This window comes from Bradyrhizobium sp. NAS80.1 (assembly GCF_001908205.1).
In the GTDB taxonomy this organism is placed as follows: domain Bacteria; phylum Pseudomonadota; class Alphaproteobacteria; order Rhizobiales; family Xanthobacteraceae; genus Bradyrhizobium.
Genome location: NZ_LGHL01000043.1, coordinates 1 through 57,671, shown reverse-complemented (window position 1 = coordinate 57,671; position 57,671 = coordinate 1). Strand labels below are relative to the sequence as shown.

Below are 57,671 nucleotides of genomic sequence, written 5' to 3'. Positions count from 1 at the left end.
ACCGCATTCGAAATCTATCACCTAATCGGACGACTGCGGAAGTCTTAGGTTCGGATTGGCGTCGGACGGCAGGGCCGGTTCCAGCAAGAAGGCAAGGACCTATGGCTGAATCAAGGACAAGATCGTCGTCGTGACGGGCGCGAGCAGCGGGCTTGGCGAGGCTACTGCGCGGCTCCTCTCGGCACAGGGCGCGACCGTCGTGCTCGACGCCCGACGGGTGGACCGGCTCCAGGCGCTGGCGAAGGACATCGAGGCGCGCGGCGGCAAGGCCTTGGCTCTGGAAACCGACGTGACGCGCCGCGAGCAGGTGAAGGCACTCGTCGACGCGGCGGTGCGGGTGTACGGCCGCGTCGTCGTCATGATCAACAATGCCGGCCTGATGCCTCAGGCTCCCCTCGAGCAACTGAAGATCGACGAGTGGGATCGGATGATCGACGTCAACCTCAAAGGGGAGACATACGGCATCGCCGCCGCACTTCCGCACATGCAGCGGCAGAAGGCGGATCACTTCATCAATGTTTCGTCGGTCGCCGGCCATCGTGTGGGCCCGGGGTTCGCAGTCTACGCGGCGACGAAGTTCGCCGTCCGCGCGCTGTCGGAAGGCCTTCGGCAGGAAGTGAAGCCCTACAACATCCGGACGACGGTGATCTCGCCGGGCGCCGTGGCGACCGAGCTTCCGAACACCGTCAGCGATCCGGGGGCCGCCGAGCGTCTGCGCGACTTCTATGCGCAGGTCGCTGTGCCGGCTGAGTCGTTCGCGAGGGCTGTCGCGTTCGCGCTGAGCCAGCCTCCCGAGGTCGACATCAACGAGATCCTCTACCGGCCCACCAGGCAGGAGCTCTGAGGCCATGTCGATCGCGGCCATGCAGGAGCCCGTCTCTACTCCCGGCATCACGACCACGTTGCTGCCCATCATGGGTGTGGTCTTCGTGGCATTTCTCGTCATCGGTGTGGCGATGCCCGTTCTTCCCCTCCACGTGCACGACGAACTGGGTTTCGGCACGTTCATGGTGGGGTTCGTCGCCGGAAGCCAGTTCGCCGCATCGTTGATCTCACGACCATGGGCGGGTCACTTCTCCGACGCGCGTGGGGCGAAGCGCGGGGTCGTCGCCGGCCTGCTCGCGGCGGCCGCCTCCGGGCTGCTCTATCTGCAATCGCTCGGCTTCAGTGGATCTCCGTTGATTTCGGTCGCGATCCTCCTTTTGGGCCGCGCGCTGCTCGGCGGAGCGGAAAGCTTCATCATTACAGCCGCCGTGAGTTGGGGATTGGCGCTCGTCCCTTCGAGCAACACCGGCAAGGTCATCGCCTGGGTTGGGTCGGCCATGTTTGCGGCCTTCGCGATCGGCGCGCCCGCCGGCTCCGCTCTGTATGCGGCCCACGGCTTCGCGGCGATCTCCCTGGCCACCACGTCGGCTCCGCTCGGTGCTCTGCCGCTCGTCGCGCTGGTTCCGGCGGTCGCGCCAGCGAAGCACGCGCGGGCCTCGTTCGTCGAAGTGATCGGCGCCGTCTGGGTGCCAGGCCTCGGCTCGGCGCTCGGCTCCGTGGGCTTCGGTGCCGTGACGACGTTCGTCGCCTTGCTGTTCGCGACGAGGGGCTGGGCCAACGGATGGTCCGCCTACACGGCCTATGCGGTCGCCTTCATCCTGGCCAGGCTGTTCTTCAGCCACTTGGCCGACAAGATCGGCGGCGCGAAGGTCGCGCTGGTCTGCGCTGCGATCGAAGCCGTCGGCCAGGCGCTGATCTGGCTGGCCGTCCGTCCCGAGATCGCGCTTGCCGGTGCAGTGCTCACTGGCTTCGGCTTCTCGCTGGTCTATCCGGGCTTCGGCGTCGAAGCGGTCCGCCGCGTACCGGCACAAAGCCGCGGCCTGGCCATGGGCGCCTATACCGCGTTCCTCGATCTCGCCCAGGGCCTCGCCAGCCCGACGCTCGGATTGATCGCGGCCGGGGCGAGGTTGAACGTTCTGTTTCTGGTTAGTTCGGCGACCGTGCTGTGCGCTTCGCTTGTCGCCTGGTGGCTGATCGCGAACCCGACGACCTTGGAAGGATCACCACAATGAGAACGCTCGCAGCGACCCTGCTTTCTTTCTGTTCGCCGGCACCGCCGCCGGACAGACGCCCATCGAAGGAGCCCACACCATGCTAAAATCGGAAGACGTCCGCGCCGTCGCTCCAGCCCTCGAAGGCTATGCGCAAAAGTTCGTCCTCGGCGATTTGTGGAAGCGACCGGGCCTTTCTCGCCGAGACCGCAGCATCGTCACCGTCGCCGCACTTGTCGCCCGCGACCAGACCGTCGAACTGCCGTACTACCTGGCACTCGCGCTCGACAACGGCGTGAAGCCGTCGGAGATATCGGAGATCATCACGCATTTGGCTTTCTACACCGGCTGGGCGAACGCGATGGATGCGATCCCGGCGGCGAGGGAGGTGTTCAAGGATCGCAACATCGGGGTCCCTGAGCTCCCGCCGGCCGCGGGGCCGCAGCTTCCGCTTGATGAGGCGGCCGAAAGGCAGCGGGCGACGCGCGTCGGAGAGCAGTTCGGGCAAATCACGCCAAGCCTTGTCCAGTACACCACCGACGTGCTCTTCCGGGATCTCTGGCTCAGGCCGGCTCTCGCTCCCCGCGACCGCAGCCTCGTCACCGTGAGCGCTCTCATCGCGACCGGTCAGGTCGCTCAGATCACCTACCATCTGAACCGCGCGATGGACAACGGACTGACGCCGGATGAGGCCGGCGAGGTGCTAGGCCATCTAGCCTTCTACGCCGGTTGGCCCAACGCGTTCTCCGCGGCGCCGGTCGTCAAGGACGTGATCGAAAAGCGTCCGCACTAAGGAGCCGAGTAATGCCGCACGTCATCGTCAAGCTCTATGCGGGTAAGTCCGAGCGGCAGAAGGAGGCGCTCGCGCAAGCGGTCACCGAGGCGGTGACACTACACTCAATTACGGGGGAGAATCCGTTTCGGTTGGCATCGAAGACGTCGAACCGAGGGATTGGACAACAAGGGTCTACAAGCCCGACATCATCGATAAGCAGGCTACCATCTACAAACAACTCGGTTACGACCCGCGATGAGCGGAGACGTGCATTGATCACACGCAGGCGCGTGCTGATCGGCGGCAGCGCCGCTGCTGCGATCAGGTTTCACGGGGCGGAGGCACTTGCATCCGAAGCAAAAGAGGAAACTCATATGGAAATCGACATCAAGAGAAACGGATCACGTCCCTCACAGAAGGGCCCCGACGACTGGTTTACCGGGACGGTCCGCATAGACCCGCTCTTCCAGGCTCCGGATCCAGCGCGCGTTGGCGCGGGCCAAGTCACTTTCGAACCGGGCGCTCGAACCGCGTGGCACACTCATCCTCTGGGCCAGACGCTGATCGTCACCGCCGGGCAGGGATGGGTGCAGCGCGAGGGCGGCCCGGTCGAGGAGATACGCCCCGGTGACGTCGTCTGGTTTCCGCCTGGGCTGAAGCACTGGCACGGCGCTTCGCCGACGACCGCCATGACCCATATCGCGATCCAGGAGTCTATCGGTGGTAAGAACGTCGATTGGATGGAGAAGGTGAGCGACGACCAGTATCGGAAGTGATGCGTAGGCGTTGTAGAGTACGTTCTGAAGAGTCGGGAGGAGCAGCGCATGGCCATCGTCTTCATCACCGGCAGCACGGACGGCCTCGGCCGGGCGGCAGCGCAATCGCTCCTTGATCAAGGTTACCGAGTGGTGTTGCACGCGCGGTCGGCCGATCGCGCCACAGCGCTCGGAGGGCTCGCGTCGCGCGCCGAGGGAATTGTGGTTGGGGACCTGCAGCGCGGCGCCGAGACTAGGAGCATGGCGGAACAGGTCAACGCGATCGGGCGCATGGATGCGGTCATCCACAACGCGGGTGTCTACACGCAGCGGAGCCGCGGCTCGACGCCGGAAGGTCATGCCGTCACCTTGGCAATCAATACCATTGCGCCGTACTTGCTGACGGCACTGATCGAGCGCCCCGCAAGATTGGTTTATCTCAGCAGTGGGCTGCATCGCGGCGGGGAAGGCTCGCTGGCCGACCTAGACTGGACGAAAAGGTCTTGGGATTCGGCAAAGGCCTACGCCGAAAGCAAACTGCACGTCGTCGCGCTGACGTACGTACTGGCGCGACGCTGGCCGAAGGTCTTGAGTAATGCGGTGGATCCCGGATGGGCGCGTACGAAGATGGGCGGCGCGGGCGCTCCGGTCGATGTCGAAACGGGTCAGAAGACACAGACTTGGCTGGCCGTGAGCGATGATCCAGCCGCGCTGGTCAGTGGGTGCTACTGGCATCACCTCCGGCATCAGGAGCCGGCCAGCGAAGTAGTGGATCCCGGCTTTCAGGACAAACTCGTCGACATGTTGCGCGAGATGACGGGCGTGGCGCTTCCGCAGTCCTAGCGGGCCGGGAAGCGCAATCGACTAGCGAAGATTGAGGCCGGCGAACTGGTCCATTGCGCGGTCTATGGTGAAGATTAGCTCGGCCACGAACTGCCGGGCGGAGCTGTGCGCCGCTTTCTCGACGGTGCATGCGGTGGTCTTTACATGCAGCCAAACGCGATCGACCAAGCGTTCGCGCCTTACGACGAAAGTGAGATCGTCTTCCGGTGATTGGCCATTTTCGCACCTTGCCGCGACCTGCCCATCGCCTGATCCCCTCACAATCGCCGCTCATCAGGTTGGTCCATAGCGACCAGGACCAGTCGCAGCTTTAGACGAAGTCCTCGGGCGGACACTCAGGGCATGTGTCTCCGATCGAATCCAGCACCTCGGCGATCGCGGCCTCGGCAGCCTGCGGAGATCCTCCGCGGTGCAACGTACATTTCGAGCGAGATTGCTGCCACAAGCGCGACCGATCGATCAAGGGCGCGCAACCAGCAATGGCTGCACGTTTGCGCCGCCTGCCATCTGGGGATTCGACGGCTCGAAATGCTCACGCAGCTCTCGCTTCCTGACGAGTGTGCGCGCACCGGCAAATGCATCCTTCAAGCTTTCGGCTCGCCGGAGTTCGACGTTGAAGAAGGCGTCACCGAAATAAGTCCACTTCGCTTTGTCCTCACAGCCGAACGACGGATGATCGGCGTCGGCCGCCGTGATGACCAAGACGTCGGGATTCGCGAGACGAGGGATGAAGACTCCAGAGTAGCAGGCTGAGATGATCACCACCTTGTGGCGCACGCCGGTCCTTCCGAGCATCTCGGCGAGACGGGACGGTGTGAGTGTTTGCGTAAGCCGCCCCGCCTTGATTGCGAGGCCGTCTGGCGAGCCATGCGAAGTGAGAATCAAGAACAAAACGTCTTTCTCGGCGTCCAGGCGGCCGGCTGCAACCTGCAACGACCTGGCCAGCGTCTCGGTCGTAGCGCTACCACCTTTCTTCGAATTGTATTGCACCTCGATCGGGCCAGTCTCGAAACGACCCGCGACAACCTGAGCTGCACCGGTCGCCTCGCTTCGAAACACGCCTTGATCGCCGAAAAGGCCAAAGGATACCACGCCGACCTTGTGGGCATCCTCGACGGCGCGCACCGCGCAAACCGGCGGCGCGACGGCCAAGGCAAAAGCGAGGAGCGGCGCTCCTAGTCGCCTGATCCAGGACTGCGAGGTCATGGTTTGGAGCTCATGGTGAACCTCGAGTCGCCGCCGCAGCATGGTGAGCCGAAACAAGATAGCGGGACTACAGCGAATTTCCATACCCGCAGATCGCACCGTGACCATTGCAGCCACCGATCATTTGCGCGCCGAGTTCAACGCCAATGCTTGGTCGGGGCGCGTGGAAGGCGGCTATCGCTTCGTCGCGCCGTGGGGTGGCACCGCTCTTACCCTCATGCTGCTGCGTAGTTCACGACGTTCGATCTTACCGTTGTTAGCGGAACAGGAGAGAGTAAATCGCGATTTCCGAAAGAACTGACTTGGGGGTTGAACACACGATATCGGCCTGAAAACGGAAATGACCCGGTTTGCCCGGTCGGGCATGCGCAACGAAAATTCCAAAACAGCTCCTCTGGCCCAAGCAGGACTTGCAAAATCGGCAGCTATTGACGCAAGGCGGGCCTGAGGCGTGAGTCATAGAGCCCGAACTATTTCGAGAACTGCAACTGCGGTTTGGTCAAATCACACCAAATCCCTTCTTGCCATTGCGCAAATCCAATCTGCGTAGCTATCATTCCAGCAGTCCCGCCCGCCGCAGACCCTCTTCATATCTCGCGACATCGACGGGCCGCCGGTATAGCCCAAGTAGGTCCTTGAGGCGGGAGACACGCAGCGCTGGATTGAGCTCTCGCAACCGTGCAACGGCTGTCCGTGCCGGCTCCAGGCACCCCCGCGAGGGCCTTGCTTGCGGCGATGATGCGTAATCCGGGTTGAAGATCCGGCGCGTCCCGCAGCGCCATTGCCAACTACGAGAGCCAGCGCTGACCCGCTCGCGGCGAGCGCGATCGCGTCGTCCCTGCCAAACTTCACCGCCTTCTGAGCCAGTCTTGCGGTTTCGGTGATCTCCTTCGCTGGGTCGCTTATCCAGCCATTCGACTTGCGCCAGAGGTAGCAGCCGGCAGCCATGCCATAAGCCGACGCGAAATGCGCTTGACGAGGCGTGGGCGATATGCATTTTAAATGTGAACACTGTGTCACATTTCGTGTAAGAACAACACAGCGTGGAAAACAAAGATAGAGAGCGGGACGCCTTGACCATCGGGATTGGCTGTTACGGCGCAAATGCTGTCGCAGCGGTTATGTCGGCTGTTATGGGAGCGGAACTGGCCGGGCGGGGTTCTATCGGCGGTTTCGCGGTGCTGGCTGTCCTCGATGAAGACGATGCGTTCCAGCACACAAGCGTGCAGCGTGGGGGTGTATCGGGTCTGAAAATCCTCGATGCGTGGCAATCGGCAAAAACGGCTGCAATCATTTCCAGTGGGCCTGATCGTCCTGAGCCGCTGGTTCAGTTTTTGCCAGGGCAGTCGGGGGTTGGTCTCGTTGCCGGCCATCGCCTGCCAAACTCCCTCAATGAGGGTGGCGTTCCAGTAAACAGGGCCGTTCTGCAGTTGCTGGAGCGAGGCCAAGCGCCGCAGGATGCCATCGACCACGTGCTGAACGCCGAGCCGGAAATGGATGCGGGGCTGATCGCGTTGTCTGCGCAAGGGGTGATTGGCTGGGCCAATACCAGGCGCGTCGCGCGCCGGCCTGATATCGGCGTGGCCACGAAAATCGAAGCGGATCGCGGCTTTGCTCTTTTGCTCAATTCCATCTTTTCCAATCATGCGAGCTGCGCGGAGCTGGCGCGGTGTCTTGGCGATCTTGCCTGGGGCGCGCTGAATGGCACTCAGGAAGCGCACGGCTTCCTGCGACTTGATGAGCCTGTCGCCTTGCGTCCTGCTGAACAGGATCGTGTGCATATCGATGTCCGCGGCAGCATCGTCGCTCTCGAAACCGCAAACAGAGCGCTGCTCTCAGGCCAGCACGCTTTTCGTTCGGTCGTGTATGGCGCGCCGCAAGTGCTGTGTGATGGCAAGCCCATCGGCCACGCGGCAACGGAGCTCTATGCACGGATTGATGAAGGTGTGGCCTATCCGTCCGAACGACTGGTGGAGCGAACCATGATCGTCAGGAGGGGCTGATGTCGCGGCGCGAACGCACCGAGCGCGCCATTTTGCAGGCGCTCGAGGACCAGCTTTGCGAGACGGGCATGGCCGGCGTGGGCATCAACGTCGTGGCCAAGCGCGCCGGGGTCAGCCGGGAGCTGATCTATCGCTATTTCGACGGTATGACCGGTTTGATGCTGACCTGGATGCAGGAGCAGGATTTTTGGACCAAGCGCTCCAACGTAGTGAAGAAGAGTGAGACCAGTCAGAGATCACCCGCCGATCTGATCCTCGCCATGCTGCGCGAGCAGATCGACGTTCTGGCTAACAACCCGGCCTTGTGCGAAGTGCGCCGCTGGGAATTGATCGAGCGTAACGATGTCAGCGCCAAGTTGGCCGGGAGACGCGAAGCTGCCGCGCGTTCCTTTATCAACCGGGTGGATGGCCTGACGAGTGAAGCGGACATTCCTGCGGTGGTCAGCATCATGCTCGCCGGTATTCTCTATCTCATGCTGCGTTCCAAGACGGAGGAGTTCTTTCTCGGCGTCCCGTTGCGCACGGATGAAGGCTGGGACCGCTTGTGGAAAGCCGTGAACTATCTCGTCGACGCGCTTCCCGAAAACTTGAAAACCCAATCCCTCCACACATTGGAAAGCCGCCGCGACCAGCTGGGCTCGAATAAGGGAAACAAGGAATGATGCGGTCTGCCAACCTGCTTGTGGACGCGCTGAAGGCGCATGGCGTCGACCGGATCTTCTGCGTTCCCGGCGAGAGCTATTTGAGCGTCCTCGACGCTTTGATGGATGAGACGGCCGTCGACGTTGTCACCACGCGTCATGAAAGCGGTGCTGGCTTCATGGCGCTGGCTGATGCGCGCCTGACCGGACGTCCCGGCGTGGCTTTCGTCAGTCGGGGGCCGGGTGCGATGAATGCGGCGATAGCCATTCATTCGGCGCAACAGGACGCCGTTCCGTTCGTGCTGTTTGTCGGCCAGGTGGAGCGTCACCACAGGCATATGAACGCCTTTCAGGAAGTCGACTACAATCTCGTTTTCAGCTCGATGGCCAAATGGGTCGTCGAGGTCAGTGACGCCAACCGGCTGCCGGATATGGTCGCGACCGCCTTCCATGCCGCGTTGAGCGGAACGCCAGGGCCGGTCGTCGTCGTCCTGCCGGAAGACATGCTGGAAGACGAGGTGACGCCAGGACCCATTCCCGTCTACTCCGTCGCCCGATCTGCATCCGCCGTGCAGGATGTCGAGGCGGTCGCGAACATGATCGCGTCCGCCAGGCGTCCGCTCCTGATCGCCGGCGGTCTGCTGAAATCGCCGCAGGGGCAGCAGGCGTTGCGCGCAACTGCCGAAGCGTTCTCGCTTCCAGTCGCCATGTCGGTGCGCCACGCCGATCTGCTGGACAATGACCACCCGCTCTATGCGGGGCATCTCGCCTATGGCGCGCCGGCAGAGTTGGCGGCTGCTGTCGCCAAAGCCGACCTGGTGATCGGAATCGGCGCCCGGCTGGGCGATGTTACAAGCCAGGGCTATTCATTCCCGGCAGCGCCCAAGCCGGCGCAGCCGGTGGTGCAGGTTTGGCCCGATGCGATGGCGGTCGGCAGTGTGCGCAGCGTCGAGCGCGGCATCTCAGCCGATCCGGTGCTCTTCCTTGAGCAGATGCGAGCTCGTGCGCCTGCCGAGGCTGCAAGGGACCATCGGGTGTGGAGCGCCGAACTGCATGCAATCGCCGATGGCTTGCGCGGGTGGAATGGTCCCGCGGAAGCCGAGGACGGCGTGATCTTCGGCGCCTTTGTCAAGGTGATGGATCGCGCGCTGGGCAGGGAAGCCATCGTCACCCTCGATGCCGGGAATTTTGGCGGCTGGGTGCAACGTCTCATGCGCTTCGGCGGTGGTCGCATGATGCTAGCCCCATCTTCCGGAGCCATGGGCTTCGGTGTTCCGGGCGCGATCGCCGCAAGTCTGCGTCAGCGGGACAAGCGTGTTGTCTGCTTTGTCGGCGACGGCGGCTTCCTGATGACTGGCAACGAGCTTGCAACCGCCATTCAATATGGCGCCAAGCCAATCGTCGTCATTTCCGACAATGGCTCATACGGCACCATCCGCATGCATCAGGAAAAGAACTTTCCCGGGCGCGTCGGCATGACCGCACTGGTCAATCCCGATTTTGCCGCGCTGGCGACAACCTACGGTGCGCTCGGCCTGAGGGTGGATGAGCCGAAGGACATCGAGCCGGTGGTGCAAGAGGCGCTCGGGGCAGATCGCGCAAGCATCATCTGTGTGCGCACCAGTCTCGAGCACATCTCGGTTGCCGCAACCATCGAAACCCTGCGCCAGCGCAGTGCAGCCTGACGGTAAGCGATCAAAATGCATGCTCTCGTCATAGGTGCTGGCATTATCGGCATGACGACCGCCTATTATCTGCGGCGCGAAGGCCATGACGTGACCGTTGTCGAGGCGGGCGAGGGCGTCGGCCTCGAAACCAGCAAGGCAAACGGGGCGCAGCTCAGCTACAATTTCGTCGCGCCGCTGGCCGATCCCGCGGTTCTGCCGAAGTTGCCGCTCTGGTTGACCGACAAGGATGCGCCCTTGCATTTCCAACTGCGCGCTGATCCGGCGCAATGGCGCTGGGGGCTTTCCTTCCTGCGCTTGTGCCGGTCCGGAGCGGCACGCCAGGGCACCATCGACCTGCTGGAGCTCGGGTTGCACAGTCGGGCGAAATTGCATGAATTGATGCAGCGAGAAGCAATCGATTGCGACTTCGCCTCCACCGGCAAACTGCTCGTTTATGGTGACGCGGCCGGTCTGGCCAGCGCGCAGCGGCAGATGGAATTTCAGAAGACGCTTGGCAGCGACTATCTGGTGCTTGACCGTCAAGGCTGCATCGACAAGGAGTCGTCGCTTGCTAGTCAGGCGGAAAAGATTGTCGGTGGCATCTTCATGCCGGATGAGGATTCGGCCGACTGCTTCAAGCTGTGCAGGCAGCTGCATCGCAGACTTGCCGGAGATGTTCGGTTTCTCTTCGGCACCAGGGTATCGCGCCTGCGGCGCCGGGGGCGGCGCATCGTCGTGGCGGAGACCTCTGCCGGCCCGCTGGAAGCGGATGCCTATGTGATCGCCAACGGCCTTGGCGCGCAGCAGCTTGCGCGGCAAGCGGGCTTCAATCCGCACATTCACGCTCTGAAAGGTTACAGTCTCACGTATGACCTGACGGAAGTCAGCGTCGCTCCAATGTGCAGCGTCAGCGACATTGCCACGAAGGTGGTTTACGCGCGGCTCGGCAATCGCCTGCGTGTGGCAGGCATGGTCGATGTCGGCGACAATGCCGCCGAGATCCGGTCACGGCGCGTCGATCTTCTGCGTCGGCAGGCGGAAGCCCTTTTCCCGCAGCTCGCGCCCGCTGGTGAGCCACAGGTCTGGGCAGGTTTGCGCCCCGCGCGGCCAAGCAGCACGCCGGTGATCGGCGCCACGCCCTGCGACAATCTCTGGATCAATGCCGGACATGGCAGCCTGGGCTTCACGCTGGCGGCAGGCAGTGCTGCGTTGCTGAGCGACCGCATGGCCGGGCGACCACCCTCGATTCCGCGGCACAAATTCATCGTGCACTAGCCGGAAACCACACTGTCACGCTGGCAAAATCAAGAGGGAGAATCTCCAATGGCGATCTTCAACAAGGGCACCTTCGGGAAGGCCTCGCTTCTCAAACATGCGCGGCTGGCACTCTTGGCCGCTGCGGCCATGGCTCCGATGGCGGGAATGACGCCAGCCAACGCCGCCACCATCAAGGCGGTCATGCAGTCGGGCTTGCGTGTGATGGACCCGATCATGACCACGGCGTTCCTGACCCGCGATCATGGCTATATGATCTACGACACGCTGCTTGGCATGGACGAGACCTTCAAGATTCGCCCGCAGATGGCCGACTGGACCGTTTCCGATGATGGCAAAACCTACAAGTTCACGCTGCGTGATGGATTGAAGTGGCATGACGGCACGGTGGTGTCGGCGCAGGATTGCATTGCTTCCATCAAGCGTTGGGCCGAAGTGGATACGACCGGCATCGCGCTCATCAAGATGGTCGATGATATCAAGGCGATTGACGACAAGACCTTCGAGGTCGTCCTGAGCCAGCCGACGACGTTGCTCTTGTCTGGCCTGGCCAAGCTGAGCTCGCGCCCAGCTTTCATGATGCCCAAGCGCATCGCCGACACGCCGGCCAACAAGCCGATTACGGAATATATCGGTTCTGGACCGTTCAAGTTCGTGCAGTCGGAATTTCAGCCGGGGCTTCGCGTCGTCTACGAGAAGAATGTGGATTACGTTCCGCGCAACGAACCGGCTAGCTGGACCGCGGGCGGCAAGGTCGTCAATGTCGATCGGGTCGAATGGGTGACGATGCCCGACCAGATGACTGCGGTGAACGCGCTGCAAAGCGGCGAAATCGACTTCATTCAGGAAGTGCCGTTCGATCTGCTGCCATTGCTAAAGAATTCGCCGAAGGTCCAGGTCAAGGTGCTCGACAAGCTCGGCGCCTGGACCTACTTCCGCATGAACCACCTCTATCCCCCGTTCGACAACAAGCTGGTGCGGCAGGCTGCGATTGCCGCCGTGGGACAGGGAGATGTCCTGAAGGCTTTGGTCGGCAATCCGGAATATTACAACACCTGCGCGGCAGTCATGGGTTGCGGCAATCCCAACGGCAACACCTATGGCGAGGAATGGGTGGTTCCTTCGGATATCCAAAGAGCCAAGATGCTGTTGAAGGAAGCCAAGTATGACGGCACGCCGGTGGTGCTCCTGCAGCCGACCGATATCGCCATGCTTGCCGCCCAACCGATCGTTATCGCCGCGGCCCTTCGCAAGGCGGGCTTCAACGTCCAGATGAAGACGATGGACTGGCAGACGGTCGTGACCCAGCAGAGCAACCAGAAGCCGCCTGCCGAGGGTGGTTGGAACCTCTTCTCCACCTATGCGATCCTTGCGACGAGCGGCGACCCGTTCGGCAATACGACCCTGTCGGCGGCTGGACGTAAATCATGGGCCGGTTGGCCTGACGTACCGGAAATCGAAAAGCTGCGTCTCGACTATGCCAAGGCGGCCACGCCGGAAGAGCAGAAGGAGATTGCCGCCAAGATCCAGAAACTGGCGATCGATGAAGGGGTCGTCGGCCCGCTCGGCCAGTTTCGCATTCCTTCCGCCTATTCGAGCAGCGTGACCGGGTTCCTCGAATCTCCAGTGAGAGTGTTCTGGAACGTGCGCAAGGATCGCGAGTGAGCGGCTTATGATCTCCTACATCCTCAAGCGGGTGATCGCCACGCTGCCGGTGATGCTGATGGTGGCCATCGTGGTCTTCGCCATCCTGCGTCTGACACCGGGCGATCCCGCCGCCATTCTGGCGGGCGACGATGCGTCCGGCGAGCAACTCGAGCGCATCCGCCAGATGATGGGGCTAGACCAACCCATCCTCACCCAGCTCTATGTCTGGGTGAGGCAACTGCTGACCGGGGATCTGGGGGTGTCGCTCCTGTCCAACACTCCAGTGATTCAGATGATCGGCGCGCGTGTGGGGCCTACCCTCTCGCTGGCACTTTCCACCATCATCTTCACGGTCCTCGTGGCGGTGCCGATGGGGGTGATCGCGGCTCGTCGTCCCGGTGGCTGGCTGGACCGCACAGTGATGACCTTTTCCGTCCTCGGCTTTTCCATTCCGACTTTCGTTGTCGGATACCTGTTGATCTACTGGTTGGCGCTGAAGCTCGGCTGGTTTCCGGTGCAAGGCTACGCCCCATTGGCCAAGGGTGTCTGGCCCTATGCACAGCGTCTTATTCTGCCGACGCTAGCACTGAGCGGGATCTATATCGCGCTGGTGGCGCGCATGACGCGAAGCAGCGTGATGGACGTGATGGGCGAGGATTTCATCCGCACCGCGCGCGCGAAGGGTGCAACCGAATGGTCGGTTCTGTTGCGCCATGCCTTGCGCAATGCGGCGGTGCCGATCGTCACGGTGATCGGTATCGGCATTGCATCTCTCATCACCGGGGTGGTGGTGACGGAATCTGTCTTCAACCTTCCAGGGCTCGGTCGTCTCGTGGTTGAGGCGGTGCTCGCGCGCGACTATCCCGTCATACAGGGGCTGATCCTGCTCTTCTCCTTCACCTACATCCTCATCAATCTCCTGGTCGATGTTCTCTATACCGCTTTCGACCCCCGTATCCGCTATTGAGGGGCACCATGTCGACATCGCCTGCAGACAGGAACATTCTCTCAACCCCATCGTCGGACGAGCCGCGATCGGCGAAACCCTCTTTCGCGCGTCGGCTTCTGCGCTCGGCGCGCAGCCTTCCCGTTCTGGTGGCCTTCGTGGTGCTGGCGCTGGTCGTCTTTCTGGCAATCTTTGCGCCATGGCTGGGGACAACCGATCCGATCGCTATCGATCCCGGTTCCCGCTTCGCATCCAGTTCGGCTGTGCACTGGTTTGGCTCGGATGCTTTCGGCCGTGACGTCTATTCGCGTCTGCTGCATGGCGCGCGGGTTTCGCTGATCGTCGGTCTCGGCGCCACGTTTGCCAGCGTGCTGCTTGGGCTGGTGATTGGCGTTTTTGCCGGTTATTTCCCGCGCGTCGATGCCGTCGTGATGCGGGTGATGGATGGTGTCATGGCCATTCCGAGCATCCTTCTGGCCATTGCGCTCGTCTCCCTGACGGGTGCGACGCTTGTCACAGTTCTGGTCGCCATAATCGTTCCGGAAATTCCGCGCGTCGTGCGGTTGGTGCGCAGCGTCATTCTCAATGTGCGCTCCGAAGCCTATGTCGAGGCCGCTATCTTGCTCGGCACGCCCATGTGGCGGATGCTAACTCGGCATATGGTGCCCAACACGGTTGCGCCGCTGATCGTGCAGGGCACGTTCATCTTCGCCTCGGCCATCCTGACGGAAGCCACGCTCAGCTTCCTCGGCGCAGGGCTGCCGAGCGAGATCCCATCATGGGGCAACATGATGGCCGATGGGCGCACCTATTTTCAGCTCTATCCCGGCCTCGTCCTTTACCCCGGTATCGTGCTCGCGCTGACGCTTCTGAGCTCCAACATCATCGGCGATGTGCTCCGCGATCTGCTTGACCCCAAAATGGCGAAACGAACATGAGCAACTTGCACAAAGCGGAAGCGCATGGGGTATCGCCCGTTCTGGAGGTGCGCGATCTTTCGGTCAGCCTGGTCGGCGACAATTCCATCGGCGTCGTCCGCTGCGTCAGCTTCGCCGTCCGTCCCGGCGAAACCGTCTGCGTGGTGGGCGAATCCGGCTCGGGCAAGTCGGTTACATCCTTCGCCGTCATGGGCTTGCTGTCACCCAACGAGCTTGCCTGCAGCGGTGGTGAAATCCTGCTGGAAGGCGAGAACGTGCTGCAGGCTGGGCCGGAGCGGCTGCGGGCGCTGCGAGCCAGCACCATGGCCATGATCTTCCAGGAGCCGATGAGCGCGCTGAACCCGGTGGAAACCGTCGGCAAGCAGATCGAGGAAGTGCTGAGCATCCACAAGAACCAGAGCAAGCGCGAGCGCCGTGAGCGCGTTCTCGCCATGCTGGAAGCCGTGCACCTTCCCGACCCGAAACGGATCTACAATTCCTATCCGCATCAGCTTTCCGGCGGCCAGCGCCAGCGTGTGGTCATCTGCATTGCGCTTATCCTGGAGCCGAAATTGCTGATCGCCGATGAGCCGACTACGGCGCTCGATGTGACCACGCAAAAGCAGATCCTGCTTCTGATCCGGGAACTGCAGGAAAAGCACAATACCGCGGTCCTATTCATCACTCACGATTTCGGCGTCGTCGCCGATATTGCCGACCGGGTGGTGGTGATGAACCGCGGCGAAGTGGTGGAGGTTGGCTCCCGCGAGCAGATATTGTCTGCTCCCCGGGAGCGCTATACGCGCATGTTGATTTCCTCCGTGCCGAGCCTGCAGCCGGAACCGCGCGAGCCAAACGACAATGAGATCGTGCTGGCGGTATCGGGCCTCAGCAAGACCTATGATCAGCGCCGCTTCTGGAAGAAGGAGCATGTCGTTCATGCCGCGGCCGATATCGATCTGACCTTGCGCAAGGGCGAGATACTCGCCGTGGTGGGGGAGTCCGGTTCGGGCAAATCGACGGTGGCGCGCTGCATCGTGCGCCTTCAGGATCCCAGCGCCCGCGAAATCACCATCTGCGGCGAGAACATGGCCACCGTTCGCGGCCAGGCTCTGCATCAGATGCGCAAGCGCGTGCAGATGGTGTTTCAGGATCCTTTCCGCTCGCTCAATCCACGTGTGAGTGTGGGCGAGTCCATCATCGAAGGATTGATCAATTTCGGCACGCCGCACAAGACTGCGTGCCAGCGTGCGCGGGACCTGATGCATCTCGTCGGCTTGCCTGCCGATGCGCTGGAGCGCTTCCCGCACCAGTTCTCCGGCGGGCAACGCCAGCGCATCTGCATTGCTCGCGCCCTGGCGCCGGAGCCGGATGTCCTGATTGCCGATGAAGCAGTGTCGGCGCTCGATGTTTCAGTGCAGGCGCAGGTGCTCGCCCTTCTCGATGATATCCGCATGAAGACCAGCGTCGGCGTGTTGTTCATCACGCATGACCTGCGTGTCGCAGCCCAAATCTGCGACACCATCATGGTGATGCGGCAGGGCCGCATGGTCGAGTTCGGCCCCGCCGCCGAAATCTTGACCGCTCCGCGACAGGCTTACACGCAAGCCCTGCTCGATGCCGCGCCCGGGCGGCATTGGGATTTCCAGAAGTTCGGTCCCATTCAGTAAGGACGCCCCTGATGCCATCCACATTTGATGTGATCATCCGCAACGCGACCATTGTCGACGGCACCGGTCGGCAGCGTTTCGGTGGCGACATTGCTATTGCGGGTGATCGCATCGACCTCGTCGGCGACCTTGGCGATGCGAAGGCAGCAAGCGAAATCGACGCCACCGGGCTGGTCGTCGCGCCGGGCTTCATCGACTCGCATACGCACGACGATCGTATGCTGCTTTCCGCCGGCGACATGACGCCGAAGGTCAGCCAGGGCGTTACCACCGTGGTGGCCGGCAATTGCGGCATTTCGCTCGCGCCAATGCCCAATGCGGTGAAGATGCCAGTCACGCCGCCTCTCGATCTTCTGGATGCCAGCGGCGAGTGGTATCGGTACAGGAGCTTTGCCGACTATCTGAAGGCATTGCGGCAAACACCGCCCGCCACCAATTGCGTGATGCTGGTCGGACACACGACATTGCGTGCCATTGCGATGGATGATCTTGGCCGGGAAGCGACGGATGCCGAGATCGCAGTCATGCGTGGGCATGTGGTGGAAGCGATGGAGGCCGGTGCCTTTGGCGTCTCCACCGGACTTGCCTATCGGCCTGCACAGGCGGCGACGACGCGCGAGGTTATCGAGGTCTGCCGCCCGCTCAAGGATTTCGACGGACTTTATTGCACCCATATGCGGGACGAAGCCGACCATTCGATGGAATCGCTCAATGAAACCTTCGAAATCGGGCGCGAGGTCGGCGCGCAGGTGCTGATTTCGCATCACAAGCTCGCGGGCGTCAAAAACCATGGCCGATCGGTAGAGACATTGTGTCATATCGAAAAGCAGATGCACGAGCAGCATGTTTGCCTCGACTGCTATCCTTACGCGGCATCGTCTACGATTCTGACCGCGCCGAACGCCGCCAATTCGCCCAAGACGATCGTCACCTGGTCGAAGGCAATGCCATCCTGCGCGGGCCGCGACCTTGCGGACATCATGGAAGAGCTGGGATGCGATCTGGAGGAAGCGGTCGCGCGCCTGCAGCCGGCCGGAGCAGTCTACTTCCGGATGGATGAAAGCGATGTGCAGCGCATCCTGAAGTTCGCGCCAACCATGATCGGCTCGGATGGCCTTCCGCATGACGAGCAGCCGCATCCGCGTCTCTGGGGCACGTTTCCGCGCGTGCTCGGCCATTACAGCCGCGATCTCGGGTTATTCTCCCTGGAGACCGCCGTTCACAAGATGACAGGTCTGACTGCTCGCGAGTTCGGCCTCAGGGATCGCGGTGTCATCAGGGCAGGGGCCTATGCCGATCTCACGCTGTTCGATGCCGACACGGTGATCGACCGTGCGACATTCGACAAACCGATCGCCCTGTCCGATGGCATCAAGACGGTCATGGTCAACGGTGCCATCGTATGGAACGGCCAGAGGTCAACCGGGGAGCGCCCAGGGCGCGTGCTCAAGCGCGAAAAGGCCTGAATAGGCCATCCTCAAATTATAGACGTTCGTGGCCGACTCGTCGCGGCGTTAGACGAAGTCCTCTGGCGGGCACTCAGGGCATGTGTCTCCGATCGAATCCAGGATCTCGGCGATTGCGTCCGCGGCGACCTCCGGAGAAACCCCGGCCGGCGGATCCTGACGCGCGACGTGGTCTTTCAGCCGGTCGCAAAGGTGGATCGCCTTGCGACAAGCAAAGTCATTCCTTCTATCTCATTCAGTCAGGCGGCAACTCCCGCTCCGCACAGCCTCGATAACCACGGAAAGAGTTTCCTCCCGAGTATGCGTATCTATCGGCAGGGCATGCCGCTCAAGTTGACCTAGCGATGAGAGTTGCTTGTGGAGTTCCGTGATTGGACCGGGATCAGTCAACGTGTCCCCGCCGCGCTCTTGGCAGCGGCGGATGGCCACAGCGAGAGGTGGGCGGAGAACCACGTAGTGAACTGGTACAGAGATTTTCCTGAACGGAGCGAGGAACCACGGTCCGACAATGCCGTCCACGATGACAAAATAGCCGCCGCTGGCATAGCCTTCGGCGGCCTGCGCTAGCACATCGACAACAACGGTGTTCTGGTCATGAGCTTCCGGCAGATAGGGCTGGATCGCTCCATTCTTGATGAAATGCCAGAAGTCGTCGGAATGAAGATGGACCTTCGACGATCCGGGCTCTCTGGCGAGCGCCTGCGCCGTCGTGGTTTTTCCGGAACCGGGAGGCCCGGTCAGAATGAGTATTTCGCCTGTATGATTCATGCGCCTTCTACCTAGCATTGAGCAGGCCAATTGACAGTCTGCAGATCGCAGCCCGCCCGCCGTTCATTTACTCTTGTGGCTGTTCAAGATTGAGCTTTTGCATGCCGCATCGCCCTGGTCCGCGAGTGCTTTCCTGGAAACGATACCGCAGGAAGCGACCCAGCCGCCGCAATGTCGGAATCGCCAGCATGGCTTTGATGCTCATGCGGCCCGGGAAGGAAAAGCGATCTAGATAGGATCGATCATAGGCGGGCACTTCCGCGACGAACTTCAGTCGCGGCACCAGTCTTTCCACATCATGGGGATCGTCGATACTCCAGTGAAGCGTCGCGCCCGTCGCCTGTACCGAGGGCTGTCGCTGGACGAACCAGACGCCAAGCCGGCTGAAGGCATCGAACGCCATTTCGCCAGCGGGAAATCGCTCGACAATGGCGCTGAAAAGGCGCTGCACTTCGTCCTTCCGGAGATACATGACGAGCCCTTCGGCCACGACCAAGACCGGTCGATCCGCTGGCACCCGTTCGAGCCAGGCCGGGTCGACAACGGACGAGCTGACGAGTTCGCAGCCGAAGCGGGCCGGATAAAGGCGCTGCCGGAGAGCAATGACCTCCGGGTAATCAACGTCGAACCAGCGCACGCTCGGTGACGGATCGATACGGAAGACACGCGTATCAAGCCCGCATCCAAGATGAAGGACGCAGCCCTCGGGATGCGAGGCAATGAATGAGCAGGAACGCTAGGCGATGTCAATAGGGACATATGTACCTATGTACATGTACATATGTATCGAGCGGTCTATGGCCATTTGTAAAAACGCTCGTAGGATCAATCGGCTGGAGATTCGCAGCGCACTCGACGAGCCACGCCCGGAGAACGCATGTCTGACGGACGAAGAACCCCGAAGGAAAGCAAACCAGCAACCGGAGGAAAGCGTAACTTCTTCGCGTCAATGTCGGCAGAAGTGATTAAGGCACTCAAGCTGGCAGCTGTTGAGGACGACACCACCGCTTCCGAGATCCTGGAGCAAGCGGCGAGGGACTGGCTTGAGAAACGCAAGGCCAAAAGAAAGGGTTAAGCCGTCCCAATATGCGTTTAAACTTGTTTGCGCTTCAGCTCTGCCAGCTGTGTGCCCTAATAGGAAATTCGTGTCTGGTCAGAAAGTCAGCACAGCAGCAAATCCAGCCGCTTTCTAAGAGCCTCGGCCTCGCGACGCACATCCGGATGGAGGTGGACGTAAGGTGTTCAACTTTCTTGGTGCTGTATCCAACACAATTACCCTCGCAGCGAGGCGGAAATTCCTAGCTATCGCAGGTCCGATCCTCGCATAGACGTTTGAAACAGAGACCAGAATATAGCCCCGTTAGGCGCTAACCCAGGTTGTCCAAGAGTTCGGGGCTTCCTGTTGGCGCGAGAGTTGAACCGTCGAATTGCGTGAGCTGCAGGTGGTGAATCGCGCGATAGTCGGTCGGTGAGTTCGATACTTGGATCCCGTCAATGAACATTGGCGGAACTATGCCGCTGAGAGTGGTCGACTGCTTCAACAAATTGTCGCGAACCAGTTCATTTCCGCAGCGCTTAAGCACCTGTTCGATCATGTACGCATTGTTGTAACCGGGGAGCGCCGCCGCGTTGTTGAGGTCAAGATTTGGCATGTATTTGGTCGCGAAAGCTTTGAAGTCCTTCACCGCAGGATGATCAGCTTGGGTCGGATCAGCGGGATTGCGCTCCCAGATCGCCGTGATCACGCACTTGGAAGCCTCGATGCCGGCCGGAATGAATGTCGTTCCGATCGAGCCTGCATTGGAGGCCACAATGTGCATCGGGTGCCAATCCAGACCTGCAGCAGCGCGAATGCCTTGTGCGGCGAACTTGGACTGCGTGAATTGGATCAGCACGTCAGCTCCGGAAGCTTTGAAATCGACAATCTGTGCGTCGATAGTTGGATCGGAGAGCTCGTGGCTCAGCTCCTTGACGATCATGCTGGATGCCTTGTCGCCGAGGCCCTGCTTTAAGCCCTTCACATAGTCACGACCGAGGTCGTCATTCTCATATTGGACGGCAATTTTCAGCGAAGACCGCTCTAGTAAGATGTGCTTCGCGAACAACGCTCCCTGGGCAGCATAGATTGGGTAAAATGGGACGATCCAAGGAAAAGTCTTCGGATCGTTGAACCGTTCGGCGCCTGAAGTCAGGAAGAGATTAGGTACGCCCTTGGAATTCAGATACTTTTGAATGGCAACGTTGGTCGGTGTCCCGGGCGATCCGACGATGGCGAAGACCTCTTCGGACTCGACGAGCTTTCGCGTTTGCTCAAGCGCTTCGGGCGGACTCAATGCGTTGTCGAGGGAGATCAGGGTGACCTTGCGGCCGGCGGCGAGCTTGGGCTTGCGGCAAAGCATTTAGGCTTTTGATTGGACGGCCCCCTCAAAGCGAAGAGTAAATCGCGGCGAGTCGATGGCTGAATCAGCAGGTTTCTTGAATGGGTGATTCTACTCCGCAGCTCGAGGTACAGGCTTATCGTGAGGCGACCGTTCGGTAGATTTAGATTATAGAGCAAGAAACGGAGTGTTTACGCTGGCCAGAAGGACAGCGGAGACGTGAGTGAACAGCGTCCTACCGTTGCGGGAGCCTTCCAACCTGCCTCGTTCGACGAAGATCGCAAGCGCTAATGTTCGGCGCGGTGCCGTCCTTGATTGTCGGCCTATCGATGCTACGTTCGGGACGCAGTCGTCGCTCTCGCCCAGATCGCAACCTGAACAGAATCTCGGTATCGGTGGTTGCGCTTCCCCGCATCCACTTTTGTAACTTGCTCACCGTCCCAGTCTGACGCTGGGACGGTTATGTACGATCCTCGCCGAAGCAGAGCAGCAGCCGCCCAGGGTGTGCCGCTGTACCTCAGCCGCGTCGACTTCGCTGCAACCTGGCGCGGTGGCCGTAAGTTCTCCAGGACGACCTTGAGTTTCTCATCCTCGAAGCAACGGCGCGTAAGCGGGATAGCCTAAAGCATCATCCAGAAAAGTGTGCGGCTTCCACAAGGATCATGTTGCGGACCGCAACCCAATACGCGATGGCGATTCATCGTGAAATCATCGCGCCTTAGCGGATGAAGTGGCCTGATGGCCAAAACGACCCTCAAAAAAAATACCGACAAAGGTGTCTGAGCGCGGGCAATACCGGCGCGTTTGCGTGGGCTAGACCGCCGCTCGCCGAAGCGTGATTGCGCCACCCCTGCGCGAGGGAATGCCAACGCCTAACTGTCAGTTATGCCAATGGGCAGCACACACATGGGGTGCGCGCTAGTTGCAAGAGAACAGCATGACCGGCTTCAAAAGTTTGAGCGCGACGCTCGTTCTTTCCGCGCTCCTTGCGACACCTCGGCATGGCAGGCGGTCTCGGAGCCCGCCGCGGCCGCAGCCGCGGACCCGACCTTCTCCATCTATTCAAACGATGGCCGCGGATACTCGCGGGCGATGGCCTCCCAGCCACCGCTCGGCTACGCGTCGGGACCGCATAGATCGCTACGGCGGCATCGCGGAAATCGCACCGCCAGCGTCAGGCGTCACTGAACAGGACTTCGAATCGCCAACCCTCCTGATTGAGGGCCAGGCTCGCCTATCGCGTCATTTAGCTGCGCTGCAGAATTCGGTCGCTATTGGTGGTGGACTCTGGCGAGCCCTCCGCCCGGCAGATCTATGGGTTCACGGCCTTGCTTGCTTGAGCAATGCTTTGAGTTCTTCTTCGAGCGATCGCGGCGAAATTCCGAGTAGACCAAATCCCGGCCGGCTGCCCGAGGCCGTCGTGTCGATCTGCATAAGCTCAACCTGATTGCGCGTGAGCCGCGGGTGCGGCAGGATTTCAGCAAGGCCAGCGGCGGCATTCCAGAAAGCAAAGGGTATTCGCACGAGCATTGGCCGCAATCCAGCTGTGCGTGCAATGGTCCGCAACAGCTCCTCATATGAGTAAACGCGCGAGCCGGCCAGTTCGTAGACCGGATACGGTCTTTGCGTTTGCAGCAGGACTTTCGCGATTGCCGCAGCGACGTCGTCCACATGTACCGGCTGAAGCCTTGTCCTGCCGTCGCCGAACAGCGGATAAGCCGGCAAAGTCCGAAGCAATCCAAGAATTGTCGTGAGAAAGACGTCGTCCGGCGCGAACATCACCGCAGAGCGGATAACGACTGCGCCAGGAAACGTCGCTTGCACGGCCGCCTCGCCTTCGCCGCGGCTGCGAATATAGGGTGAAGACGATGCGGGGTCCGCGCCTATTCCTGAAAGGTGCACAAACCGTTTGATATTGGTGTGCCGCGCGACTCTTGCAATCCTAGCGGCCGCTTCGACGTGCACCGAATGAAATGTGTCGCCTCCATGTTCGGTGTAAAGACTGATCGCGTTGATAACGCCGTCGGCCCCCATAACGGCGGCCTCTACGGAGCGCTCGTCATGTGCATCAGCGATGACCTGTTCCACATTGTCGCCCTCGGCCCGCGCGGGATGCCTCGAGGCTATGCGCACCGTCACGGCGGAGTCGCTCAAATGGCGCACGATGCGACGACCAACAAACCCAGTCCCACCAAACACGGTCACGCGGTTCATTCCCGGGTCCATCCGGCCACCTTGTACGACATTCTGCGTTGATCCGCCGAGCGCCGCGCGCACGGTCTCAGCGGCCTCCACTGGCGACCTGCCTGTGTTGAGATGATGTGAGATGACTTCGATCAAGATTTGCACTGCAGGGCCGACGGCTTCCCACTCTTTCTTGGCTTGAGCGATCAGCGGCTGCGCTTCATTATACAGCGTTTCCGCCTGTTCGATGATTGGATGTGCCTGATTGAGAAGATCGATCAACGCTTTGGTTGCCGGCAATGACCGCTCAATCTGTTCAAGCTGCGCATCGCTGAGACCGGATACGTGACCAATGACTTCAAGGAGCAAGTGTTTCAGCATAGCTCACTCTTGCTGAGAGCGGCGCAACAACTCAGGGAAATCAAGCGAAAGTAGGGACGGGGGCCCAGGGGGGCGGTTGAGTCGACAGTGCCGGCCGGCCCGATGCCATTGCAGATTGTCAAAGCATGGATTTGGAGCATGCCGAGAGAAAGAGATTGCGCGTGGTTCCAGCATTTTAGGGTATTCCCATGGCTTGGCTCTCTCTGCTCATTTCTGCCTGAGCGAAATCGCCTGAGCGATCGGCCTCAAATTCGCGGAAGGCCACTAGTGCGGCACGCAAATCCCGAACGAATGCCGCCTCTCCGTGACCGTGCGATCGCATCAAAGCGCTTCCACGAACTCGACCATTCGACGACGTTGATCAGGATCGGGCAATGGGCCGCGCATCGGGCCGGCATTATCCGCCATGTGGCCCGGATCGCCGGTTCCCGGGATTACCGCGGTCACGCGCAGGTCGCCGAGCAAATATTTCAGGAAAAACTGTGCCCAGGAGTTCGCGAACACCCGTGCCCAGTCTGGCAATTCCTTGCCGTGGACTGCTCGGAATAGTCTGCCATTGCCGTAAGGCAACGCGGTCAGTACGCCAGCTCTGATTTCTGATGCCAGTGGCAGAATGGTTTTCTCAGCCGCGCGGTTATCGAGTGAATAGTCGATCTGGACGAAATCAGGTTTCTCCCGTTCCAGTACCGCCTCAACGGCTGGATAGTCGCTGTGGAATGTCGAGGTGATGCCGACATAGCGGCACACGCCCTGCTTTTTCCAGTCCTTGAAGCGTTGAAGAGATTGCTGCTTGCTTCTGACGTTGTGGAGCTGCAGCAGATCGATGCTTGCAGTTTTCAGTCGGGCTAATGATCGCTTGAGTTCCTGGGAGTCGGGCGACTCGAGCTTGGTGGCGATGAAGAGCTTTTGGCGCAAGCCGGCAGTTGCGGCAACCTCGCCAAGCACGCTTTCGGCATCGCCGTAGGTCGATGCGGTGTCGATCAGCCGTCCGCCGTTGTTGACCAGAGCCTGTACGACCGCATCCGCCTTGCTCCGCGTCGCTTCGTTATTTTCGTCGAAGACATAGGCGGTGCCAAGGCCAACAGCGGGAATGCGCTCGCCACTGCCCGGAATCGGACGGGTGAGAAGCGGCGTCTCGGTTTGGGCGACCGCTTTGGTCGATAGCAGAATGCCGCCGGCGAGTGCCGCAAAGTCGCGGCGAGTTATTCGCTGAGTCATCTGGATTGCCATTCCGGCTCTCCTTGATCATCTGTTTTTATCGCAAGACCCTCCTGCGTGCGCCCCAGCGCGGTTGAGAGAAAGAGCCAGCTCGCCGCGATCGGCAGCGCACACAGCGCGATCGTGCCAAGAGTCAACCCCAGCGCCTGCAGACTGTCGTAGACCCAGCCATACAACGCGTCCGAACCGCGTTAGATCACCACATCAATCAGGTTTTTGGCCTTATATTTTCCTCGCGCCCAGCCACGGTGAAGAACACCTGGCGCGCCGGATTAGCGATTGCGAAGTTCATCCAGCGTTGCGCGACCTGGAGTGTCACCACCACGGTCAGGCTCGGCGCCATCGCCAGCGCTGCGAAACCCACGACATAAACGGCGGGCAAAGCTGCAGCCGCGATTCCGGTGCCGAAGCGCTTGAGGAATGTGGCAGTGGGAAGAACCTGTGTCGCCAGGCTCAGCAGGCCCACCGCAAGATCAATACCTGCGAACAGTCGCGTTTGCGCTGCGGAGTTATGGAACGTCGCCGAAACCATGTTGGCCCTGCGCGAAATAGGCGATCGTCGCGCCGAACGAAAGCAGGCTGACCCAGCCCGCTACTCCCAGGAGATAGGGCGAGCGCATCAATTCGGACAATCCCGCGAACGCACTGCCGCCAATGCGCCGAGCTGAAGCATCGACTTCCGTGGGCGGCTTCGCCACCTGTTCAATTCGATGCACGCAGAGCACAGCCGATTCGAGGAAGACAGCAGCCACGATCAGCAGGTTGACCGGACCGAGCGGCCCCGACAGCCAGATTGTGATGAGGGGACCAAGAAGCGCGCCAGCCGTTCCTCCGGCGCCAATGAACCCGAACGGCCGCTTGCCCTGCTCTGGCGTAAACAGATCGGCCATGAACGACCAGAACACCGCGACCGCGAACAAATTGAAGACGCTGACCCAGACGAAAAACACGCGTGCCACGATCAATTTCTCGATGTCGAAAAACGGCAACAGCCAAAACAGAACCAGGTTGGCGACGAAGAAGTGGTAGATGATGGGAATAAATCGGACCCGCGGTAGCCTCGCGACCACGGCACCGTAGATCGGCTGAGCGACGAGCAGGCTGACAAACGTAGCCGTGAACAGCCAGGGCAGCTTTTTGGTGCCGCCTGCAATACCCGTCTGATCGCGCAGCGGACGCAGCACATAGTAGCCGGCAAGCAGGGTGAAGAAATACGCGAACGACCACAGCGCTGCCCCCCCCGTTCTTGCGCGGTACCGGGCACCGTGCGCTGCAACCAGCCCCCGAGAGCTGCCGCGGGAGCCATCATGGTGGCAGTGACAACTTCTGCCTGAGCTCCGCCGCGGTCACGTTCTGGCCGTATCCCGGTGCGCCGCGCTGGAAGCGGCTCGCATCGGCCAGTTTTCCGACCTCCACGGGATCAAAGCCAGCATCACGCACCAGTCGCGCCGCGACCTCGACTGCTTGATGATCATCTCCGGCAATCGGGACCGCAAGCCTCGGGGCAGGACGGTTCGCTTCGCGTTCGAAGATCGTGTAGGAGAGCGTGTTGAAGGCGCGCACCAGCCGCACGCCGGGCAGATACTTCTGCGAAGTAACTCCGATGCCATTGCGCTCGACCTCCTCGGCGATGGCGCCGTCGCGGCTGGCCACGGCATTATTGGCGTCGAGCACAATCTTCCCCGCCAACGATTTGCTATAGTCTCTGCCGATCTGCGGCACTGCGGCGTAAGGCACGGCGACGAAGACAACGTCACCAAACGCAATTGCCTGATCGACAGCGCCGGCCTGCGCAAGAGAGCCAAGACGTGCAACGAGGTCCTGCAATTCCTCCGGATGGCGCGATGAGAAGAAGGCGGCATGGCCGGCCTTGACCCAGAGGCCACCGATTGTGCCGCCGATGTGGCCTGCGCCGATAATTCCGATTTTTATCTTGGGAGCGGAGGTCGTCTGACCCGATGCGGTCACCGGCAGCAGGCCCCCTTGAACAATCAGCGTTCCTGCAGCGCCCAATAGAGCACGGCGAAGGAGATCAATCGGGACATGCTCAACCATGGGCATACCAGTAGTGGTATCAGGGTGAAAACTTGTCGCGCTCTCCGCTCATTCGCTGCATCACGTTTATCAATAACGCGTAGGGTGTCGTAAATGGCGGCTCGAAGTAAGGCTCGCTCAGAGTTGATCCCTGGTTCCAAAAGGCGACGCGCGGCTGACGTGGCACAAGAGTTCCCGGTAACAGTCAATCTAGACAAGCGGGTGCAATGGCCACCGCGAGAACGGCTACCGTTCTCTAGCGGTCAGGAGAACCATTGGGTGTCGGTGACGGAACAGCAATAGTCGGTACGTCATCTTTCACACTGCACTGTTCGACATAATGATCCTGGGTCATATCGCGCTTCATCATCGCCTCCCTATCGGCTCTCCATTCGTCTTCGCACTTCTCCTCTATAGTCCTCGCGCTTTGTCCATTTGTTTTGTGTAGCGCGGAATCGGCAGCAGGAGCGGTGGCGGTAGAGTTTGACGAGGCAGACACTACCGCACCTCCCGTGACATGTAGGATTGTTATCCCAACAAGTGCACCGCACACCAAGAAGAGATGCCTGTTCCTTTTTGGCAGCGCCAGCAGCCGCTCCATTCGTTAGCCCCCAAACCAACGGGACTCTTTGGCGCCTGTTCCTGCCCAGTGAGCCTCGATCAAGAATATGAGGCGGCCTGCCGGTCGGCTAAATCCAGCCGATGACTCGCGCCGCCTCCACGACGCTCGCGATGTCGGCCTTTGACCGATTCATTTGAACAAGTTCGACCTTGGACCAATTTTGAGCCGCTGGCGCGCTTCTTAGGACGCGAGGGACCACTGGACTCGAGCGGTTCCAACCAGCGCTTATGCATGCTCTCTGAGTGGGCATCCCCAGGCGACGCCAGAGATTGGTCCGCTTTTGCGCGAATTTGCTAAGGCAGCATCTTCGATTTGCCGAAGCAAACTCGCCGACCAATGTCCGCTTTGCGCCCGATTTTGTTGCAAAAGTCGGTTGTTAGCGATGGATCGTTCGGCCATCTCGCCAAGGACGACCGGCTTTGGTTCGCCGACCCTGGCGCTCTCTACGCAACTCTACGCGGTGTACACCGCGTGTGCCGGTGGCGGCCGCGCGACCAGGCTCGCGAGCCGCCGTAGGTTCTGAGCGATGGCGGCCAGAACAAACTCATCCTGGGCGCCTCGTGGGCCACGCAGTCGCAGTCGGCCGAGCCTCAGGATGCGCTTCAGGTGTGCGAACCGCATCTCAATCTTCTTTCGCTCACGTCGCGACTGCTCAAAGGCCTCGGTGCCAGCAAACGAGCGTGCAACGTCTCGGGCGCGCTCGTGGACGTCGCGCGGGATCTTGCGTGAGGGCTCCTTTGGGCAGCACTGCGGTTTGAGCGGGCAAACATCGCAGTCGAGCTTGCTTGCGCGGTACAGAAGCGTCTTGCCCTCGTGTGCTGTGCCGCTCGTCCCGAGCCGCTTTCCGCCTGGGCAGTGGTAGACGTCGCCGGTCGGATCATATCGAAAGTCGTTGCGCGAGAAGGTGCCATCCTCGCGCTTTGACTTGTCGATGACCGGAATGTGTGGCGCGATGTCCTTCTCGACCAGCCAGTTCAGCATCGGAGCCGATCCATAGGCGGTATCGGCCGCGAGCCGCTCCGGCTTGAGGCCAAAACGTTCCTCTGTTCGTTCGATCATTGTCTTTGCGGTACCGACTTCGGCTTGCCGAATGGCACGAGACGCCTCGACGTCCAAGATGACGCCGAACTTCATGTCGATGAGATAGTTGTCAGAGCAGGCGAAGAATGCCGGCCCTTTGTGTGCGCCGGTCCACTGGGCCGCGGGATCGGATGGCGAGACGAACTTCGGCACAACCTCCGTAGCGGCACCCCATGCCGTGTCTTCGAGAGTCGCCAGATACTCCTTCACGGCGCGGCTGGACCTCGCCGGATCGCGATCCCTGCGCCAATCCTGACCCGCGATCGAGCGCCGCTTGTTGGCGTCGGCCGCAATCAGGCTCGCATCAACTGCAAAGCCTTCACCACCAACCAGACCGGCCGCAATACACGCCTCGACGACCCGCTCAAACACATGGCGAAAAACATCTCCCTCGCGGAAACGCTCGTTGCGGGCACGCGAGAACGCTGAATGGTCGGGAATAGCAGCTTCGATGCCAAGCCTGCAGAACCAGCGATAGGCGAGGTTCACCTGTACTTCGCGGCAGATCAATCGCTCCGAGCGGATCGCAAAGACATACCCCACCACCAGCATCCGGATCATCAGTTCAGGGTCGATCGACGGGCGACCCATGGACGCATAATGGGACGCAAGCTCGCCACGAAGCCACGACAGATCGAGAGCGGCATCGATCTTCCGCACCAAATGATCTTCGGGGACCGCAGCGCCAAGACGAAACTCGTAGAACAGCTGACCTTGGTCACTCTTCAGACGGCCCATCATGGATCGACCTCGCCGAGAATCGCGTCAACACAACGGAATCATCGTTCGAGGCCTCACTCAACCGACTTTTGCAACAAAATCCGCCCACTTCCGGACTCATGCGCCGCAGCAAATGGTTCATTATTCGATCACGTGAAGGCAAACAAGGATCGTCAAGTGATCTCGCTCGTCGTCGGTCGACGTGACGGCGCACCAGCCATACCAAGCAATGAAGATCCAGGTGCGCTTTCCGCCACCTTCGCGCACAGCTCAGAACTGCTTCGCCATCTCGGCGAGGCGGCGGTGCGCAGTCTCGCGGGCGGCGCGGATCGGCTCGGCTGGACCCGCCGTCGGTCCGATCGGAACGAATCTGACATCCCTGACGCCGATGAAGCGGAGCGCCTCACGCAAATAGGGCGTCGCCATGTCGATGCGGCCGCGGTTCATGCCGGTGGCAAAGTCGCTGCCCGAGGCGAGGATGACGACGGTCGGCCGGTCCTTCAGCAGCGGAAGATAGCCCTGCGCCGGATCGAAGCGGAACGTCAGCCCGGGTTGGATGACCAGGTCGAACCACTGCTTTAGCTTGTATGGGATGCCGAAATTCCACATCGGCGACGAGATCAGCACGCGATTGGCCAGTGAAAAGCGCAGCGCCATCCGCTCGGCCTCAGCAAAGCTGTCGCGCTGCGCGTCGTTGAAGGCTTGCGCTTTCATGCGCGCATATTTGGCCTCGACGATGGGGCCGACGAATTCCGGCATCCGCTCGCGCCAGAGATCCACCACGTCGACGTCCCAATCCGGCCGGGCCTGGCGAAACGCGTCAAGGAAGACGCGGGCGCCGGCACTCGATTCGGAATCTGCGCGGGGCGAACAGGACAAATGCAGAAGCTTTGCCACCATTCATCCCAGCGCTCTGATGACCGCGTCTGCCCGCGTGACGACGGCGACGTTCTGCATGGCAAAATTGATCGAGGCAGAGTGCCAGTCGGCGTTCATGGTCGAGCAGCAGTCCTCCGGCACGATCATGAAATAGCCCTTGTCGGCACCGGTGCGCGCGGTGTGCTCGACCGACATGTTGGTCCAGGCGCCGGTGTTGATGATCATGTCGCGGCCGGTGGCCTTGAGGATGGTTTCCAGCCGCGTGCCTTCCCAGGCGCTCATGCGCATCTTCTCGACGACGAAATCGCCGGGCCACGGCTCGAGGCCGGAGACCGGGGCGGCGCCCCAGCTGCCGCGCACCATCGCCTTGCTGTCGACCAGACCTTCGAACAGCGGCGCGTTCAGCGTTACGCCGGGCGCGCCCGGCTCGACCACGAACCAGACGTGGATGATGGCGACGCCGCGGGCTCGCGCAGTCTCCGCAAGGCGCCGGACATTCTCGACGACATGCTGCTGCTTCGCGTGACCTGGCGCACCGGACTCAGCGAATGCACCGCCGTCCATGATGACGTCGTTCTGAAGATCCTGGATGATCATGGCACAGCGCTGGGGATCGAGCCGCATCTCGCCGTCGGTGAGGGTCGGTGCTGTTGCCGCGGGGCCGGCGCTTGCGGCACCTCCGCCACGCCTGCCGCTCATATAGGGCTCGTGGCGGGGCCCGGCCTTGGTCGGGATGGCGTAGACCGAATGCGTCGAGGTCAAATAGAGCGTGCGGAAATCCGGCCCGCCCCAGGCGAGGTTCGCGACGAGCTCGGGCACGCGAACTTTTCCGAGCAGCTCGCCGCGCGGCGAGTAGACCCAGACGCCACCGGGCGCGGTGACCCAGACATTGCCGTGCTGGTCGCACTTCATGCCGTCGGGCAAGCCCGGCTCGAGCTCGGAGCGAATGCCGCTTGCGAAAACGCGCGCGCTCGACAGCGTGCCGTCGGCACTGACGTCGAAGACGCGGATCAGCGCCTGCACCGTGTCGTTGACGTAGAGCAGCCGCTCGTCGGGCGAGAAGCACAGCCCGTTCGGCTGATCGAACAGATTGCGGTCGACCACGAGCTGAGGCTCGCCGCCGGGCACGACGCGATAGACGCCCTGGAAACCGAGCTGGCGCGGCCGTTCGACGCCGTAGACCGGCATGCGGCCATACCAGGGATCCGAGAAATAGATCGCCCCTGAGGAGTGCACGCAGACGTCGTTGGGGCTGTTGAGCTCCTGGCCCCCAAAGTGCGAGGCCAGAACCTCGCGCCGCCCGTCCGGCCGTTCGCGGATCAGCGATGAGGTCGCGTGCTCGCAAACGATCAGGTTGAGCTCGGCGTCATAAGTCATGCCGTTGCATTTGTTCGAGGGACGCTTGACCTCGGCGACGCCGCGCCGCGCGTCCCAGCGCCGGCGCACGTCGCCGGGCATGTCCGAGAACAGAAGGTAATGATCGACCGGATGCCAGATCGGTCCTTCCGTGAAATCAAAACCTGTGCCGACCTGCGCGACTGGCGCGTAAGGATCGATCAGGGTCTCGAATTCGGAGCGCAAGGTGACGTGCGTCATCGGTCGATCCCCAAGATCATCTCAGGCCGGAAACCAGTTGCGCGCGGGCAGGGACTGCACGATTGGACCAGGGACCTGATCATGCAACCGACCGACAACATTGCCGCCTTCTATTTTGGCGGGGCGGTCGTGCACCGGCAGCAGATAGCGCGAATTGCTGAGCAGCTTCTTGATCGAGGCCTTCTCGGCGCGTTTGGAGGTGCCGTGATTGCCGGTGGTGCGAGGTTCCCAGTCGTGGATCTCGTTGAAGGGCGTGACGATCTGGTCATTGAAATCGTAGATCACGTCGCCGCAGATGGTCGCGATGCCGTCGGCGGTCTCGACGATGATGTTCATCGACCCTTCGGTGTGGGCGTTGGCGGCATCGCAATAGACTCCGGGCATCAACTCGATCGGGCCCGTAATCTCGAGGTCAAGGAAGCGCAGCGCGCTCTTGGTGTGCAGGCGATCGATCAGGTGCTTGATGTCCGGCGCCGGATATTGCGGGTGCATCAGGCCTGAAACGGAGTATTCGAGCTCCTTGCGGTTGACGACCACCGTCGTGTTCATCGGGAACAGATCGTCCTTGCCGGCGTGGTCGATATGCAGATGGGTGTGGCAGACGAAGCGGACGTCGCCCATGCGCACGCCGTGGCGGGCGAGCTGGTTCTCGATCATGTTCTCGTGGTACTGCAACCCGCGCATGCCCAGCGTTTCCATGATCTGGTTGGAGCGGTAGCCGGTATCGACCACGACCGGATATTTGCCGCCGAGGATCAAAAAGCCGAGCGTGAGGACGCGGCGGGTGCGGCCGCAGTCGCGGCCGAGAACCAGAAAGCTCGATTCCAGCTCGATATCGCCGTAGTCCAGGATCTTGATCTCCAGCGCCATTCGTTTCCCTCCCTGTCTTGTTTCTTGTCTGTCAAAGCCGATAGACGCGTCTTGCGGTGCCCCCGAAGATCGCGTCCCGTTGCTCTGCACTCATCGGCGCGGTCGCCGTGCGAAACGCGTCGACGAGCTCGCGATAGCTGGTCCACAACTTCTCGATCGGGAAATTGGAGCCGAATAGACAGCGCTCGGCCCCGAAGATCGCGACAGTGTCAGTGACCACAGCGGCGATATGCGCGAGGTCGTTGCGGTGAATAAAAGTACCAAGCCCGGACAGCTTTGAGACCACGTTCGGACAGGCCGCGAGGCGGGCCATCGCGGCCCGCCAGGCCGCGCGTCCCGCAGCCGAGAGATCTTCGAGCATGCCGGCATGCTGAAGGATCAAGGTCACCTTGGGACAGGATTCGGCGAGCTGCGCTGCATCCGGCATTTGCGGCGTGAATACCTGGAGATCAAAGCTCCAGCCATAGTCGGCAAGGCGCGCAATGTTGCGGCGGACCATAGGATCGATGCAGAGGTCGGGTCGGGCCGCAAAGCGGTAGAGCGGATTCTCATGCCAGTGCAGCTGCATCCGCACGCCGCGCACCAGCGGATAGCGCTTGAGGCGGTCGAGCTGAGGGCGCACGTCCTCCACGGCAAAATTGGCGTAACCGACGATTGCGTGCGGCCAGCCGTGCTCATCGGCAGTGTTCTGCACCCAGGCTGCCTCGTCCTCGAAACGGTCGTTGGCCCAGTTGGTTTGGACATAGACCGAGCGAGTGACGCCGGTGCCCTTGAGGTCGTCGAGATACTCCTGGATGGGATAATCGCGCCGGATCGGCTCGTAGGGTCCAAAGATGCGGGGCTGCATGGGGCCGATCAGCCAGGGCAGGTCAGCCTGCCGCCAGATATGATGATGCCCGTCGACAATCTCGGTCACGCAACTCTCCTCCGTCCCAGCGCCAGTACATGCGCGACGATCGACGCGCTCGATCCGCCATCGACGAGGTCGTCGACATACCGTGCGATCGCAATGAGGGCTTCGGTCTGCGGACGGAAACCCGGTCCTGTCGCGAGCGGCGTCAACCAGCTCAAGCGCCAGGCCCGCCGCGACAGTTTTGCCGCCGCGTCGCGCAATGCATCGGGTTCGCCGCGCTCCAGCCCATCCGAGACCACGACCACGGCCGCTCCGCGCGCATAGCCGCCAAAGCGGGGCACCGCGAGGAAGGCTTGCAGAGCATCTCCGATGCGGGTGCCGCCGTCCCAGTCGCTAACGAGATGGGCGGCCGCGTTTAGCGCCTGCTCGCGACGCTTCAGCCGCAACGCGCGGGTGACACGGGTGAGCCGCGTGCCGAAGGTGAAGACTTCGACATTGGACGCGGCCTGCACCAGCGCATGGGCGAGCTTCATGTTCTCCTCGGTGCGGCTCTTCATCGAGCCGGAGACGTCGATCAGAAGCAGGAACTTTCGCGGGCGCTGGCGCCGCTTCATGTGGCCGAGCCGCAAGATCTCGCCGTCGTTGCGGACGCTGTCGCGCAAGGTGCGGCGAAGATCCGCGAAGGGCCCGCGACGGGTGCGCATGCGGCGATGGCCACGCCGTCTCGGCAGGCGCCTTGGCGCTTCGCGCGCCAGGCGGCGGAGCGCGTCGGTTGTGGAGAGCTGCGCGAAGCGGCGTTCGACCAGCGCTTCGGTACGCGTCGCAGTCAGGCCGGATTCGTTGGCCTGGTCCGAGAGCAGCGGCTCCTCGTCGCCGCGGCCCTCTTCCTGAAGCCGGACGGTCTCGTCGTCCTCACCGTCGCTGGTTTGCTCGATGGCCTCGCTGCCGCGGAAATGCAGATCGAACAGGCGGTCGAAGGTTGCGCGGCGCTCGGGGGGCGGGGCGAGGGTGGCCAGCGCCGCCTGCCTGATATCCCGGAGGTCACGCGGGCCGAGCAGCTCGATCGCGGTGAGGAACGCGGTGGTCTGCTCCGGCGCGACGGCAAAGCCGTTGGCGCGCAGCAATGCGACGAAGGAGACGAACACGCGGGCGGCGCGCGGAAGCTGCGGCTCGGTGCTCACGCGGTCGCCTCCGCGAGCATCGCGTCGAGCCGGGGCGAGATGAAGTGCAGGTCCTCCTCGTCTTTCAGCGCCACGCCGATCGAGCGCCTGAAGGCGTCAGGCCAGCGTGCGCCGCCCTTGTGCAGGAGCGTAGCGGCTTCGGCCCAGTCGACGGCTTCCGCGATGCCGGGCGCCTTGCTGAGCGGCTCGCGACGGAGCTTGCCAACCGCTGTGACGACCGCGCGTGCAGTCGCTTCGGCGACGCTGGAGGCCCGCAGCATCACGATCCGTGCTTCGCGATCTTCCGTGGGATAGTCGATCCAGTGATAGACGCAGCGGCGGCGCAAGGCCTCGTGCAGGTCGCGCGTCCGGTTCGACGTCAGCACGACGACGGGCCGCTCAGTGGCGCGCACCGTGCCGCGCTCGGGGATCGAGATCTGAAAGTCGGAGAGGAATTCGAGCAGGAAGGCCTCGAACTCCTGGTCGGCGCGGTCGATTTCGTCGATCAGCAGTACGGTCGAGTCCGGTGCGCGCAGCGCCGCCAGCATCGGCCGCTCGATCAAGAACGTCTCGCCATAGATATCGATGCTCTCGTCCCCGGCCTGGCGGATCGCGAGCATCTGGCGCGGATAGTTCCACTCATAGAGCGCAGCGGAGGCGTCGATGCCCTCGTAGCATTGCAGGCGGATCAGCCGGCGGCCGAGCACGGCGGCGATGGCCTTTGCAGCTTCCGTCTTGCCGACCCCCGGTGCGCCCTCCAGCAGCAGCGGCTTGCCGAGCGCGAGGCCGAGATAGGCAGCGGTCGCAAGGCCCTCGTCGGCGAGGTAATAGGCCGCGCGCAGCGCCTTCTCCAGCGCCTCCGGGCTGTCGATGCCGACGATGTTGTTGCGGACCGCCATGCACGAAGACCTCTATCGCCGCGGCTGTGGCCGCGCGCCGCCCTGGGCTTTGATCGCACGCAGCACTTTTTCCGGGGTAATTGGCAAATCGTCGATGCGCACGCCGACTGCGTTGAAGATCGCATTGGCCACGGCCGGCAGCACCGGGTTCGCGCACATCTCGCCGGGGCCCTTGGCGCCGAAGGGCCCGTCAGGGGCAGGGCGTTCCAGCACTGCGATGTCATGGGGACAGATGTCGCCCGGGCCGGGCATCAGATATTCGACGAAGTCGCGCGGGCCGTGAATGGGGTCGGGATAGTACGGCTCGGGTGTTTCATACAGCGCGTGGCTGACGCCCATCCAGGCCCCGCCAACGAGCTGCTGCTCGACCAGGCGCGGATTGAGCGCGCGGCCGAGCTCGTAGGCCGAGTCCATCCGCACCATCGCGACCTCGCCGGTCTCGTCATCGACATCGACCTCGGCGACGAGGCAGGCATGGGCGTAGCAGGTCGCGGGCGACATCTCGCCGGTCTCCGGGTCGACATCCGAGAGCGGCACCAGAAAGATGCCCCGGCCCGAGATCGTCTTGCCCTGCTTGAACTGCGCGGCGATCGCGACGTCCTTGGTCGAGATCGAGCGGTGCGGGGCGCCCTTGACGTGGATGTTGCCGCCCCCGTCGGTCTCGAGGTCGGCGGCGTTGACCTCCAGCTCCTCGGCGGCCGCCTCCATCATCACGCCGCGCGCCTCCCGGGCCGCCGCCATCACGGCGTTGCCGACACGATGGGTGCCACGCGAGGCGAACGAACCCATGCAGTGCGGGCCGGTGTCGGAGTCCGCAGTGTCGACATAGACGTCCTCGACCGGTACGCCCAGCGTCTCCGCGCAGATCTGCCGCGTGACCGACTTCATGCCCTGGCCGAGGTCGATCGACGACAGGGCTACCGTGAACTTGCCGCTCGGGTTGGAATGCACCAGCGCCTGGCTGGGGTCTCCGCCGAGATTCATGCCGATGGGATAGTTGATCGACGCGATGCCGCGTCCGCGATGCCGGGTCATCTAGCGCCTCCTGGTGCCGAAGACGGAGGAGAAACGGGTCGCGCCATGCGAAGGCGCGGGTGGCCGCGGCGAGGGCGGCGGAGGGGCCGGCGGTGGTGGCTCGCGCGGCGATTCGCGGGTGACGGTGGGCGGGAGCCGGTCATAGCTGGTGCGCTGCTGAGCCGGTGCCGCCGGCCGAGTGCGCGAATCCGTCGGTGTCGGAGGGATCACTGCACGGCTGCCGCCACCATCCTTGCGCGAGGATGCCCGCTTGAACTCGTCACGAATCGGCCATTTCGCCTTCTCGGCCGCGACCTGGACGCATTCGATCAGCGCCGTGTTCTTGGCCTCGCGCCGGTGCGCCTTCATGTCGCCGTCGCGATAGGCGTTCAGAATGCGGAACTCCATCGGGTCCATGCCCACGAGATGCGCCAGCTTGTCCATCTGGCACTCGATGGCAAAGTCCATCGCAGTGACACCGAAGCCGCGCATGGCGGTGGCCGGCGTGCGGTTGGTGAAGACGCAATAGACATCGCCATAGACGTTCGGGATGGTGTAGGGGCCCGGCAAATGCGCGGCACATTTCACGGCGGCGTAGCTGGACAGCCTTGTATAGGCGCCGCTGTCGAAATAGGCGCGGATCTTTCGCGCGACGACGCGGCCGTCGCGCATCACGCCGTCCTTGATGTAGATTCGCTCGGCGCCGCGCGGCGGGCCGTATTGCATCTCCTCCTCGCGCCCGAACACGTAGCGGACGGGACGCCCCGTCAGCATCGCGCCGAGGATTGCAAGCGGCTCGGTCAGCGTGTCGACCTTGCCGCCAAAGCCGCCACCGACCGTGCCGCCGATGAAGTGGAAGGTATTGGAGGGCACGTCCAAAATCTTTGCGCAGGTGTCGACCGAGAAGAACAGTGCCTGCGTCGAGGTGTAGACTACATAGCGGCCATTGGTGTCGGGCGCCGCTATCGCACCGTTGGTCTCGGTCGGCGCGTGCTCGATCGGCGACATCTGGTAGCGCTGTTCGAGTACGTGATCGGCCGTGGCCAGCGCCGCATCGGCATCGCCGAAACGCAGCTTCTGGTGGTCGTAAACCTCGTGATAGGTAAAGGTGTTCTTGGGGTAGGTCTCGTTGACCACGGGCGCGCCGGGCTTGAGCGCATCCTCGACGTCGAACACGGCCGGCAGCGGCTCGTAGTCGATCCTGACCTTTGCGACCGCCTCGAATGCTTCGCGCTCGCTGTCGGCGACGATGGCGACGATCGGCTCGCCCTTGTAGCGGACCTTGTCGACCGCCAGTGACGGCTCGTCGTCCTTGCCGAAATTGATCAGGCTGAGCAGCGTGTTGAGGTTGCGCGGCACGTCGGCACCGCGAATGATCCGTCGCACGCCGGCCGAGCGCTCGGCCTCCGTAGTGTCGATATGGCGCAGCCGTGCATGGGCCTGCGTCGAGCGCACGACTTTCAGGTGCAGCATGCCCTGAAGCTTGTGGTCATTGAAATAGCTCGATGTGCCCGTGACATGCCCGAGCATGTCCTGGCGCTGGGTGCCCTTGCCGATCTCCTTCAGATTGTCGTCGCGCTCGTCGGCAAAAATATCCTTGCGCAGTTCCAGCATGGTGGCGTCCCTCAGGCGCTGGCCCGGCCGCCTGCGACGGCCAGGATGGCATTGATGATCGGCTCATAGCCGGTGCAGCGGCAGATGTTGCCGGAGATCGCCTCAATGACCTCGTCGCGGCTGGGTGAGGGGTTGCGGTCGAGCAGAGCTTTTGCGGCCATCAGCATGCCCGGCGTGCAATAGCCGCACTGGGCGGCAAAATTGTCGGCGAAGGCGCGCTGGAGCGGGTGCAGGTTCGGGCCCTGCTTCATGCCGTCGAGCGTCTCGATGGAGCGGCCTGTGACCGTCTCGGCCAGCGTCAGGCAGGACAGGTGAAGCTCGCCATCGATCAGAACGCTGCAGGTGCCGCAGCCGCCCTGGCCGCAGCCGAATTTGGGCGTCATGTCGCCGATCAGCTCACGCAGCGCGACCAGGAGATTGGTACCACCGTCGACGAAGATCGCGACGTCGCGGCCGTTGTGACGAAATTGCAGGGGTATCTTGGACATGACGGTCTATTCCCGATCTATTCTTGCCCGGACAACAGACGGCGCAGATGCACGCCGACGATCTCGCGGCGATACCAGGCGCTGCCGAGCGCGTTGTCGTATGGTGACGTTCCTTCGGTCGCTGCGGATGCGGCAGCCGCGATGGTCGCAGCATCCAGCGAGCGGCCCTCGAGCGCGCGCTCGGCGGCGCGGGCACGGATCTGCGTCGGCGCCATCGAGCCCAGCGCGATGCGGGCGCCGGCAATCCGGTCACCGCTGATCGGCAGATGTGCCGCAAGCGTGATGACCGAGCCGCCCTTCGGCTTGATGCGCGCGATCTTGCGATAGCGGAACGCCTCCGTGCTCGTCGGCCGGGTGCAGGAGACTGACAGCACCAGTGTTCCGGTCTGCCGTTCACGTGCCTGCAAGAACTCCTCGATCGGGATGTCCCGCGAGCCGAAGCTGCCCTGCACGGCCACGGTGGCATCGAGGGCGAGCAGCGCGACGGTGAAATCACCATAAGGACTCTGGGCGAAGAGATTGCCGCCGACGGTGCCCATGTTGCGCACCGCAGGGCCGCCGATCGAGCGGGCAGGGGCGTGCAGGAAGCCGAGCTCACGTTCGGCGAGGACGCGCGCGAAGGTGACGCCGGCTCCGAGGGTAATGCGCGGCCCGGATGCGTCGATCCGGGTTAGCGCCTGGTCGCTGGCGCGGACCACGGTCGAGATCGAGACATCGCCCTCGTTCAGCGCCCGCATCACCAGCGTGCCGCCGCCGAGATAGCGCGCGCTGCGGTCCGAGGACAGCGCCCCAGCAGCCTCGCTGGCGCTTGCAAAGGTCTTTACCGTCACGGCCATGGCTTAAGCGGCCTCCTTTAGATGCCGGCGGATTGCGTCGAACCCGGCCTGATAGATATCTTCCGCGACCATGTGGGTAATGCGGTCCCGGTCCTCGGGCTTCGTCGTGAAGCGCGACTCCCAGTGCCAGAAGGTACGGTCGCCGTCGGTCACGGGCAGCAGGCGGACATGGGCGACGTAGTTGAACATCGGGATCGGGGTATCGAGGAGGCAATAGCTAAAGCTCTGTTCGAGGTCGGACAGCGCCAGCAATTGTTCGCGCAGCTCTGAGCCGTCCTTCAGCTTGAACCGCCTGATGCATCCGATCTTGTCCGAGGAATGCGCGCGCTCGATCGATGAAGTCGCAACCGCGGGATGCCAGCGGTCGTGCCCGTTGAAATCGCGCAGCATCGACCACGCCACATCGGTCGGCGCGTCCAGAATCGTGCTTTTTACGATGTGCGGCACGAGCGTCAGCCTCCGAAAACGCGCTTCAGCGCGTCAAAGCCGCCCTGGAACACGCCGCCGCCGATGTTGCTGACGAGCTCGGTCTCCCGCTCCGGCGCGCAGTCGAACTCGGCAGTCCATTCCACAAAGGTCTGGTCGCCGTCGGTAACCGGCGTGAGCCGCAAGGTCGCGACGTAGTTCTCGACGCCCATCGGGGATTCCAGGATCGAGTAGGTGCAGAACATGTCGTAATCGGAGAGGCCCAGGAGCTTCTCTCGGATGCGGTCGCCGTTGCGCAGGCGGAAGTCCCTGACACAGCCGATCTTGTCAGCGGGCTCGCCGCCCTCGATGCGGCTTTCGGCGATCGCGGGATGCCAGTTCGGCAGGCCATTGAAATCGCGCACCCGAGCCCAGACGCGGTCGTTGCGCGCATTGACGACGGTGGAGACGTAGACGCGGGGCATGGGTCAGACCTCAACTCTTCTTCCTCGGACCGCGTTCGGCCGATGGTTCACCGCCGCCCTCAGTCGCAGGCGGGGAGGCCGCCGGCTTGTCGCCGCCGCCGCCGCTCTTCCGCGCGGAATCCTTGATCCCCTGCATGTCGCGGGCCTCGCGGATCAAGCCCGGCATCTTTGCCAGGCTACCGCCCTCGACACCGATGTCCGACAGGATGGAGTCGATCAGCGGCGCCTGCACGCGGTAGCGCAGCGCCGAGTCGATCACCTCGTCGGTGGCGCTGCGGCCGCCATTGCCGCCAGGGCCATTGCCGTTGAGGCCGTCGACCTGGAGGATGCGGATGCCCTCGATCTTCTCCATGGGCTTGACGCTCTCGCGCACGATGCCCTCGATGCGGTCGAGCAACTTTCTGCGGAACAACGAGTAGCGTGCCTGGTCGGTGAGTACGTTCTCGGCCTCGTTGAGCATCCGCTGCGCTTCTGCCTCGACGGCGGCGCGGACACGCTCGGCCTCGGCGGCGATCCGCGTTTCCTCGGCCTGCTTCTCGGCGAGCAGCACCTCGACCGTTTTGCGGCGCTTTGCGATCTCGCTCTCGCGCGCGGTGACCACGCGTTCGGCGGCTTCGGTTGCTCGCATGCGAGCTTCTTCGGCAGCGGCCCGCGCCGCGGACTCTTCGAGCGACTTCTGATGGATGGCGATCGCCTTTTCCATCAAAACTGTCTCGACCTCCTTCTCACGGTTGACCTCGAGCTTGCGCAGCTCGCGCTCGCGGCCGATTCTGGCCTCGTCCAGGCCTCGGTCGGAGGCGATGCGCGCCCGTTCCACTTCCTCGCGGGAGGCGATCTCTGCCTCCTGCAGCGACTGGACGCGGGCGACTTCGAGCTGCTCGAGCGCGCGGCGGCGCTCGAGGCGGGCGGCTTCGAGTGCCTGCTCGCGCGAGACGTCCGTGGTCTCGACTTCCTTGCGTGCAACGATCTCGGCCTGCCGGACCTGGCGATCGGCATCGATCCGCTCGGACTTTTTTGCGGACAGCGCGATGACGCGGTCCTCGTCCGCGATCTCGATCGCCTTCTTCTGCTCGATGTTGAGCACCTCGCGCTTCTTGGAGGAATTGATCCGCTCGGCTTCGAGCGCGAGGTCGACGCTGATGCGCTGGCGCTCGATGGCGTCGCGCCGCTTGAGCTCGGCGGCCTCAAGGATTCCGGTGCGCTCGATTTCGAGCGAACGCGTGTCGCGCTCGGCCTGGATGCGTTCGGCGGCGACGGCCTTCTCCTGGGCAATGCGGGCTGCCTCGATCGCTTCGCGGGAAGCGATGTCGGCTTCCTCGACGGCGCGGTTGCGTGCGATCTCCAGCGAGCGGACGCGCTCTTCCTGGGCGATACGCGAGGCCTCTGTGGTCTCGCGCGCGGCGATCCCGGCGACCTCAAGCGTCCGATTGCGCTCGATCTCGAGCTGCCGCGTATTCTGCTCTGCGGCAATCCGCTCGGCAGCGAGCGTCCGCTCGCGGGCGATGCGGGCAGCCTCGACGGCGCGCTGTGCCTCGATCTCGGCTTCCTGGATGGTGCGGACCTGCTGGATTTCCAGCGCGCGGGTGCGCTCGTCGGAGGAGATACGCTCGACATTGACGATCATCGTCTGCGCGATGCGGGCCTTTTCGGTGGTCTCGCGGGCGGCAATCTCGGCCTCATCGACGGCGCGGGTGCGTTCGATCTCGCGGCGGCGCGTTTCCTCCTCATTGGCGATGCGGGCGTCGGTGACGACGCGGTCCTGCTGGATGCGAGCCTTCTCGATCGCCTCGCGAGCGGCGATCTCGGCTTCCTCGACGGTGCGCATCCGCTCGATCTCGCGCTGGCGGACCTCGCGCTCGGACGCAATCCGTGTGGTGTCGATCGAGCGCTGATTGGCGATCCGCGTCTTCTCGATCTCCTCGCGCGCCAGCAGCTCCTTTTCCTCGATGGTACGGGTGCGCTCGATCTCCTTCTGGCGTGTCTCGCGCTCGGAGGCGATACGGGCTTCCGCGATGGCCTGCTCATTGGCGATCCGGGAGCGCTCGATCGCTTCGCGCGCCGAGATCTGGGCCTGCTCGGCCTCGGTCTCGCGCAACGCACGTTCGCGGGCGACTTCCGTGCGCTGGAGCGCGCGACGCATCTCGATGTCGCGTTCCTGCTCCAGCCGCGCGGTCTCGCTCTCGCGCTCGATTTCGAGGGCCTGCCGCTCGGCTTCCAGGTTGCGGGTGCGGATCTTGATCATCGAGTCCTGTTCGATGTCGTTGCGCAGCTTGCGCCTGGCCTCGATGTCCTCCATCAGCCGGGTCAAACCTTCGGCGTCGAAGCGGTTCGAAGGGTTGAAGAATTCGAGGTCGGTCTGGTCGAGATCGGTGATCGCGACCGATTCGAGCTCGAGGCCGTTCTGGGCAAGCGCTTCGGCGGCATTGGTCTTGACGCGCGCGACATAATCGCCGCGCCGCTCGTGCATTTCCTCCATGGTCATTTCGGAAGCGACCGAACGGATCGCGGAAATGAACTTGCCGGCCAGCAGCGCGTGGAGCTGCTCCGGCTCCATGGTGCGGCGGCCAAGGGTAGCGGCGGCGATCGAGACGGCTTCGCGAGTCGGCTGAACGCGGACATAGAAGTCGGCTTCGATGTCGACGCGCATGCGGTCGCGGGTGATCACGGCGTCCTGCCGCGAGCGCACGATGCCCATCGGCAGCACGTTCATGTTAACGGGGGTGTAAGCATGGATGAAGGGCAGCACGAAGGCGCCGCCGTTGATCACCACGCGTTCGCCGAGGAAACCGGTTCGGACGAACGACACCTCCTTGGAGGAGCGGTGGTAGAGCCAATTGACGATGTAGACGCCAACCACGATCACGATGATCGCGACGATCAGCCAGAGGATGAGCTCGCCGACCAGGATCCCTGACATGTTTCCCTCCCTCAATCGTTCCGGCGTTATCGCGCGCCGATCGCCTTGAATTTGCGTACCTGGTCCGTCAACGCCCGCTCCACCGGCAGTCGCTCCATCGAGGAGGCGCCGTAGAAGCCGTGGCAGTAACGGGTGTTCTTCATGATGAAATCGGCATCTGCGGGATCCGCGATCGGACCGCCATGGGCGAGCACGAGGATGTCCGGATTGACGCTGAGCGCGGCCGATGCCCAGGTGTCGATATGCGCCGGGCAGTCCTTCAGCTTGGGTGCGGTCTGGGCGCCGATCGTGCCGCCGGTGGTGAGCCCGAGGTGGCAGACGATGATGTCGGCACCGGCGATCGCCATCGCGGCAGCTTCCTTCTCGCTGAAGACGTAAGGTGTCGTCAGCAGGTCCTTCTCGCGCGCCTTGGCGATCATCTCGATCTCCAGCGCATAGGACATGCCGGTCTCTTCGAGATTGGCGCGGAAGACACCGTCGATCAGGCCGACGGTCGGAAAGTTCTGCACGCCGGCGAAGCCAAGTGTCTTGAGCTGGTCCAGGAACACGTCCATATCGCGAAACGGATCGGTGCCGTTGACCCCGGCAAGCACCGGCGTCTTGCTGACCACGGGCAGAACTTCGCCAGCCATCTCCAGCACGATGGCGTTGGCGTCGCCGTAGGGCATCAGACCCGCAAGCGAGCCGCGGCCGGCCATGCGGTATCGGCCGGAATTGTAGATGACGATGAGATCAACACCGCCGGCTTCCTCGCATTTGGCCGACAGGCCGGTGCCGGCGCCGCCGCCGACGATGGGCTCGCCGCGCTTCGCCATCTCGCGAAACCGTTTCAGGAGTGCTGCGCGTTCAAACCGGGCCATCGGTCACCTCGCCAGTCTCCGGCGCGCCCCGGTGCGGCCGAACAGCGTTCGGAACGCAGCTACGATGGTCGAGGCGAACTCGGGATCGTTGATGTTTTGCTTGACGTGGATCAGTTGCCGGTTCCCGGTCTGCCGCACCGTGCGCTCCAACGCGCGGAACAGGGCGGCATCGGACTCGGGGTCCCAGAACGGCTGGCCGCGGACATCGAGCGCGGAGACGCCACCCGCGGGCAGGAAGAAGCGCACTGGCCCGTCCATCTGATTGAGCCGCTCGCCGATCCAGCGGCCCATGCGCTCGTTCTCATCCGCCGTGGTCCGCATCAGCGTCACCTGCGGATTGTGAACCTGGAACTTCCGGCCGCTGTAGCGCTCGGGGATAGTGTCGGGCGCGCCGAAATTGACCATGTCGAGCGCGCCGACCGAGCCGATATAGGGCACGCGGGCTCGGATGATCGCGCCAAAGCGATCGTCGGTCGCGGGAAACACCCCGCCCATCAGGAGGTCGCAGATCTCGGTCGTGGTAAGATCGATGACGCCCGCGAGCTGGCCGGAATCGACGAGCTTCTCCATGGAGCGGCCGCCGACGCCGGTGGCGTGGAACACCAGGCATTCGAAGTCACCGCGCAAATCGGCTGCGATCTTCCGCACCGCTGGTGTCGTGACGCCGAACATGGTGATGCCGACCGCAGGCAGCCCGACTCGATCCTTGGCCTGGCGCTGATCGAGCCGTGCCTTGACCATGCCGGCGATGGCGTTGGCGCCGTTCGAAAGCACCGCGCGCGAGATCGAATTGAGACCCTGCACGTCGGTGACCGAATACATCATGGTGATGTCGGCAGGGCCGACATACGGCGCAACGTCGCCGGAGGCGACCGAGGAGATGATCAGCTTTGGAACGCCGACGGGGAGGGTGCGCATAGCAGGCGCAACCAGCGACGCCGCGCCCGAGCCGCCCGCCGCAATCACGCCGGCGATATTGCCTTGGCGCCGCACCCAATTCGCAAACGCATCCGCCATCGCCGTCACCGCGGCGCCGCGGTCCGGGCCGAACACGGCCGAGCCGCCGCGGCCATGGTTCAACGCGATCTCCTGCGCCGAGACATCGCAAGTCGCCTGCTTGCCACTGGTGGAGACGTCCACCAGCCGCGTGCGCAATCCGCTTTCGGCGATGATGTCGCGGATGAAGCGAAGTTCTGTTCCCTTGGTGTCGAGCGTGCCGACAACCAGCACCAGCGGCGGGCCCGACATTTGCGCCGTTATCGGTTCGCGCTTGCGCCGTGCGGTCTCGTCGAAACGCGCGATCTGCGTCGACAGCGTGCGCGCGGCGGCTTCGATGCGCCCGATCGGGACCGGCTGCGACCAGCGCGTCGGCGGGGTGGGATTGGAGATGTAGATCCGGATCGGCCCGCTGGCGCGCGTGGGCTGCGGGGTTGGCTTCGCTTCACCGCCGGCGGCGGGCGCATCGATTTCGGGTTCGAGCTCGGCGTGCAGTCCAACGCCGAGCAGGCGCTGTTGTAGCTCGCGATCGGCGGCGAGCCGCACGGAGTCGATGATGCGATTAATGCGACCATTGACCATGATCGCGACATTGCGCGAGACCGCGGTTGCGACGCCGATGTTTTGCTCGATCACGAGCACGGCCATATCGCCGTCCTCGCCGAGTTGCAGCAGCATCTCCTCGACCTGAGCGACGATGACGGGCGCGAGCCCCTCGGTCGGCTCGTCCATGATCAGCAGATGCGGATTGGTGAGCAGGGCGCGTGAGATCGCGAGCATCTGCTGCTCGCCGCCGGAGAGCTGGCCGCCGCCATGGTCCTTGCGCTCGGCGAGACGCGGAAAGGTGTCGTAGATGCGCTCGACGGTCCAGGCGCCGGACCGCATGCCGCCGGCGAGCCGCAGATGCTCGTCGACGCTGAGCGAGCGCCAGAGACGGCGTCCCTGCGGGACATAACCTACGCCGAGCCGTGCGATATGGGCCGGCGGCCGCCGCGTGATGTCCTCGCCGCGAACGCGGATCGAACCGCCGCTCACTGGCACCAGGCCCATGATGGCCTTGCACAGGGTAGTCTTGCCCATGCCGTTGCGGCCGACGACCGAGAACACGCCGGCGTCGAGTGAGAGGTCGACGCCCTGAAGCGCGTGGGAATGGCCGTAATAGACGTCGAGGCCTCGGACCTCGAGCGCGGCGGCGGAGCGGCGGACCTCATTCATGGCCGCCTCCGAGATAAAGTTCCTGCACCTCGGTGTCGGACTGGATCTCCTGCGGCAGGCCCTCCTTAAAGATCCGGCCGTTGTGCATCATCGTCACGCTCTCGACGACGCGCAGGGCGACGTCCATGTCGTGCTCGATGATGATGTAGCCGATATGCGACGGCAGCGAGGTCAGAATCTCGACCAGCTCGACCCGCTCGGTCGGCGAAAGGCCCGCGGCCGGCTCGTCGAACAGCACAAAACGCGGCGCGCCGGCGAGCGCCAGCGCGATCTCGAGCTGGCGCTGCTGGCCGTGCGCAAGCTCGGCGACGCGCTGGTCCTTTACCGCCGTCAGATGTACGGCCTGCACGAGACCGTCGGCGGCGTGCATCAGCGCATCGTTCTGTCCCGGGCGTAGCAACGAGAAGCGTCCGCGCGAGACGCCGCGGCAGGCGAGATAGACGTTGTCCTGCACGGTAAGGCCGGGGAACAGCGCGGAGATCTGATAAGTCCGCCTGAGGCCACGGCGGATGCGCTCATAAGGCGGGAAGTGGGTGACGTCTTCGCCGAAGAAGCGGATGGTCCCGGAGGAGGGTGGGAAGTCTCCGGTGATGCAGTTGAACAGCGTGGTCTTGCCGGCGCCGTTGGAGCCGAGCACGGCGCGTCGCTCGCCCGCGCGAACGGTGATGGTGACATCGGTCAACGCCGCGAGCGCGCCGAACAACCGCGTCACGCCGCGCAGCTCCAGCGCTGCACCTGCGCCGACGGCCGAAAGACGTTGCGCGACGCTATCCATGGCCCCGCCCTCCGCCCGGACGGTTCTCTTCGCGGACCTGGCTCTGCCGCCAGCGCTGCCACAAGCCGATCACGCCATCCGACGACCAGAACACGATGGCGAGAAAGCCGAGCCCGATCAGGAGGCGAAAGCGATTGCCGTCGAGCCCGATCTTGACCAGGAAATCGAGCGCGAAGGTGCGCAAGAGGACGAAGACCAGCGCGCCGATATAGGGACCGACGGGCCTGGTGATGCCGCCGACAACGGCGATGATGAGGACGTCTATGCACGCTCCGACGCTGACCGAGCCCGGCGAAATCTGACGGTAGTTCCAGACCTGGAGCACGCCGGCGAGACCTGCGATAAAAGACGCCACCGCATAGGCCGCGACGCGATGCGCATTGACGTTGAAGCCGAGCGCGGCCATGCGGCGCGGATTGTCGCGCACGCCCTGAAGCGCGAGACCGAACGGGGCACGGGAGATGTATTCAACGGCGAAGTAGCAGAGGGTGGCAGTCGCGAGCACGACATAGTAGAAGGGAATATCGGCTCGCCAGTCGACGCCCCAGAAATGCGGCGTGGCAACATTGTTGATGCCGGTATGGCCGTTGAAGATCGCCCAGTTCTGGTTGGTGAAATAGTAGAAGGCCGCACCGATCGCGAGGGTGATCATGATCGTGTAGATGCCCTCGGTGCGGACCGCGAGCGCGCCGCCGAGCGTGCCGAAGATCGTCGCAAGCGTCAACGCCATCGGCACCGCCAGCCACCACGGCCAGCCCAGGCTGATATTGGCGTTGCCGCTGATGCCGAACACCGCGACCATGTAGGCCGCAAAGCCCGCGATGGTGAGCTGCATCAGGCTGACCATGCCGCCATAGCCGGCCAGGAACATCAGGCTGAGCGCGATGGTGCCGAGGATCAGCGTCGTCGCAAAGATCTCGATCAGGAAGAAGCCATTGGCGATCAGTGGCATGATCAGGAGGATGACCGCCATGATCCAGGCCGCGGGATTATTGATGTCGGGCCATCCGCGCACGGCCGGACGCTGCGCCGTTGCGGCGGGCTTGTGGACCTGGATACGGGCATCGTGGGTGACGGACATGTCAGCGCCTCGCGAGCAGGCCCTGCGGCCGAAGCGCCAACACCAGCACCATGATCAGGAACGTCACGACGATGGCGTAGGTCGGGATGTAGACCGAGCCGAGCTGCTCGGCGAGGCCGATGATCAGCGCGCCGAGTGCGGCACCAGGGATCGAGCCCATGCCGCCGACGATGACGACCACGAGCGAGGCAAGCAGGAAGCGGATGTCCTCGCCGGGCGACAGCGACTGGAAGGTGCCGCCGACCACGCCTGCGATGCCGGCGAGGCCAGCGCCGAGCGCAAAGACGAGAACGAAGACGATCTGGATGCGTACGCCGGTCGCGGCGAGGATGTCGCGGTCATCGACTCCGGCGCGGATGATCATCCCGATCCGGGTGCGATTGAGCGCGAGCCACATAGCGATACCGATGATCGCGGATGCCAGGAAGATCACGAGCCGCACCAGCGGATAGCGCAGATAGACCGGATCGCCGGAGGATTTCACCGCGGTGATCAGCGGCAGCTCGATCGGGCCGATCAGCCAGTTCGGGGTCTGGATCTGGTAGAAGTCGCCGCCGCAGGCCCACAGCATGAGATCGGCGAACACGATCGAGAGGCCGATCGTCACCATGGTCTGGCGCAGGTCCTGGCCCTCCATGCGGCGAAACACGAGGACCTGGAGCAGGATGCCGACCAGCGCGGTTAGGATGAAAGCGACGATGAAGCTGAGGATCCAGGAGCCGGTCGAGGCGCTGATGGCGTAGCCAACATAGCCGCCGAACAGATACAGCGAGCCGTGCGCGAGGTTGACGTTGCGCATCAGGCCAAAGATCAGCGTGAAGCCGCTGGCGACGAGGAAATAGAGACCGCCGAGGGTGATGCCATTGAAGAGCGCGTTGAGGAAGACCCGCTTGCGGCCGATCGCCTCTTCAAGGCCCGGTGGCCACACCGCGAAGATCAGCCACAGCGCCACCGCGATTGCGATGATGATGATCAGCGCCCAGGCAGGATGGCGCTCGACGAAGCGGGTCATGATCGCCGCTCCGTCTTCACGTCACTCCGACCCTTTCCCCGCGAGCGGGGCAAGGGGGCACGCAGACCGTCGCCGGCCGCAAGCCTTGCCATGAACGTGCGCTCCCTATCGAGTGCGATCCTCTTTTCGGGACCGCGTTCCGGGCATCCTAATCGGGCTGTAAGGGGAGCGTTTGATCGTGAGTATCTTTTCGCGCGCCCTCAGGCGCGCAAAACCTTGGCGGCGCGGCGATAATCGGTCGGGGCCATCCCGACATTGGCGGCAAAGAAGCGGGTGAAACCGCTCTGCGAGGAGAATCCGAGATCGAAGCCGATGTCCGCAATCGGCGCCTCGCTCGCCACCAGCGCTTCCAGCGCCTGCTCCATGATCAGCGTGTTGAGATAGAGGTGCGGGGTGACGCCGGTCTGGATGCGGAACAGCCGGTAGAAATGCGGTCGCGACAGGCCGGATTCGCGCGCAATTGTGTCAAGCTCGATCTCGGCACCCGGGCTCTCCGACATCATCTTGATGCACCTGCGCACGCGAAAATCGGTGACGGAGCCGTTCGCCCGCGGATCGCGCGCGGTCTCGGCCTGCTGCCAGCTTTCGTCGTAGCAGATGTCGATCAGCGCTCTCAGCTCACCATCGAGGGTGTTGAGCGACGGCGCACCGCAGACCAGTGCGGCCGTGCGCCTGATGTGCCTGTCCAGCGCAACTGACCGCTTGAACTGGGTGCGGCCGAAGCGCAGTCGATCGGCGCCGGGCGCGTCGGGCGCGAACCATTCTGCATTGACGTAGAGCACGAAGAAGATGGCGCCGCCTTCAAGATCGGATGGCAGGAAATTGTGCGGTTCCCACGGGTTGACCGCGACGACAGAATCCTCGGTGAGCTCATAACGGCCATCGTTGACGTCGAGGCATGCCTGACGCCCCCCCGACATGGAAGATCAGATGACCTTCACGATGCGCGTGGATGTTGAAAGGGCGGTTCAACTGGTAAACCGTCGCCCGGCCAAAGCGGCCATGGAAGACGGCGAGCGCCCGGCTCATGCCTTCCCTCCCGAAAGCTCTTGTCTTTTTTGGGGTAGCGTTCAACAACCGGGGAGAGAATGCAAGGGCGCCCGATGTCCGCGCCTTGCAAATCTCTCCCCCGGTCAGTCGTTGCTCGCGAACGAGACTACGTCAGTACTTCTTACATTCCGGTACTGTACGACTTGGCAAACCGATCTTGGCAAACACCGCAGGGTCGTAGCCCAGCGTCTGGTTGACGTTCGGGATTACCTTCACGACCTTCGAGAACAACGCACCCTTGCCGTCATCGACGACCTCGGTGACGAAGTTGGTGCCGATCGCCTGGCGGTTGGAGTCGAGCTTGATCTTGCCGTTGGGTGCGTCGAGCTCGATCTTGGCAAGGGCTTCCTTGTACTTGGCCTGGTTGTTGGAGAGGTCGCCATTGACCTGACGCAGCGCCAGGATCAACGCCATGGTCGAGCCGTAATAATTGGTGGCCAGCAGCGACGGACTCGGGAAGCGCTTGTTCGGCGGGAAGGCGTCCTGATAGTCCTTGACGAACTTCTGCCAACCCGGATCCTCCCAGGTATCGGCCTGGCCGCTTGCGGCCAGCGTGCCGACCAGCGCGCTCTTGGCGTTGCCCTTGGACGACAGGATGGTCTGGTCGATCATGATCGAGCCGCCCATCAAATGCGCCTTGCCGCCGGCCTGCTGGTACTGGTTGAGGAAATTGACGGCGTCGGCGCCGCCGAGGCCAAGATAGATCGCGTCGACGTCGTCGGGCAGCGCTGCGATGACCGAGGCAAAGTCCTTGGTGCCGAGCGGCACCCATTGCCGGTTGGTCACCTGTCCGCCGGCGCCGCAGAACTCGAGCACGAGGCCGAACACCTGCGTATAGATGAAGGAGTAGTCCTCGCCGACGGTCGCGATCTTGCGATACTTCTTTTCGTCATAGGCGTATTTGCCGAGGCCCACCTGCCACTGCGCGCCGTCCATGTTGTAGCGGAAGAAGTTCGGGGCCGGATCGACATAGGTCGTCTCCTGGGCGCCGGAGGCGGCGTTGATGAAGGTCAGCTCGGGATGGGTTTTTGCAAAGTTCTTGACCGCGATGCCTTCGTCGCCGGACAGCGGCGACAGCAGGATCTGCACCTTGTCCTGCTCGATCAGCTTGCGCACGGCGCGCACGGCGGAGTCCGGCGTCGCGTCGGTTGAGGCGATGACGAATTCGAGTTCCTTGTCGCCGACCTTCTTGCCGAGCACGTTGAGCGCCGTCTGGAAACCGCGGATGCCGTCCTCGCCGAGCACGGTGTAGGTTCCTTCGAGCGTCGCGGTGACGCCGACCTTGATCTTCTCCTGTGCGAAGGCGGTGCCTGAAAGTAACAGGCTGCTCAACGCGATCAGTCCTAAACTGCCTTTCAACATTGCTCTCCTCCCTGGGGCGTTCTTGTCGCTGTTCTTCACCGCTGCCCGGCGCGTCCGCCGCGCGGTACGGCGTTCGGCAAGGTCGACGGTCGTTGAGATGAAGGCTAACCGAACTCGGATGCAGCGCACGCGTCGGAGCCATGTGCCGCTTAACTGGCAGTCTCATTTTGAATGTTGCGCCGCAAATCGTTCCGCGGTGCAATAGACGTACCGCGCGGGGAGTGGAGAACCATCTATTTCGTTGCAACTAATCGCCGCTGGCGCAATCGTTAGACAAACATACAAAAGTGTCACGGAGGACAACAATGGTTTCCAAATGGAATCGGCGTGCCTTCATGGGAGGCGCGGCAGGGGCGCTGGCGATGCCTTATCTGCTCCGTACGGCCCGGGCGGACGATGCGATCAAGTTGCGCTGCTCGCTTGATACGGCGCCATCGCACCCGCGCAATCAGGCGATCGTCGACTACGTGGCCAAGCTCGACGAGGCGAGCAGGGGCAGGATCAAGTCGGAGGTGTTTCACTCTGGCCAGCTATTCGCCGATCTCAACGTCACCAAAGCGCTGATCCAGGGGCAGATCGACATGGCCGCGCCGGGGACGTGGACCCTGACCGGGCTGGTCCCGGATGCCGATTTCGCTCAGCTGCCTGCGCTCTACGGCCAGCCGGTCGATGTCATTCGCCGTTGTGTCGACGGCCCTCCGGGGGAACTCGTCGGCAAACAGATCGAGGCCAAGGTACACTCGCACATTCTCGGCCGTTGGCTCGAGCTCGGCAACGAGAACTGGTACACGACCAAGAAAGAGATCCGGACGCTCGATGATTTCAACGGACTGAAGATCCGCAGTCCCGGAGGCGCGGGCATTTCCTGGCGCATCGCCTTCGTGCACGCGATCCCCAACGTGACGCCGTGGCCCAACGTTCCGCTCGCTCTGTCGCAAGGGACGTTCGATGGCTTCGTCAGCTCGGATGAGAGCTGCAACTCGGCCAAGCTATGGGAGGCGGGCGTGAAGTATTCCTACGCGGACCATCAATTCTTCGCCAATTACATTCCCCAGGTCAGCGACGCTTTCTGGTCGAAGCTTGGAGAGGCCGACCGCAAGCTGATGCGCGACGTCTGGTCGGCCAATATCGATCGCTACCGGGCGATGTCGGCGAAATCGCAAGCCGACGCGCGCGAGACCATGAAATCGCACGGCGTCACCTTTGTCGATCCGACGCCGGAGCAGTTCGCGGCTGATCGCAAGCGCTTGATTGCCGCGCAAGCCGATCTGATCCGTGACGCCAAGCTGTCGGCCGACATCGTCAAGCTCGTTAGCGATGCAGTCGGCAGTCACAGCTGAGAGGTATCCTTCGAAAGGAAGCGGCTCTTGCGTGAGGCGTGGTGGGACAAGGCCGAGCGGTTCCTGATCGGCCTGCTCGGGATCCTGGCAATGCTCGTCGGGGTGGTGCAGGTCGCCGGCCGCTACATCGCGCCGCGCTATGCGATTTCCTGGGCCGAGGAGGTGATCGTCTATTTGATCGTCTGGGGCATCATGCTTGCGGCGTCCCAATTGGTGCGTACGGACGGCCACGTCCGGCCCGATCTCGTGCTTAGGGCCGTTCCCGCTCGTGTGCAGCGCTGGATGGAGGTGCTCAATTGCGTGGCTGCGCTGGTGTTCTGCGCCGCGCTTACCTGGTACGGCTGGAGCATCGTTGCGACCTCCTGGCAGTTGGATGAGCGCAGTTCATCGGACCTGCAGTTTCCGATGTGGCTTTATTCCGCGGCGATCCCGACTGGGGCGCTCCTGATGAGCGGTCGTTATCTGGCGAGACTCTATCGTTATCTCGTCGCCTTCAATGCCGAGACGATGACCGTCGGCCACATTCCCGAGCACGAACGGGCCGGCGGATTAGGCCCTTTGCCACCGGGCGCGGACTGAGGCCATTGAGGTAGGCGGGGGCGCAGTGATGTCGGTCTTCCTGCTATTGCTGCTGTTCTTCGGCCTCTTGGCCGTCGCATGCCGATCTTCCTGGTTCTTGGCCTGTGCGCCGCCGTTCTCTACATCGCATCAGGCGATCCGCTGGTGGGCGTCGCGCAAGTCGTAATCGATCACCTCAATTCGCCGACCCTGATGTCGCTGCCACTGTTTGTCATGGCGGCGACCTTCATGCGTCACGGCGGCGTTGCCAAGGCGCTGGTCGACGTGTCCGCAGCCTGGCTCGGCGGCATTCGTGGTTCGCTCGGGCTGGTGACGGTGGTGGCCTGCACGCTGTTTGCGGCGATCTCCGGCTCTTCGGTTGCTACTGCGCTCGCGATGGGCACCATCCTGGTGCCGGCGATGATCGAGAAGGGCTATCCGCGCAGCTTTGCGCTGGGCGTGGTCGGCGCGTCCGGCACCATCGGCATTGTCATTCCCCCGTCGCTGGCGCTGATCCTTTACGGCATCGTCGCCGAACAGTCGGTGCCGCGCCTGTTCCTCGCCGGCCTGTTGCCGGGTCTGCTGCAAGCGACCGTATTCTTCTGCTGGGTCTGGTATGACGCGCGGCGGCGGAAATTTCCGGCGGAGCCGAAACTGCCGCTAAACGAGCGCCTTCGCGTGACGGCGAGGGCGCTACCTGCGCTCATCGTGCCGGTCATCGTGCTCGTCGGCATCTATGGCGGCGTCGTAACGGTGACCGAAGCCGCCGCCATCGCCGCGGTGGTGTCGCTACTGGTCAGTCTGACTTACTACCGGGGCTTTCATTGGTCAGAGACATTGTGGGTGGTTGCGGACGCGCTGAAAAGCGCCGGTGCGATCATGTTGATCGTAGCGGCGGCGTTGGCGTTCGGCCACTGGATGACGGCCTCGGGCGTTCCGGCAGAGCTCGTGAAATGGGTGTTGGCGCGCAATCTGGCCCCTTGGCAGTTCCTGCTGACGATCAACGTGCTGTTGCTCGTGCTGGGCTGCTTCCTCGAAGTGATCGCAACGCTGTTGCTGGTGCTGCCGCTGCTCGCGCCGGTCCTGCCTGCGCTGGGTGTGGATCCCGTACACTTCTCCATCATCTTCACCCACAACATGGAGATTGCGCTGGTGCATCCGCCGGTCGGGTTGAATCTGTTCGTGCTGTCGACGATCTCGCGTGCGCCCATCGGTGAGGTCGTGCGCGGCGTTCTGCCGTTCCTCATTCTGCTTTTGATCGTGCTGATGATCATCACCTACGTGCCCGCCCTGACGCTGTGGCTGCCGCACGCGGTGTATGGTAGCTAAAGCGTCCGATTTCCCCATTGAAAACAGACTGTTATGTCCGTTTCTTGGGCGGATTTTGTCGCTCGCTCTCGATTTTCATACAACCACCGCCCAAGCAAACTCCAATCGGCCCATCGGTGTTTATCGAATCCTTGGTGCAGCGATGGTGATTCATCCGCAATCGAATCCTTGAGCGAGCCGGGATACGAGCGGCTTGGATGGCCGCTACGCGCACGAATCCTGGCCGGCTCTACCTCTCTTTGGATCGAGTCGGCGCGTTTTCCGACACCGGGATGTTTCGATCATGGCGACGGTGAGAGCAAGCGCCCGGTTATGATGCGAGGCTTGTCGGACGGGCGTGTACGGTCGCTCCACGCAGTAGAGGCGAGGAAATGCGGTGGCTGAACTGAAGATACCTTTCGGCTTGGACGGCGCCGGTCCAAGATCAATTGGAAGTTGGCCTTCGCAAGAGTCAGCCACGATCTCCGGTCGGATCAGTCCGTATGATGCGGCGAGCTTTCGCGGAGCGGTCAGTGTAGCGGAAATTAGAAAAGGTGTTGAGAGAAAGCTTATCAGTCGAGGCGAGCGCAGCTCAAACGCGGATGCCTGGGAAGAGCCGCGAAACCAATCTTGTAAATGACGTCGTGATCGCAAGCCTCGCAGGCATTCCACCTTCTTCAGCGTCTGTACAAACTCAGATCGGAGATCTTGTTCGTGCTTCGGGTCTTTAGGCTCCGAGCGGAATGCGACCTTCACGAGGAAACGGTCCAACAGCGATGCGACCGAAATCCCGTTGCAGGTGACCGTGAGCCAGCCGGCGGATCTATGGCCGGCGCGGTAACGACTGGCAAATATTCGATTGCGGTAACTGAAAAACAGGAAGAGACTTTGACGGTCGGACCCAACAAGCCCCCACGGCTATCACCGAAGGAGGAGGGAATGACCGCTCATAAAAAATACGGATGGAAGCCGCCCACTGCCGCCCAACGTGAGGCGCAAAGGGTCTTCAAGGAAACCGGTGCCAAAGTAGCGATGTCCGAGTATGAACGCATCCAAGCGGCGTTTCATGCAAATCGCGAGAGGTTAAAGGCTGAACGACTTGCTCGCGAGGCCGAAGCGGCGGCGCGGAAGCACAAAAACCTGATCACGGCCCACTCTCCGAATGTGCACGGCGGTCTGCGGCACCGCTGAGACGTGCATTCAAAATTATCAATCGGAAAGGGCAGGCGCTTGCGAAGTGCAAGCCGGCTTAGTGGTTCGGCTGCGCACATAATTCGGTGGCAGCCAATTCAGCCCTCTTTGGGGACGAAGCGCCTCGATTTGCTTTTCGCCCTCAACCCCGATACCGCCGCGGCTCAACGTAGCTGCGCTTCCAGATCCCGCGACCGGCTTGCTCAGCTCTCTGTTGGGCTGGGCGGTACTTGCCGCTGGAGTACCGCGGCCAGTCCAATGCAAGACCTTGGGCAATCAGCCATTCGCCGAGATCCGTACCGCCGACTGTACAGGTCGCAACGGTCCGCCCGTAACGGTCGAGGTTGACTAGCGCGCAGTTCACTGGCCGCTTTCCGATAAACTCGTCGAGCGCATTCGCCGCTTCTGCTCCGCAGCGATACTGGAGGCTGTGCATTGTCGACGCCGTTCTGGAGACTGGGGATCGACGTTTCCGGACCTAAGCGTCCAGCCAAAGACCGACCTGCTTCCTCTGTGTCGGCTGACTTCACGCAAAATAGCACCAAGTCCGGCGAGGCGAGGGAGCTTGCGTCTGTAGACGCAATGGCAGGCAAGTATCCCTTGAAGTTCTGCGTGTCCAGGAGGAGGCCATGCACATTGATTGCATCGACGTGCGTTTGCCTGCCGATGAACACCACGTCATGCCCATCCCTCCAGCAGACCGCCATAGTAGCATCCCACCGCTCCAGCTCCGACGATCGCGATTTGCACGTTTATCTCCTGGTCGTTGAACAGTGTGTCAGGCAGCGGCGCGCCAATCTTGCTGGCGGAACCTATCGACCACCTCGATTGTTGCTTAGGAAGCCTCTGGCATCGCCGGCCTTCCCAACCGCCGTCGACTAAGGTGGAGGAAACTATGCTGAGAGCTGGGTGCGGCAAACAGGTTTCGTTGGCGCTCGCTGGGATCCTGGTTTGCGCAGCCGTGGGGCTCTGGCTCACAGACGTAGCCCAAGCGGGCCGTGGCGGTGGCGGCGGCGGTGGTTTTCATGGTGGCGGCGGCGGTTTCCACGGCGGCGGCGGTGGCGGTTTCCACGGTGGGGGCGGTGGCGGCTTCCACGGTGGCGGTGGTTTTCGTCCCGCTGGCGGGTTTCACGGTGGCGGCTTTCATTCCGCTGGCGGTTTTCGTGGTGGAGGCTTTCACTCCTTTCACACCGCGCCACACGCGGGACGCAGTTTCAGCGCACGCGGCTTCCAATCCCACCCGGCCCACGTCTTCGCCGGTCGCAACGCGCCCTCCAGTGTTCATGTTCGAACCGGCGTTTCGCACGGCTTCGTCGCAGCCAACCGCACCGTCTCGAACCGGATAGCCCAGCGCAATGCCAATGCGGTCGGCCATGCGCTGTCCTCGCGTCGGGTCAGGAACGCTCTGAACGCTCCCGGCGGGCTGCGCAATCCGATGACTCGCGCTGCCATCACGGCGGGCGTCGCGAGTGCCGCCTGGAGTCAGCACAATGGTGGCTTGTGGTGGCGCCACCCGCACGGCGGCTTTGGCTGGGTCGGCCCGGTGTTCTGGCCGTTTGCCTATTACGATCTCTATGATTACGCTTGGTGGGGCTGGGGTTATGACCCATACTTCTGGGACTATGGGTATGAGGATCTCTATGCCGGCCTGTTCGGCCTCTACGATTATGGCGCC

53 protein-coding genes and 3 pseudogenes are annotated in these 57,671 nt (G+C 62.7%); 21 read left to right on the top strand and 35 right to left on the bottom strand.

The features are described 5' to 3' along the window. Positions 1-109 precede the first annotated feature (109 nt). The 5 genes from AC629_RS10835 (at position 110) to AC629_RS10810 (ending at position 4,409) form a co-directional block, all read left to right on the top strand. Entirely contained in the window at positions 110-844 is a 735-nt protein-coding gene (locus AC629_RS10835; RefSeq protein WP_084804762.1) for an SDR family oxidoreductase, read from the top strand. Between the two features lie 4 nt (positions 845-848). After that, positions 849-2,057, top strand: coding sequence for an arabinose transporter (locus tag AC629_RS10830; RefSeq protein ID WP_084804761.1), 1,209 nt, complete (start codon positions 849-851; stop codon positions 2,055-2,057). 28 nt (positions 2,058-2,085) lie between these two features. After that, the gene (locus tag AC629_RS10825) at positions 2,086-2,829 is read left to right on the top strand and encodes a carboxymuconolactone decarboxylase family protein (RefSeq protein ID WP_502693007.1); all 744 of its coding nucleotides are present in this window, start codon (positions 2,086-2,088) and stop codon (positions 2,827-2,829) included. A 362-nt stretch (positions 2,830-3,191) separates the two neighbouring features. Next, the gene (locus AC629_RS10815; protein WP_210419017.1) at positions 3,192-3,587 is read left to right on the top strand and encodes a (R)-mandelonitrile lyase; all 396 of its coding nucleotides are present in this window, start codon (positions 3,192-3,194) and stop codon (positions 3,585-3,587) included. A 48-nt stretch (positions 3,588-3,635) separates the two neighbouring features. Then, complete coding sequence (locus tag AC629_RS10810; protein ID WP_084804759.1) at positions 3,636-4,409, top strand: SDR family oxidoreductase; 774 nt, start codon at positions 3,636-3,638, stop codon at positions 4,407-4,409. Positions 4,410-4,430: 21 nt separating this feature from the next. Here AC629_RS10810 and AC629_RS46665 read toward each other — a convergent pair whose 3' ends face one another. Beyond that, positions 4,431-4,577 (bottom strand): hypothetical protein, encoded by a 147-nt coding sequence (locus AC629_RS46665; RefSeq protein WP_168195442.1) that lies wholly within the window; start codon positions 4,575-4,577, stop codon positions 4,431-4,433. A gap of 291 nt (positions 4,578-4,868) precedes the next feature. Continuing rightward, entirely contained in the window at positions 4,869-5,615 is a 747-nt protein-coding gene (locus AC629_RS10805; protein ID WP_084804768.1) for a C13 family peptidase, read from the bottom strand. Positions 5,616-5,715: 100 nt separating this feature from the next. Here AC629_RS10805 and AC629_RS47640 point away from each other — a divergent pair, with 100 nt between their 5' ends. The 10 genes from AC629_RS47640 (at position 5,716) to AC629_RS10745 (ending at position 17,847) form a co-directional block, all read left to right on the top strand. After that, on the top strand, positions 5,716-5,916 hold the full coding sequence (locus AC629_RS47640) for a hypothetical protein (protein ID WP_210419016.1): 201 nt from the start codon (positions 5,716-5,718) through the stop codon (positions 5,914-5,916). 742 nt (positions 5,917-6,658) lie between these two features. After that, the gene (locus AC629_RS45160; protein ID WP_143199048.1) at positions 6,659-7,618 is read left to right on the top strand and encodes a DUF6963 family protein; all 960 of its coding nucleotides are present in this window, start codon (positions 6,659-6,661) and stop codon (positions 7,616-7,618) included. Continuing rightward, positions 7,618-8,280, top strand: coding sequence for a TetR/AcrR family transcriptional regulator (locus AC629_RS10780; protein WP_084804755.1), 663 nt, complete (start codon positions 7,618-7,620; stop codon positions 8,278-8,280). Before AC629_RS45160 ends, AC629_RS10780 begins: the two co-directional genes overlap by 1 nt. Further along, positions 8,277-9,944, top strand: a complete 1,668-nt coding sequence (locus tag AC629_RS10775; RefSeq protein ID WP_084804754.1) for a thiamine pyrophosphate-dependent enzyme — start codon at positions 8,277-8,279, stop codon at positions 9,942-9,944. Before AC629_RS10780 ends, AC629_RS10775 begins: the two co-directional genes overlap by 4 nt. Before the next feature lie 15 nt (positions 9,945-9,959). Next, positions 9,960-11,201: a D-amino acid dehydrogenase gene (locus tag AC629_RS10770; protein ID WP_084804753.1), complete on the top strand. Its 1,242-nt coding sequence runs from the start codon at positions 9,960-9,962 to the stop codon at positions 11,199-11,201. A 48-nt stretch (positions 11,202-11,249) separates the two neighbouring features. Then, positions 11,250-12,866: an ABC transporter substrate-binding protein gene (locus tag AC629_RS10765; RefSeq protein ID WP_143199047.1), complete on the top strand. Its 1,617-nt coding sequence runs from the start codon at positions 11,250-11,252 to the stop codon at positions 12,864-12,866. A 7-nt stretch (positions 12,867-12,873) separates the two neighbouring features. Further along, positions 12,874-13,815, top strand: a complete 942-nt coding sequence (locus AC629_RS10760; RefSeq protein ID WP_084804752.1) for an ABC transporter permease — start codon at positions 12,874-12,876, stop codon at positions 13,813-13,815. Positions 13,816-13,823: 8 nt separating this feature from the next. Continuing rightward, the gene (locus AC629_RS10755; protein ID WP_084804751.1) at positions 13,824-14,732 is read left to right on the top strand and encodes an ABC transporter permease; all 909 of its coding nucleotides are present in this window, start codon (positions 13,824-13,826) and stop codon (positions 14,730-14,732) included. Continuing rightward, a complete protein-coding gene (locus AC629_RS10750) occupies positions 14,729-16,381 on the top strand; it encodes an ABC transporter ATP-binding protein (RefSeq protein ID WP_084804750.1) in 1,653 nt (550 codons plus the stop codon). The genes AC629_RS10755 and AC629_RS10750 overlap by 4 nt, the downstream gene beginning before the upstream one ends. An 11-nt stretch (positions 16,382-16,392) precedes the next feature. After that, positions 16,393-17,847 carry an N-acyl-D-amino-acid deacylase family protein gene (locus AC629_RS10745; protein ID WP_084804749.1) on the top strand — a complete coding sequence of 485 codons (1,455 nt, stop codon included), beginning with the start codon at positions 16,393-16,395 and terminating at the stop codon, positions 17,845-17,847. Between the two features lie 231 nt (positions 17,848-18,078). Here the strand turns inward: AC629_RS10745 and AC629_RS10740 are convergent, their stop codons facing one another. Beyond that, entirely contained in the window at positions 18,079-18,615 is a 537-nt protein-coding gene (locus AC629_RS10740; protein WP_084804748.1) for an ATP-binding protein, read from the bottom strand. A 67-nt stretch (positions 18,616-18,682) separates the two neighbouring features. After that, entirely contained in the window at positions 18,683-19,336 is a 654-nt protein-coding gene (locus tag AC629_RS10735) for a class I SAM-dependent methyltransferase (RefSeq protein WP_084804747.1), read from the bottom strand. A 156-nt stretch (positions 19,337-19,492) separates the two neighbouring features. On the opposite strand from AC629_RS10735, the gene AC629_RS10730 reads away from it, so the two are divergent. Further along, on the top strand, positions 19,493-19,690 hold the full coding sequence (locus tag AC629_RS10730; RefSeq protein WP_084804746.1) for a hypothetical protein: 198 nt from the start codon (positions 19,493-19,495) through the stop codon (positions 19,688-19,690). A 292-nt stretch (positions 19,691-19,982) separates the two neighbouring features. On the opposite strand, the gene AC629_RS10725 is transcribed toward AC629_RS10730, so the two are convergent. The 28 genes and pseudogenes from AC629_RS10725 to AC629_RS10595 all read right to left on the bottom strand — a co-directional run bounded on the left by AC629_RS10725 (position 19,983) and on the right by AC629_RS10595 (position 51,599). After that, positions 19,983-21,014 (bottom strand): ABC transporter substrate-binding protein, encoded by a 1,032-nt coding sequence (locus tag AC629_RS10725; RefSeq protein ID WP_084804745.1) that lies wholly within the window; start codon positions 21,012-21,014, stop codon positions 19,983-19,985. Positions 21,015-22,313: 1,299 nt separating this feature from the next. Next, complete coding sequence (locus tag AC629_RS10720; RefSeq protein ID WP_245331794.1) at positions 22,314-23,558, bottom strand: complex I NDUFA9 subunit family protein; 1,245 nt, start codon at positions 23,556-23,558, stop codon at positions 22,314-22,316. 321 nt (positions 23,559-23,879) lie between these two features. Then, the gene (locus tag AC629_RS10715; protein ID WP_084804744.1) at positions 23,880-24,788 is read right to left on the bottom strand and encodes an aldo/keto reductase; all 909 of its coding nucleotides are present in this window, start codon (positions 24,786-24,788) and stop codon (positions 23,880-23,882) included. Then, positions 24,773-24,952, bottom strand: coding sequence for a hypothetical protein (locus AC629_RS45155; protein ID WP_143199046.1), 180 nt, complete (start codon positions 24,950-24,952; stop codon positions 24,773-24,775). Before AC629_RS45155 ends, AC629_RS10715 begins: the two co-directional genes overlap by 16 nt. Before the next feature lie 32 nt (positions 24,953-24,984). Continuing rightward, positions 24,985-25,308, bottom strand: coding sequence for a hypothetical protein (locus AC629_RS10710; protein ID WP_084804743.1), 324 nt, complete (start codon positions 25,306-25,308; stop codon positions 24,985-24,987). Then, the gene (locus AC629_RS10705; RefSeq protein WP_084804742.1) at positions 25,286-25,960 is read right to left on the bottom strand and encodes an MFS transporter; all 675 of its coding nucleotides are present in this window, start codon (positions 25,958-25,960) and stop codon (positions 25,286-25,288) included. Before AC629_RS10705 ends, AC629_RS10710 begins: the two co-directional genes overlap by 23 nt. Positions 25,961-26,081: 121 nt before the next feature. Further along, on the bottom strand, positions 26,082-26,831 hold the full coding sequence (locus tag AC629_RS10700) for an NADPH-dependent F420 reductase (RefSeq protein ID WP_084804741.1): 750 nt from the start codon (positions 26,829-26,831) through the stop codon (positions 26,082-26,084). Between the two features lie 1,054 nt (positions 26,832-27,885). Next, on the bottom strand, positions 27,886-29,253 hold the full coding sequence (locus AC629_RS10695; RefSeq protein WP_084804740.1) for an IS1182 family transposase: 1,368 nt from the start codon (positions 29,251-29,253) through the stop codon (positions 27,886-27,888). Between the two features lie 249 nt (positions 29,254-29,502). Continuing rightward, positions 29,503-30,129: an FMN-dependent NADH-azoreductase gene (locus AC629_RS10690; RefSeq protein WP_084804765.1), complete on the bottom strand. Its 627-nt coding sequence runs from the start codon at positions 30,127-30,129 to the stop codon at positions 29,503-29,505. 3 nt (positions 30,130-30,132) lie between these two features. Beyond that, positions 30,133-31,707: an isochorismatase family protein gene (locus AC629_RS10685; RefSeq protein WP_084804739.1), complete on the bottom strand. Its 1,575-nt coding sequence runs from the start codon at positions 31,705-31,707 to the stop codon at positions 30,133-30,135. A gap of 21 nt (positions 31,708-31,728) precedes the next feature. Further along, positions 31,729-32,577, bottom strand: coding sequence for an N-acyl homoserine lactonase family protein (locus AC629_RS10680; protein ID WP_084804738.1), 849 nt, complete (start codon positions 32,575-32,577; stop codon positions 31,729-31,731). A 31-nt stretch (positions 32,578-32,608) separates the two neighbouring features. Beyond that, positions 32,609-33,493 carry an amidohydrolase family protein gene (locus AC629_RS10675; RefSeq protein ID WP_084804737.1) on the bottom strand — a complete coding sequence of 295 codons (885 nt, stop codon included), beginning with the start codon at positions 33,491-33,493 and terminating at the stop codon, positions 32,609-32,611. After that, the gene (locus AC629_RS10670) at positions 33,490-34,611 is read right to left on the bottom strand and encodes a vWA domain-containing protein (RefSeq protein ID WP_084804736.1); all 1,122 of its coding nucleotides are present in this window, start codon (positions 34,609-34,611) and stop codon (positions 33,490-33,492) included. The genes AC629_RS10675 and AC629_RS10670 overlap by 4 nt, the downstream gene beginning before the upstream one ends. Further along, positions 34,608-35,489: an AAA family ATPase gene (locus tag AC629_RS10665; protein WP_084804735.1), complete on the bottom strand. Its 882-nt coding sequence runs from the start codon at positions 35,487-35,489 to the stop codon at positions 34,608-34,610. The genes AC629_RS10670 and AC629_RS10665 overlap by 4 nt, the downstream gene beginning before the upstream one ends. Positions 35,490-35,501: 12 nt before the next feature. Beyond that, entirely contained in the window at positions 35,502-36,524 is a 1,023-nt protein-coding gene (locus tag AC629_RS10660; RefSeq protein WP_084804734.1) for a xanthine dehydrogenase family protein molybdopterin-binding subunit, read from the bottom strand. Further along, complete coding sequence (locus AC629_RS10655) at positions 36,525-38,117, bottom strand: xanthine dehydrogenase family protein molybdopterin-binding subunit (protein ID WP_084804733.1); 1,593 nt, start codon at positions 38,115-38,117, stop codon at positions 36,525-36,527. A gap of 11 nt (positions 38,118-38,128) precedes the next feature. Beyond that, positions 38,129-38,605, bottom strand: a complete 477-nt coding sequence (locus AC629_RS10650) for a (2Fe-2S)-binding protein (protein WP_084804732.1) — start codon at positions 38,603-38,605, stop codon at positions 38,129-38,131. Positions 38,606-38,622: 17 nt separating this feature from the next. Further along, positions 38,623-39,441: an FAD binding domain-containing protein gene (locus AC629_RS10645; RefSeq protein WP_084804731.1), complete on the bottom strand. Its 819-nt coding sequence runs from the start codon at positions 39,439-39,441 to the stop codon at positions 38,623-38,625. Between the two features lie 3 nt (positions 39,442-39,444). Next, a complete protein-coding gene (locus AC629_RS10640) occupies positions 39,445-39,888 on the bottom strand; it encodes an SRPBCC family protein (protein ID WP_084804730.1) in 444 nt (147 codons plus the stop codon). A 5-nt stretch (positions 39,889-39,893) separates the two neighbouring features. Continuing rightward, a complete protein-coding gene (locus AC629_RS10635) occupies positions 39,894-40,331 on the bottom strand; it encodes an SRPBCC family protein (protein ID WP_084804729.1) in 438 nt (145 codons plus the stop codon). A gap of 10 nt (positions 40,332-40,341) precedes the next feature. Further along, on the bottom strand, positions 40,342-43,248 hold the full coding sequence (locus tag AC629_RS10630) for a flotillin family protein (protein ID WP_084804728.1): 2,907 nt from the start codon (positions 43,246-43,248) through the stop codon (positions 40,342-40,344). A gap of 26 nt (positions 43,249-43,274) precedes the next feature. Next, positions 43,275-44,108: a phosphoenolpyruvate hydrolase family protein gene (locus AC629_RS10625; RefSeq protein WP_084804727.1), complete on the bottom strand. Its 834-nt coding sequence runs from the start codon at positions 44,106-44,108 to the stop codon at positions 43,275-43,277. 3 nt (positions 44,109-44,111) lie between these two features. Then, a complete protein-coding gene (locus AC629_RS10620) occupies positions 44,112-46,319 on the bottom strand; it encodes an ABC transporter permease (protein WP_084804726.1) in 2,208 nt (735 codons plus the stop codon). After that, positions 46,312-47,094 carry an ABC transporter ATP-binding protein gene (locus tag AC629_RS10615; protein ID WP_084804725.1) on the bottom strand — a complete coding sequence of 261 codons (783 nt, stop codon included), beginning with the start codon at positions 47,092-47,094 and terminating at the stop codon, positions 46,312-46,314. Before AC629_RS10615 ends, AC629_RS10620 begins: the two co-directional genes overlap by 8 nt. Continuing rightward, positions 47,087-48,175: a branched-chain amino acid ABC transporter permease gene (locus AC629_RS10610; RefSeq protein WP_084804724.1), complete on the bottom strand. Its 1,089-nt coding sequence runs from the start codon at positions 48,173-48,175 to the stop codon at positions 47,087-47,089. The genes AC629_RS10615 and AC629_RS10610 overlap by 8 nt, the downstream gene beginning before the upstream one ends. A 1-nt stretch (position 48,176) precedes the next feature. After that, positions 48,177-49,187, bottom strand: coding sequence for a branched-chain amino acid ABC transporter permease (locus AC629_RS10605; protein WP_084804723.1), 1,011 nt, complete (start codon positions 49,185-49,187; stop codon positions 48,177-48,179). Positions 49,188-49,387: 200 nt separating this feature from the next. Next, positions 49,388-50,216 (bottom strand): annotated as a pseudogene (locus tag AC629_RS10600) (helix-turn-helix domain-containing protein). A gap of 132 nt (positions 50,217-50,348) precedes the next feature. Further along, entirely contained in the window at positions 50,349-51,599 is a 1,251-nt protein-coding gene (locus AC629_RS10595) for an ABC transporter substrate-binding protein (RefSeq protein WP_084804722.1), read from the bottom strand. Between the two features lie 305 nt (positions 51,600-51,904). On the opposite strand from AC629_RS10595, the gene dctP reads away from it, so the two are divergent. The 4 genes from dctP (at position 51,905) to AC629_RS10575 (ending at position 55,996) form a co-directional block, all read left to right on the top strand. Continuing rightward, entirely contained in the window at positions 51,905-52,939 is a 1,035-nt protein-coding gene (gene dctP, locus AC629_RS10590) for a TRAP transporter substrate-binding protein DctP (protein WP_084804721.1), read from the top strand. 27 nt (positions 52,940-52,966) lie between these two features. After that, positions 52,967-53,518 (top strand): TRAP transporter small permease, encoded by a 552-nt coding sequence (locus AC629_RS10585; protein WP_084804720.1) that lies wholly within the window; start codon positions 52,967-52,969, stop codon positions 53,516-53,518. A gap of 78 nt (positions 53,519-53,596) precedes the next feature. Next, positions 53,597-54,826, top strand: a complete 1,230-nt coding sequence (locus AC629_RS10580) for a TRAP transporter large permease (protein ID WP_143199044.1) — start codon at positions 53,597-53,599, stop codon at positions 54,824-54,826. Positions 54,827-55,744: 918 nt separating this feature from the next. Then, complete coding sequence (locus AC629_RS10575; protein ID WP_084804764.1) at positions 55,745-55,996, top strand: hypothetical protein; 252 nt, start codon at positions 55,745-55,747, stop codon at positions 55,994-55,996. A 142-nt stretch (positions 55,997-56,138) separates the two neighbouring features. On the opposite strand, the gene AC629_RS10570 is transcribed toward AC629_RS10575, so the two are convergent. From AC629_RS10570 to AC629_RS10560, 3 genes and pseudogenes are all read right to left on the bottom strand, one after another. Beyond that, on the bottom strand, positions 56,139-56,432 hold the full coding sequence (locus tag AC629_RS10570) for a thermonuclease family protein (protein ID WP_084804719.1): 294 nt from the start codon (positions 56,430-56,432) through the stop codon (positions 56,139-56,141). A gap of 52 nt (positions 56,433-56,484) precedes the next feature. Beyond that, a pseudogene (locus AC629_RS10565) lies at positions 56,485-56,703 on the bottom strand (ketopantoate reductase family protein); the annotation flags it as partial. 128 nt (positions 56,704-56,831) lie between these two features. Next, positions 56,832-57,371, bottom strand: a complete 540-nt coding sequence (locus AC629_RS10560; protein ID WP_084804718.1) for a hypothetical protein — start codon at positions 57,369-57,371, stop codon at positions 56,832-56,834. A 60-nt stretch (positions 57,372-57,431) separates the two neighbouring features. On the opposite strand from AC629_RS10560, the pseudogene AC629_RS10555 reads away from it, so the two are divergent. Next, positions 57,432-57,671 (top strand): annotated as a pseudogene (locus AC629_RS10555) (Spy/CpxP family protein refolding chaperone); the annotation flags it as partial.

Bases quoted from the DNA above. Each gene is read 5' to 3' on its own strand.
- AC629_RS10830 (WP_084804761.1), top strand. From the start codon at position 849: ATGTCGATCGCGGCCATGCAGGAGCCCGTCTCTACTCCCGGCATCACG.
- AC629_RS10810 (WP_084804759.1), top strand. From the start codon at position 3,636: ATGGCCATCGTCTTCATCACCGGCAGCACGGACGGCCTCGGCCGGGCG.
- AC629_RS10805 (WP_084804768.1), bottom strand. From the start codon at position 5,615: ATGACCTCGCAGTCCTGGATCAGGCGACTAGGAGCGCCGCTCCTCGCT.
- AC629_RS10780 (WP_084804755.1), top strand. From the start codon at position 7,618: ATGTCGCGGCGCGAACGCACCGAGCGCGCCATTTTGCAGGCGCTCGAG.
- AC629_RS10775 (WP_084804754.1), top strand. From the start codon at position 8,277: ATGATGCGGTCTGCCAACCTGCTTGTGGACGCGCTGAAGGCGCATGGC.
- AC629_RS10770 (WP_084804753.1), top strand. From the start codon at position 9,960: ATGCATGCTCTCGTCATAGGTGCTGGCATTATCGGCATGACGACCGCC.
- AC629_RS10765 (WP_143199047.1), top strand. From the start codon at position 11,250: ATGGCGATCTTCAACAAGGGCACCTTCGGGAAGGCCTCGCTTCTCAAA.
- AC629_RS10760 (WP_084804752.1), top strand. From the start codon at position 12,874: ATGATCTCCTACATCCTCAAGCGGGTGATCGCCACGCTGCCGGTGATG.
- AC629_RS10755 (WP_084804751.1), top strand. From the start codon at position 13,824: ATGTCGACATCGCCTGCAGACAGGAACATTCTCTCAACCCCATCGTCG.
- AC629_RS10750 (WP_084804750.1), top strand. From the start codon at position 14,729: ATGAGCAACTTGCACAAAGCGGAAGCGCATGGGGTATCGCCCGTTCTG.
- AC629_RS10745 (WP_084804749.1), top strand. From the start codon at position 16,393: ATGCCATCCACATTTGATGTGATCATCCGCAACGCGACCATTGTCGAC.
- AC629_RS10740 (WP_084804748.1), bottom strand. From the start codon at position 18,615: ATGAATCATACAGGCGAAATACTCATTCTGACCGGGCCTCCCGGTTCC.
- AC629_RS10730 (WP_084804746.1), top strand. From the start codon at position 19,493: ATGTCTGACGGACGAAGAACCCCGAAGGAAAGCAAACCAGCAACCGGA.
- AC629_RS10725 (WP_084804745.1), bottom strand. From the start codon at position 21,014: ATGCTTTGCCGCAAGCCCAAGCTCGCCGCCGGCCGCAAGGTCACCCTG.
- AC629_RS10720 (WP_245331794.1), bottom strand. From the start codon at position 23,558: ATGCTGAAACACTTGCTCCTTGAAGTCATTGGTCACGTATCCGGTCTC.
- AC629_RS10715 (WP_084804744.1), bottom strand. From the start codon at position 24,788: ATGGCAATCCAGATGACTCAGCGAATAACTCGCCGCGACTTTGCGGCA.
- AC629_RS10710 (WP_084804743.1), bottom strand. From the start codon at position 25,308: ATGGTTTCGGCGACGTTCCATAACTCCGCAGCGCAAACGCGACTGTTC.
- AC629_RS10700 (WP_084804741.1), bottom strand. From the start codon at position 26,831: ATGGTTGAGCATGTCCCGATTGATCTCCTTCGCCGTGCTCTATTGGGC.
- AC629_RS10695 (WP_084804740.1), bottom strand. From the start codon at position 29,253: ATGATGGGCCGTCTGAAGAGTGACCAAGGTCAGCTGTTCTACGAGTTT.
- AC629_RS10685 (WP_084804739.1), bottom strand. From the start codon at position 31,707: ATGACGCACGTCACCTTGCGCTCCGAATTCGAGACCCTGATCGATCCT.
- AC629_RS10680 (WP_084804738.1), bottom strand. From the start codon at position 32,577: ATGGCGCTGGAGATCAAGATCCTGGACTACGGCGATATCGAGCTGGAA.
- AC629_RS10665 (WP_084804735.1), bottom strand. From the start codon at position 35,489: ATGGCGGTCCGCAACAACATCGTCGGCATCGACAGCCCGGAGGCGCTG.
- AC629_RS10660 (WP_084804734.1), bottom strand. From the start codon at position 36,524: ATGACCCGGCATCGCGGACGCGGCATCGCGTCGATCAACTATCCCATC.
- AC629_RS10655 (WP_084804733.1), bottom strand. From the start codon at position 38,117: ATGCTGGAACTGCGCAAGGATATTTTTGCCGACGAGCGCGACGACAAT.
- AC629_RS10650 (WP_084804732.1), bottom strand. From the start codon at position 38,605: ATGTCCAAGATACCCCTGCAATTTCGTCACAACGGCCGCGACGTCGCG.
- AC629_RS10645 (WP_084804731.1), bottom strand. From the start codon at position 39,441: ATGGCCGTGACGGTAAAGACCTTTGCAAGCGCCAGCGAGGCTGCTGGG.
- AC629_RS10635 (WP_084804729.1), bottom strand. From the start codon at position 40,331: ATGCCCCGCGTCTACGTCTCCACCGTCGTCAATGCGCGCAACGACCGC.
- AC629_RS10630 (WP_084804728.1), bottom strand. From the start codon at position 43,248: ATGTCAGGGATCCTGGTCGGCGAGCTCATCCTCTGGCTGATCGTCGCG.
- AC629_RS10625 (WP_084804727.1), bottom strand. From the start codon at position 44,108: ATGGCCCGGTTTGAACGCGCAGCACTCCTGAAACGGTTTCGCGAGATG.
- AC629_RS10620 (WP_084804726.1), bottom strand. From the start codon at position 46,319: ATGAATGAGGTCCGCCGCTCCGCCGCCGCGCTCGAGGTCCGAGGCCTC.
- AC629_RS10615 (WP_084804725.1), bottom strand. From the start codon at position 47,094: ATGGATAGCGTCGCGCAACGTCTTTCGGCCGTCGGCGCAGGTGCAGCG.
- AC629_RS10610 (WP_084804724.1), bottom strand. From the start codon at position 48,175: ATGTCCGTCACCCACGATGCCCGTATCCAGGTCCACAAGCCCGCCGCA.
- AC629_RS10605 (WP_084804723.1), bottom strand. From the start codon at position 49,187: ATGACCCGCTTCGTCGAGCGCCATCCTGCCTGGGCGCTGATCATCATC.
- AC629_RS10595 (WP_084804722.1), bottom strand. From the start codon at position 51,599: ATGTTGAAAGGCAGTTTAGGACTGATCGCGTTGAGCAGCCTGTTACTT.
- dctP (WP_084804721.1), top strand. From the start codon at position 51,905: ATGGTTTCCAAATGGAATCGGCGTGCCTTCATGGGAGGCGCGGCAGGG.
- AC629_RS10580 (WP_143199044.1), top strand. From the start codon at position 53,597: ATGCCGATCTTCCTGGTTCTTGGCCTGTGCGCCGCCGTTCTCTACATC.
- AC629_RS10575 (WP_084804764.1), top strand. From the start codon at position 55,745: ATGACCGCTCATAAAAAATACGGATGGAAGCCGCCCACTGCCGCCCAA.
- AC629_RS10570 (WP_084804719.1), bottom strand. From the start codon at position 56,432: ATGCACAGCCTCCAGTATCGCTGCGGAGCAGAAGCGGCGAATGCGCTC.
- AC629_RS10560 (WP_084804718.1), bottom strand. From the start codon at position 57,371: ATGGCCGACCGCATTGGCATTGCGCTGGGCTATCCGGTTCGAGACGGT.